68 protein-coding genes (1 of these 68 running past the window's edge) are annotated in these 55,814 nt (G+C 59.5%); 1 reads left to right on the top strand and 67 read right to left on the bottom strand.

What is annotated here, in order from left to right; all coding sequences use genetic code 11:
- A protein-coding gene (locus EPO61_11755; GenBank protein TAJ07797.1) for a hypothetical protein crosses the window boundary here: on the bottom strand, positions 1-1,130 show its 5' portion. The gene continues 568 nt to the left of window position 1, outside the view; 1,130 of the gene's 1,698 nt are visible here — the first part of the coding sequence; it begins with the start codon at positions 1,128-1,130; its stop codon lies beyond the left edge, outside the window.
- A gap of 17 nt (positions 1,131-1,147) precedes the next feature.
- On the opposite strand from EPO61_11755, the gene EPO61_11750 reads away from it, so the two are divergent.
- Positions 1,148-3,487: a hypothetical protein gene (locus tag EPO61_11750; protein ID TAJ07796.1), complete on the top strand. Its 2,340-nt coding sequence runs from the start codon at positions 1,148-1,150 to the stop codon at positions 3,485-3,487.
- Here the strand turns inward: EPO61_11750 and EPO61_11745 are convergent, their stop codons facing one another.
- The 66 genes from EPO61_11745 to EPO61_11420 all read right to left on the bottom strand — a co-directional run.
- Positions 3,488-3,784 carry a GYD domain-containing protein gene (locus EPO61_11745; protein ID TAJ07795.1) on the bottom strand — a complete coding sequence of 99 codons (297 nt, stop codon included), beginning with the start codon at positions 3,782-3,784 and terminating at the stop codon, positions 3,488-3,490.
- A 47-nt stretch (positions 3,785-3,831) separates the two neighbouring features.
- Complete coding sequence (locus EPO61_11740; protein ID TAJ07794.1) at positions 3,832-4,743, bottom strand: CBS domain-containing protein; 912 nt, start codon at positions 4,741-4,743, stop codon at positions 3,832-3,834.
- Positions 4,664-6,199: a caspase family protein gene (locus EPO61_11735; protein ID TAJ07793.1), complete on the bottom strand. Its 1,536-nt coding sequence runs from the start codon at positions 6,197-6,199 to the stop codon at positions 4,664-4,666. The genes EPO61_11740 and EPO61_11735 overlap by 80 nt, the downstream gene beginning before the upstream one ends.
- 139 nt (positions 6,200-6,338) lie before the next feature.
- Positions 6,339-7,556, bottom strand: a complete 1,218-nt coding sequence (locus EPO61_11730; GenBank protein TAJ07891.1) for an ammonium transporter — start codon at positions 7,554-7,556, stop codon at positions 6,339-6,341.
- 220 nt (positions 7,557-7,776) lie between these two features.
- The gene (locus tag EPO61_11725; GenBank protein ID TAJ07792.1) at positions 7,777-9,180 is read right to left on the bottom strand and encodes a cytochrome C552; all 1,404 of its coding nucleotides are present in this window, start codon (positions 9,178-9,180) and stop codon (positions 7,777-7,779) included.
- 85 nt (positions 9,181-9,265) lie between these two features.
- Positions 9,266-10,300, bottom strand: coding sequence for a hypothetical protein (locus EPO61_11720; protein TAJ07791.1), 1,035 nt, complete (start codon positions 10,298-10,300; stop codon positions 9,266-9,268).
- Between the two features lie 85 nt (positions 10,301-10,385).
- Positions 10,386-10,832: a Rieske (2Fe-2S) protein gene (locus tag EPO61_11715; protein TAJ07790.1), complete on the bottom strand. Its 447-nt coding sequence runs from the start codon at positions 10,830-10,832 to the stop codon at positions 10,386-10,388.
- A gap of 126 nt (positions 10,833-10,958) precedes the next feature.
- Positions 10,959-12,131, bottom strand: coding sequence for an ammonium transporter (locus tag EPO61_11710; protein TAJ07789.1), 1,173 nt, complete (start codon positions 12,129-12,131; stop codon positions 10,959-10,961).
- A gap of 3 nt (positions 12,132-12,134) precedes the next feature.
- Positions 12,135-12,386 carry a hypothetical protein gene (locus tag EPO61_11705; GenBank protein ID TAJ07788.1) on the bottom strand — a complete coding sequence of 84 codons (252 nt, stop codon included), beginning with the start codon at positions 12,384-12,386 and terminating at the stop codon, positions 12,135-12,137.
- 290 nt (positions 12,387-12,676) lie between these two features.
- On the bottom strand, positions 12,677-13,117 hold the full coding sequence (gene cynS / locus EPO61_11700) for a cyanase (GenBank protein TAJ07787.1): 441 nt from the start codon (positions 13,115-13,117) through the stop codon (positions 12,677-12,679).
- A 56-nt stretch (positions 13,118-13,173) separates the two neighbouring features.
- Entirely contained in the window at positions 13,174-14,022 is an 849-nt protein-coding gene (locus EPO61_11695) for an ABC transporter ATP-binding protein (GenBank protein ID TAJ07786.1), read from the bottom strand.
- A 3-nt stretch (positions 14,023-14,025) separates the two neighbouring features.
- Positions 14,026-14,928, bottom strand: coding sequence for an ABC transporter permease subunit (locus tag EPO61_11690; GenBank protein ID TAJ07785.1), 903 nt, complete (start codon positions 14,926-14,928; stop codon positions 14,026-14,028).
- A gap of 151 nt (positions 14,929-15,079) precedes the next feature.
- On the bottom strand, positions 15,080-16,435 hold the full coding sequence (locus tag EPO61_11685) for a nitrate ABC transporter substrate-binding protein (GenBank protein ID TAJ07784.1): 1,356 nt from the start codon (positions 16,433-16,435) through the stop codon (positions 15,080-15,082).
- A gap of 21 nt (positions 16,436-16,456) precedes the next feature.
- A complete protein-coding gene (locus EPO61_11680; GenBank protein TAJ07783.1) occupies positions 16,457-17,692 on the bottom strand; it encodes a nif-specific transcriptional activator NifA in 1,236 nt (411 codons plus the stop codon).
- Positions 17,693-17,892: 200 nt separating this feature from the next.
- Entirely contained in the window at positions 17,893-19,302 is a 1,410-nt protein-coding gene (gene glnA, locus EPO61_11675) for a type I glutamate--ammonia ligase (GenBank protein TAJ07782.1), read from the bottom strand.
- Positions 19,303-19,326: 24 nt separating this feature from the next.
- Positions 19,327-22,020: a [protein-PII] uridylyltransferase gene (glnD, locus tag EPO61_11670; GenBank protein TAJ07890.1), complete on the bottom strand. Its 2,694-nt coding sequence runs from the start codon at positions 22,018-22,020 to the stop codon at positions 19,327-19,329.
- A gap of 32 nt (positions 22,021-22,052) precedes the next feature.
- Positions 22,053-22,391, bottom strand: a complete 339-nt coding sequence (locus EPO61_11665) for a P-II family nitrogen regulator (GenBank protein TAJ07781.1) — start codon at positions 22,389-22,391, stop codon at positions 22,053-22,055.
- Between the two features lie 35 nt (positions 22,392-22,426).
- Positions 22,427-23,644, bottom strand: coding sequence for an ammonium transporter (locus EPO61_11660; protein TAJ07889.1), 1,218 nt, complete (start codon positions 23,642-23,644; stop codon positions 22,427-22,429).
- Between the two features lie 166 nt (positions 23,645-23,810).
- A complete protein-coding gene (locus EPO61_11655) occupies positions 23,811-25,592 on the bottom strand; it encodes an NAD+ synthase (GenBank protein TAJ07780.1) in 1,782 nt (593 codons plus the stop codon).
- Between the two features lie 183 nt (positions 25,593-25,775).
- Positions 25,776-27,050, bottom strand: a complete 1,275-nt coding sequence (locus EPO61_11650; protein TAJ07779.1) for a GAF domain-containing protein — start codon at positions 27,048-27,050, stop codon at positions 25,776-25,778.
- Positions 27,051-27,061: 11 nt separating this feature from the next.
- The gene (locus EPO61_11645) at positions 27,062-28,174 is read right to left on the bottom strand and encodes a 3-dehydroquinate synthase (GenBank protein ID TAJ07778.1); all 1,113 of its coding nucleotides are present in this window, start codon (positions 28,172-28,174) and stop codon (positions 27,062-27,064) included.
- Positions 28,175-28,285: 111 nt separating this feature from the next.
- On the bottom strand, positions 28,286-29,443 hold the full coding sequence (locus EPO61_11640) for a chorismate synthase (GenBank protein ID TAJ07888.1): 1,158 nt from the start codon (positions 29,441-29,443) through the stop codon (positions 28,286-28,288).
- A gap of 22 nt (positions 29,444-29,465) precedes the next feature.
- Positions 29,466-31,793 (bottom strand): type IV pilus secretin family protein, encoded by a 2,328-nt coding sequence (locus EPO61_11635; GenBank protein ID TAJ07777.1) that lies wholly within the window; start codon positions 31,791-31,793, stop codon positions 29,466-29,468.
- Complete coding sequence (locus tag EPO61_11630; protein TAJ07776.1) at positions 31,790-32,263, bottom strand: hypothetical protein; 474 nt, start codon at positions 32,261-32,263, stop codon at positions 31,790-31,792. Before EPO61_11630 ends, EPO61_11635 begins: the two co-directional genes overlap by 4 nt.
- 72 nt (positions 32,264-32,335) lie before the next feature.
- Positions 32,336-32,971, bottom strand: a complete 636-nt coding sequence (locus EPO61_11625; protein ID TAJ07775.1) for a hypothetical protein — start codon at positions 32,969-32,971, stop codon at positions 32,336-32,338.
- Position 32,972: 1 nt separating this feature from the next.
- On the bottom strand, positions 32,973-33,530 hold the full coding sequence (locus EPO61_11620) for a hypothetical protein (protein TAJ07774.1): 558 nt from the start codon (positions 33,528-33,530) through the stop codon (positions 32,973-32,975).
- The gene (gene pilM / locus EPO61_11615) at positions 33,527-34,642 is read right to left on the bottom strand and encodes a type IV pilus assembly protein PilM (protein ID TAJ07773.1); all 1,116 of its coding nucleotides are present in this window, start codon (positions 34,640-34,642) and stop codon (positions 33,527-33,529) included. Before pilM ends, EPO61_11620 begins: the two co-directional genes overlap by 4 nt.
- 10 nt (positions 34,643-34,652) lie before the next feature.
- A complete protein-coding gene (locus tag EPO61_11610) occupies positions 34,653-34,859 on the bottom strand; it encodes a MerR family DNA-binding transcriptional regulator (GenBank protein TAJ07772.1) in 207 nt (68 codons plus the stop codon).
- A gap of 153 nt (positions 34,860-35,012) precedes the next feature.
- Positions 35,013-35,879 (bottom strand): RNase adapter RapZ, encoded by an 867-nt coding sequence (rapZ, locus tag EPO61_11605; protein TAJ07771.1) that lies wholly within the window; start codon positions 35,877-35,879, stop codon positions 35,013-35,015.
- 7 nt (positions 35,880-35,886) lie between these two features.
- Positions 35,887-36,426, bottom strand: coding sequence for a ribosome-associated translation inhibitor RaiA (gene raiA, locus EPO61_11600; protein TAJ07770.1), 540 nt, complete (start codon positions 36,424-36,426; stop codon positions 35,887-35,889).
- Positions 36,427-36,453: 27 nt separating this feature from the next.
- The gene (rpoN, locus tag EPO61_11595) at positions 36,454-37,947 is read right to left on the bottom strand and encodes an RNA polymerase sigma-54 factor (GenBank protein TAJ07769.1); all 1,494 of its coding nucleotides are present in this window, start codon (positions 37,945-37,947) and stop codon (positions 36,454-36,456) included.
- Positions 37,948-37,980: 33 nt separating this feature from the next.
- Positions 37,981-38,757 carry an LPS export ABC transporter ATP-binding protein gene (lptB, locus tag EPO61_11590; GenBank protein ID TAJ07768.1) on the bottom strand — a complete coding sequence of 259 codons (777 nt, stop codon included), beginning with the start codon at positions 38,755-38,757 and terminating at the stop codon, positions 37,981-37,983.
- Complete coding sequence (locus tag EPO61_11585; protein ID TAJ07767.1) at positions 38,757-39,380, bottom strand: hypothetical protein; 624 nt, start codon at positions 39,378-39,380, stop codon at positions 38,757-38,759. The genes lptB and EPO61_11585 overlap by 1 nt, the downstream gene beginning before the upstream one ends.
- Positions 39,328-39,930: an LPS export ABC transporter periplasmic protein LptC gene (lptC, locus tag EPO61_11580; GenBank protein TAJ07766.1), complete on the bottom strand. Its 603-nt coding sequence runs from the start codon at positions 39,928-39,930 to the stop codon at positions 39,328-39,330. Before lptC ends, EPO61_11585 begins: the two co-directional genes overlap by 53 nt.
- A 114-nt stretch (positions 39,931-40,044) precedes the next feature.
- A complete protein-coding gene (locus tag EPO61_11575; protein TAJ07765.1) occupies positions 40,045-40,515 on the bottom strand; it encodes a 50S ribosomal protein L17 in 471 nt (156 codons plus the stop codon).
- A 13-nt stretch (positions 40,516-40,528) separates the two neighbouring features.
- Positions 40,529-41,533, bottom strand: coding sequence for a DNA-directed RNA polymerase subunit alpha (locus tag EPO61_11570; protein TAJ07764.1), 1,005 nt, complete (start codon positions 41,531-41,533; stop codon positions 40,529-40,531).
- A 79-nt stretch (positions 41,534-41,612) separates the two neighbouring features.
- Complete coding sequence (locus EPO61_11565) at positions 41,613-42,239, bottom strand: 30S ribosomal protein S4 (protein ID TAJ07763.1); 627 nt, start codon at positions 42,237-42,239, stop codon at positions 41,613-41,615.
- Between the two features lie 24 nt (positions 42,240-42,263).
- Positions 42,264-42,647: a 30S ribosomal protein S11 gene (locus tag EPO61_11560; GenBank protein TAJ07762.1), complete on the bottom strand. Its 384-nt coding sequence runs from the start codon at positions 42,645-42,647 to the stop codon at positions 42,264-42,266.
- A gap of 32 nt (positions 42,648-42,679) precedes the next feature.
- A complete protein-coding gene (locus EPO61_11555; GenBank protein ID TAJ07761.1) occupies positions 42,680-43,072 on the bottom strand; it encodes a 30S ribosomal protein S13 in 393 nt (130 codons plus the stop codon).
- A 30-nt stretch (positions 43,073-43,102) separates the two neighbouring features.
- Positions 43,103-43,216: a 50S ribosomal protein L36 gene (locus EPO61_11550; GenBank protein TAJ07760.1), complete on the bottom strand. Its 114-nt coding sequence runs from the start codon at positions 43,214-43,216 to the stop codon at positions 43,103-43,105.
- A gap of 16 nt (positions 43,217-43,232) precedes the next feature.
- A complete protein-coding gene (locus EPO61_11545) occupies positions 43,233-43,451 on the bottom strand; it encodes a translation initiation factor IF-1 (GenBank protein TAJ07759.1) in 219 nt (72 codons plus the stop codon).
- 5 nt (positions 43,452-43,456) lie between these two features.
- Positions 43,457-44,209: a type I methionyl aminopeptidase gene (gene map / locus EPO61_11540; GenBank protein TAJ07758.1), complete on the bottom strand. Its 753-nt coding sequence runs from the start codon at positions 44,207-44,209 to the stop codon at positions 43,457-43,459.
- Complete coding sequence (locus EPO61_11535) at positions 44,206-44,862, bottom strand: adenylate kinase (GenBank protein TAJ07757.1); 657 nt, start codon at positions 44,860-44,862, stop codon at positions 44,206-44,208. The genes map and EPO61_11535 overlap by 4 nt, the downstream gene beginning before the upstream one ends.
- Before the next feature lie 9 nt (positions 44,863-44,871).
- Complete coding sequence (gene secY, locus EPO61_11530) at positions 44,872-46,185, bottom strand: preprotein translocase subunit SecY (protein TAJ07756.1); 1,314 nt, start codon at positions 46,183-46,185, stop codon at positions 44,872-44,874.
- Complete coding sequence (locus EPO61_11525; GenBank protein ID TAJ07755.1) at positions 46,178-46,627, bottom strand: 50S ribosomal protein L15; 450 nt, start codon at positions 46,625-46,627, stop codon at positions 46,178-46,180. The genes secY and EPO61_11525 overlap by 8 nt, the downstream gene beginning before the upstream one ends.
- On the bottom strand, positions 46,624-46,839 hold the full coding sequence (locus EPO61_11520) for a 50S ribosomal protein L30 (protein ID TAJ07754.1): 216 nt from the start codon (positions 46,837-46,839) through the stop codon (positions 46,624-46,626). The genes EPO61_11525 and EPO61_11520 overlap by 4 nt, the downstream gene beginning before the upstream one ends.
- Before the next feature lie 5 nt (positions 46,840-46,844).
- Positions 46,845-47,339, bottom strand: a complete 495-nt coding sequence (locus EPO61_11515; GenBank protein TAJ07753.1) for a 30S ribosomal protein S5 — start codon at positions 47,337-47,339, stop codon at positions 46,845-46,847.
- Between the two features lie 36 nt (positions 47,340-47,375).
- The gene (locus EPO61_11510) at positions 47,376-47,741 is read right to left on the bottom strand and encodes a 50S ribosomal protein L18 (GenBank protein TAJ07752.1); all 366 of its coding nucleotides are present in this window, start codon (positions 47,739-47,741) and stop codon (positions 47,376-47,378) included.
- Positions 47,742-47,750: 9 nt separating this feature from the next.
- Positions 47,751-48,287 carry a 50S ribosomal protein L6 gene (locus EPO61_11505; protein TAJ07751.1) on the bottom strand — a complete coding sequence of 179 codons (537 nt, stop codon included), beginning with the start codon at positions 48,285-48,287 and terminating at the stop codon, positions 47,751-47,753.
- 54 nt (positions 48,288-48,341) lie between these two features.
- Positions 48,342-48,737: a 30S ribosomal protein S8 gene (locus tag EPO61_11500; protein ID TAJ07750.1), complete on the bottom strand. Its 396-nt coding sequence runs from the start codon at positions 48,735-48,737 to the stop codon at positions 48,342-48,344.
- Between the two features lie 79 nt (positions 48,738-48,816).
- Positions 48,817-49,002, bottom strand: coding sequence for a type Z 30S ribosomal protein S14 (locus EPO61_11495; GenBank protein ID TAJ07749.1), 186 nt, complete (start codon positions 49,000-49,002; stop codon positions 48,817-48,819).
- A 31-nt stretch (positions 49,003-49,033) separates the two neighbouring features.
- Complete coding sequence (locus EPO61_11490; GenBank protein TAJ07748.1) at positions 49,034-49,720, bottom strand: 50S ribosomal protein L5; 687 nt, start codon at positions 49,718-49,720, stop codon at positions 49,034-49,036.
- Between the two features lie 18 nt (positions 49,721-49,738).
- Positions 49,739-50,074 carry a 50S ribosomal protein L24 gene (locus tag EPO61_11485; GenBank protein ID TAJ07747.1) on the bottom strand — a complete coding sequence of 112 codons (336 nt, stop codon included), beginning with the start codon at positions 50,072-50,074 and terminating at the stop codon, positions 49,739-49,741.
- Between the two features lie 18 nt (positions 50,075-50,092).
- The gene (locus EPO61_11480; GenBank protein ID TAJ07746.1) at positions 50,093-50,461 is read right to left on the bottom strand and encodes a 50S ribosomal protein L14; all 369 of its coding nucleotides are present in this window, start codon (positions 50,459-50,461) and stop codon (positions 50,093-50,095) included.
- Between the two features lie 31 nt (positions 50,462-50,492).
- Positions 50,493-50,759 carry a 30S ribosomal protein S17 gene (locus EPO61_11475; protein ID TAJ07745.1) on the bottom strand — a complete coding sequence of 89 codons (267 nt, stop codon included), beginning with the start codon at positions 50,757-50,759 and terminating at the stop codon, positions 50,493-50,495.
- A gap of 2 nt (positions 50,760-50,761) precedes the next feature.
- On the bottom strand, positions 50,762-50,983 hold the full coding sequence (locus EPO61_11470) for a 50S ribosomal protein L29 (GenBank protein TAJ07887.1): 222 nt from the start codon (positions 50,981-50,983) through the stop codon (positions 50,762-50,764).
- A 30-nt stretch (positions 50,984-51,013) separates the two neighbouring features.
- Positions 51,014-51,427 (bottom strand): 50S ribosomal protein L16, encoded by a 414-nt coding sequence (locus EPO61_11465; GenBank protein TAJ07744.1) that lies wholly within the window; start codon positions 51,425-51,427, stop codon positions 51,014-51,016.
- Between the two features lie 25 nt (positions 51,428-51,452).
- On the bottom strand, positions 51,453-52,127 hold the full coding sequence (locus tag EPO61_11460; protein ID TAJ07743.1) for a 30S ribosomal protein S3: 675 nt from the start codon (positions 52,125-52,127) through the stop codon (positions 51,453-51,455).
- Between the two features lie 37 nt (positions 52,128-52,164).
- Complete coding sequence (locus tag EPO61_11455; GenBank protein TAJ07742.1) at positions 52,165-52,518, bottom strand: 50S ribosomal protein L22; 354 nt, start codon at positions 52,516-52,518, stop codon at positions 52,165-52,167.
- Positions 52,519-52,533: 15 nt separating this feature from the next.
- Positions 52,534-52,821: a 30S ribosomal protein S19 gene (locus tag EPO61_11450; GenBank protein TAJ07741.1), complete on the bottom strand. Its 288-nt coding sequence runs from the start codon at positions 52,819-52,821 to the stop codon at positions 52,534-52,536.
- A 21-nt stretch (positions 52,822-52,842) separates the two neighbouring features.
- A complete protein-coding gene (locus EPO61_11445) occupies positions 52,843-53,679 on the bottom strand; it encodes a 50S ribosomal protein L2 (protein TAJ07740.1) in 837 nt (278 codons plus the stop codon).
- A gap of 48 nt (positions 53,680-53,727) precedes the next feature.
- Positions 53,728-54,021 (bottom strand): 50S ribosomal protein L23, encoded by a 294-nt coding sequence (locus tag EPO61_11440; GenBank protein ID TAJ07739.1) that lies wholly within the window; start codon positions 54,019-54,021, stop codon positions 53,728-53,730.
- Entirely contained in the window at positions 54,018-54,641 is a 624-nt protein-coding gene (locus EPO61_11435) for a 50S ribosomal protein L4 (protein TAJ07738.1), read from the bottom strand. Before EPO61_11435 ends, EPO61_11440 begins: the two co-directional genes overlap by 4 nt.
- Before the next feature lie 3 nt (positions 54,642-54,644).
- Positions 54,645-55,268 (bottom strand): 50S ribosomal protein L3, encoded by a 624-nt coding sequence (locus EPO61_11430; protein TAJ07737.1) that lies wholly within the window; start codon positions 55,266-55,268, stop codon positions 54,645-54,647.
- 92 nt (positions 55,269-55,360) lie between these two features.
- Entirely contained in the window at positions 55,361-55,666 is a 306-nt protein-coding gene (locus EPO61_11425; protein ID TAJ07886.1) for a 30S ribosomal protein S10, read from the bottom strand.
- 27 nt (positions 55,667-55,693) lie between these two features.
- Positions 55,694-55,814 (bottom strand): hypothetical protein (locus EPO61_11420; GenBank protein TAJ07736.1); only part of this gene is annotated, 121 nt, incomplete at its 5' end.

Raw genomic sequence — 55,814 nt, 5'->3', positions numbered from 1 at the left:
ATCAGTCGCAGAAAAGCCTTTCCCACGGAAAGATCCCCGGCCACCGGCCAGGCCTTGAGCAGGGCCAGCCGCTCCCAGACCTGCCCGCGCACCTTGTAATACTGCGCGTACTCGGCCAGGGACCGGGCCAGCCGCCCCACCGAGCCCTCCGCGCGTAGCCGCAAATCCACGCGAAACACGGAGCCTTCTTGCGTGACTGCCGTCAGGGCCTTGGTCAGGTCACGCGCCAGATATTCGAAATACTCCTCGTTGGCAATGGCTTCGACCGTCTTGCCCGGAGGGCCTTTCGTCGCCCCTTCATCCGAGCCATACACGTAGATCAAATCCACGTCGGAGCTGAAATTCAGCTCACCGCCGCCCAGCTTGCCCATGCCAATCACCGCAAATCCGGTCGTCACCTGCTTGCCCTTGGCGTCCCTGTGAGTCGGCTTGCCGTGACGGGCCTGCAACGATGCCTCGACCGTTTCGTAGGCGGCTTGAATGAGGACGGAGGCCAGATCCGAGAGGGCGGCGGTCGTCTCCTGCACCCCCGCGAACCGTTGGATATCCCGCAAGCCGATGCGCAGCATGGCACGCCGCTTGAACCGCCGCAGCGCCTCCAGCTTCAACTCGGTGGCCGTGACCGATGCGAGCACCCCGCGGACCTCCTGCTCCAGCGCCTTGCGCGACGGCTGGCGCGCCAGGACTCCCTCCTCGGCCAGCCAGTAGACCAGGAAGGGATCGCGGATCAGCGTCTGGGCCATGGCCGGGCTGTTCCCGAACGTGGCACAGAGCAGATGCACCAAGCGGGGGAACCCGGCCAGGTAGCCGAAGAGCTGCACCCGATTCAGGCCTGCTTCCAGGAACCGCTCCCAGTGGGTCAGCGCCTGATCTGGGTCGGCAGTCCTGGCAATGCCGTCGAGCACCTCGACCAGGAAGGTGGCCAGGATCGCACGGGCCCTCGGCTCCCCGGCCATGGCCTGGATGTTGGCGTCGGCCCGTTTCGGATCGCGAATTCCATAGGGAGCCAGCAGAAAGGCGATCTCCGACTCGGCCAACCCCTTGGCGAACAGCAAGGCGTTCAGCCGCTGGGCTTCATGCCCCGTGCCGGCCGCGATGCGCTTCCAGGTGCCTGCCGTTCTTGTCGTCATGCCGCCGCATTATACCGATGGGTACCTATCCGCACAACGTGCCGCACAATGAGGCTGCGTTTGCGCCGCCTCGACGGTATACTAGACAGGCCATGACGCCCGACGAGCTGCTGACGACCCTGCGTCCGTTATGTCCCGATGTTGACGAGGTGCTGCTGCGCGACTTCGTCTTCCGGATGGACCGCGACTACTTCAGCCGGGTCCCTCCGGACGAGATGGCCCGCCACGTCCGTTTGGCGGCGCGACTTACACCGGAACACCCCTGCGAAATCGCCATCACCGAGCACCAGGATCGGCGATTCGAGTTGACCCTCGTCGCCTACGATTATTTTTCAGAGTTTGCGACGATCTGCGGCCTGTTATCGGCCTTCGGACTGAACATCGAAGAGGGCCAAATCTACACCTTCACAGAGGCCGCCCCGGCGGCGCGAGCCGCTTCGCCCGGCGGATTCCGGGCCAGGCCCAAAACCAAGCCTGGCCTGAGCCGAAAAAAAATCGTCGACGTCTTTCGCGTGCAGCCGGTCCCAGGCGCCTCGTTCGGACCGGAGGCACAACGACGCCTCGCGTCGGAACTCGGCTCCGTGATCGGACTCCTCGACGCCGGACAATTCGAGGAAGCCCGCCATACCGTGAACCGGCACCTCGTCGAGCAGCTCGGCAAGCGCCGCGGGTCGTTCAGCGGCCTGCTCCATCCCGTCCAGATCGCGTTCGACAACGGCCAATCGCCGACGGATACGATCATGGACATCCGGTCGGACGATACCCCCGCCTTTCTCTACGCCTTCGCCAACGCCCTGGCCATGCGCAACATCTACATCGCCAAGGCGCAATTCGAAATCGAACAGGGCAAGCTGCACGACCGCTTTTATGTCCGCAATCGCTACGGGCAGAAACTGACCGACCCGGCCGACCAGCAGCAGTTGCGCCTGACCGCCGTCCTCATCAAGCAGTTCACGCAAGCCCTCACCTGGGCCCCCGACCCGACCAAGGCCCTGGAAGCCTTCGACCAGTTCCTGGACCTGACCGTGCAGGCGACGAAAGGCAAGGCCCAGCAGCAGGCCCTGGCGTTTCTCGCCGACAAGAAGACCTTCCCGCTCCTCGCCCGGTTGCTCGGAGCCAGCGATTTTCTCTGGGAAGACTTTCTTCGCCGTCAACATGGCAACCTCCTGCCGCTCCTCCAAGACTACCGCGATGCGCCGCTCATCAAACCCAAGGCGGGGCTCCGCAAGGAACTCGACCGCCTCGTGGACCGTGCCAAGACCGACGAGGCGCGCAAGGACGCCTTGAACCGGTTCAAGGATCGCGAACTCTTCCGCATCGACATGAAACACATCGTCGAGCCAGCCACCAGCCTGGCCGACTTCTCGCTCGCCCTGACGGAATTGGCCGAAGTGATCGTGGACCGGAGCTTGAAAGACTGCCAAGCCAAGCTGCACAAACAGTACGGCGCTCCCCGCCTGACAAACAAGAAGCCTTGCCCCTTCGCAATCCTCGGCATGGGCAAATTCGGCGGCCGCGAACTGGGCTACGCCTCGGACATCGAGGTCTTATTCGTCTATGGAGGGCCGGGACGCACCAGCGGCAAACAGGCCATCGAGAACAGCGAATACTTCGAGCGTCTCGCCCAGGAACTCTTGCGATGGATCGAGGCGAAGCAGGAAGGCATCTTCCACATCGACGTGCGTCTGCGTCCGCACGGCGGCAAGGGGTCCCTCACGAATCCGCTCGACGAGATCGCCAGCTACTACAGTGTCAAGGGACTCGCCGCCCCGTTCGAGCGGCAAGCCCTGATCAAGCTTCGCCATGTGGCAGGCGACGCAGCGCTGGGGAAACAGGTCGAAGCCCATCGCGACCGCTTCGTCTACGGCGGCGCGCCCTGGGACCTCGCGACCGCCCTCGATCTCCGCCGTCAGCAACTCAAACAACTGGTCGAACCGGGCACGGTCAACGTCAAGCTCAGTCCGGGGGGTGTCATCGACATCGAATATGCCGTGCAATACCTCCAAGTCATACACGGTCATCAGCACGCGGTGCTCCGCACGCCCAACACCATGCAGGCATTGGCCGGGTTGGTCGAATGCGGGATCGTGAGCAGACAGGATGGAGAGAATCTGCGGAAGGCCTATTTCTTCATTCGCATGCTGATCGACGGCTTGCGCATGGTGCGGGGCCATGCGAAGGATTTGGTACTGCCGCCGAGTGATTCAGATGAATTCATCTTCCTCGCCCGCCGCGTCGGCTATACGACGGACGACTGGCAAGCGGGTGCCAGACATTTGCAGACGGACATCGCGCAACACATGACGTGCACCCGCGAGCTGTTCAACAAGCAGTTCGGCTCAACACTGCCGGCCTGATCAGCGGCGCGCCTTCGAGAGAATCTTTTTCATCGCCCGTTCGTCGAAGGCCCGCAGGGTTTCCGTCCGCACGTTCCCCTGGGCTCCGCCGCCGATCATGAGGGCTGTGGCCGTTTCATCGTCCGGCGCCTCGAAGACAATCACCCCGTCATACCGGCCCATGGTCCAGTAGACCGCTTTCACCTTGCCGCCCGCCTTCTTGATCGCCGCGTGGAATTTCGCGGCCCGCTTAACCGTATCCTTCACCCCCCGGATGCCCTGCTCCGTCCACGAGAACAAGCTGATGTAGGTCGCCATGGTTGCCCCCTGTTGACGGTGATAGCTCAACGGCACGCTTGTGTGTGTTACTCTTTGGCACCCTCCTCATCCAGCCCCGCCAGCTCGGAGTATGCGCGCAAGATGTCCGAGACGGACAGGACGCCGATGATCGTGGCATCTTCGGTCGTCGCCAGATGGCGGACCCCCTTGGCCTTCATCAACGCAATCGCCGCAACCAACAGTTCGCTGTCCTCGATGGACAACACCGGCTTGCTCATGCAGACCTCCACCGGGGTCTTGTTCGGGTCCAGACCGCGGCCAGCCCCCTTCCGGCTCAAATCCGTATCCGTGATGATGCCGACATACCGACGGTGATCGTCCACCAACAGCGAGCCGACCTTCCATTTGGAGAACAGCCGACCCGCTTCCTTGAGCGAGGCGTCCTTGTGGATGCTGCGCACATCCGTGGACATATAGTCGGCTACGCGCGCGCCGGCCAGCGGGCTTCTCCCGCCGGAACCTCTGGCGGCCGCTCCGGGCCGGAGTTCGACCAGTTCGGCAATGGCGCTCTCCAGTACTTGCTTGCGCTGATGGAGACTTTCGCGCTGCACGTCATGCGCGCCGCTTTCCTGCGCCTCCTCCGGCACGTTGACTAGGCCGGCCGCCTCGCCCAGCTTGGCATAGGCGTACGTCTCCAATAGCTCCGAGGCTTCCCCAAAGATGCGGCCGAGCAGCCGCTCGGCCGCCGCATCGAACTCTTCCAGGGAAGAGCGGGTTTTTCGCCGGGAGAAAAACGGCTGAAATTTGGCGAGCTGCTCGCGCAGTCGCTCGATATCCCGTTCCACAAACAGGCGGCGCCCCGGCCGCTCGCTGCTTCGTTTCGGCATTGAATGTCCCTGCCTTGCCAAAAGATCGTCGTTACGGTTTCGGCGGCTCGACTCTCCGCAACACCTTGCCCAATATCTGCGGATCCCCCACAAGCTGCGGGGTCTGCTCATTGTTGAAATCCCGTCTGGCCGTGGAGGTCACCTGCGGTTTCAGATAGTCAAACAGCTCCTTGAGCTGGACCACGCCGTCGTGGTCTTGGTCCGCTTCCCCGGCCAGTCCCTTGAGAAAGAAATAGGTCAGCAAGCCGTGGCCCTGCTGTCTGTACGTGCTCGACACCTGCTCGCCGGAACTTGCGGCCAGCACCGCCGTTCTACCGGAAGCCAGCACGGGATTCTCCACCGATAACACCATGGGCCGCATGCCTTGGGCGATGACCGAACGCCCGCCCGCGCCTGAAAAACAGGAATCGAGCACCACAATCGCATCGTTCGTCGGCAGTTTGGCCAGGTTCTCATACAGGCGCTTCAAGGGATACCCCGTGTCGCCGATAAAGGCCGGATCGCCGTCGTAGGGCACCAAATAGGCATCCCCGGTCTTGGCATTGGGCGCTCCGTGCCCGGAATAGTAAATGAACACGCTGTCGCCCTTGGCCACATGGTTGGGAAGCCACGTTTCGACATACTTCTGGATGTCGCTTTTGGTTGCATGGTCGTTCACGCGCAGGACGACGTTTTCCTCCGGATAGCCCAGCACTTTCGTCAGATACTTGGCCATGATTTGTGCGTCATGAGCGGCAAAGTCCGCCTTGGGCAACTGCCCCCGATATTTCTCGATGCCGAACACCAAGGCATAGACATTCTTTTTCACCGGCGCCGTCACGGTCGGCGGGGTATCGACGTCGCTGGATAGGGGGACGTCCTCCATGCCACCGGGCACGAAAGCTTCCATCGGCCCGCCCGGCCTCTGTCGCAGATACGCGAGGAGTTGCTGATTGGATTGGATATCGGCGGCAATATCACGCACCAGGTCGCTCGTGCGTTGCTCGATCTGGGGGACGAAGCTCTCCAACGCATCGGCGTTCTCCATATGAGCAGCCAACGGCCACCCCAACCCGACGGTGAGCACGACGATGAGCGCCCCTGCGCCAACGGTGCCGCCGCTGGCTAAACGAGGAGGGAACCGGGTTTCAGCCTTGTGTTTGCTGACCAGCACACCGGTACGGGCATCCTTGAGGACAAGCTCGATCGTGCAGCGAAGCCCGGCAAGGGCAAACGTCGTTCCTTCCGGCTCATAGGTCGACGTCACAAATGCCAGGAGATCTTCGTTTTTTGGCTGGGCTCGCCCCTCGAACACCGTGACTTCTTCAAACGCATTGGCCAACTCTGTCCGGAGTGCATTGAACACGCCGGGATACAGGTCAACGTCAATCTCCCCTCCCGGCCGTCCAGGCACGATCAGATGTTGAGCCTTCAGCTTGTCATCGAGGGCGAGCCCGACTTTGAGCGGAAGCTTTCTGGCTGGTGGCTCGCCGGCTCGGTGAAAGTTCTCCCGAACTGCGCCAGCTACCGAACAGGCGGTTGTCCCGAGCAGAAGACACGCAACGAGTAGCAGGCGATAGCGCTTCATCCTACCCTGCTTGCCTATCCGGCAAAGGTGTACAAGGCGCCCGAGAAGACCCTGCGGGGATCCCGGTAGCCGAAGAGAGCTCAATCTGAAACGAACGTAGAGATTTGTCAAGCACCGCGCTGGGCTGGATGATAGGAGGTCACGAATAGGCCCGCTCGTTGTGCTGACTGAGATCCAACCCCAACGCTTCCTCCTCGTGAGTCACGCGCAACCCGACCAGCCGGTTGACGAGTTTGAGGATCAGATAGGTCATCGCCAAGGAAAACAGGCCGACGGCCAGGACCGCCACGACCTGCACGCCGAAGAACCCAGGATTGCCGTAGAACAACCCGTCGGCTCCGCCGGGATTCACCGCCTTGGACGCCAGCAGCCCCGTGGCCAGCACGCCAAGCACACCCCCCACCCCGTGAATGCCGACGACATCCAGAGAGTCGTCATATCCGAACTTCCCCTTCCACATGATGGCCAGGTAACTCACCCCCCCGGCCACCAGCCCGATCAGCAGGGCCGAAAAGGGCCCGACATAGCCGGCTCCCGGTGTGACCGTCGCCAAGCCGGCCACGGCGCCGCTGGCCACCCCCAGGACGGTCGGCGTCCCCCGGTGTACCCATTCCACCAAGATCCAGGCGGCGGCCCCGGCCGTGGCCGCCGTATGCGTGGCCAGAAAGGCGGACACGGCCACCTGGTTAGCGCCCAGGGCGCTGCCGGCGTTGAACCCGAACCAGCCGAACCAGAGCAGCCCGGTGCCCAGCAGCGTGAACGGGAGGCTGTGCGGGGCCATGTAATCGGTGCCGTAGCCGTGGCGTTGCCCGAGCACGAAGGCACAGACCAGGGCCGCCGCGCCGGAACTGATATGCACGACCGCCCCACCGGCAAAATCCAAGGCCCCCAGCTGACCCAGCCAGCCGCCGCCCCACAGCCAATGCGCGATCGGACAATACACGAGCAGAGACCAGAGGGCCGAGAACAGGAGCAAGGCGCTGAACTTGATCCGCTCCGCAAAGGCCCCGGTGATCAAGGCCGGCGTGATCGCCGCGAACATCATTTGAAACACCATGAAGGCCTGATGGGGGATCGTCGGGCCATAGGTTGCATGGGGGTCCAAGCCGACGCCGTTCAATCCGATCCAGTCCAATCCGCCGATAAGGCCCTTGACGTCCGGGCCGAAGGCCAAGCTATAGCCGACCAGAATCCACAAAATGCTAACCAGGGAGAGGATGATGAAACTGTGCATGATGGTGCCCAACACGTTCTTGCTGCGCACCAACCCGCCATAGAACAGGGCCAACCCAGGCACGATCATCGCCAGAACCAGCGCCGAGGAGGCCAACACCCAGGCCGTGTCGCCCGTGTCAATTTTGAGCGGAACGGCTTGCGTCTCCGCCCACACCGCTTCCGCGCCCACGATCCAGGCCATGCAGATGAGCCCCGCCAGCCGCCACACCGTCATCATCCAGGCCATGCTCGTCTCCCTTTCTCCCACCGACCTCGCCGACCGCCCCTACGCTGTCTTGTTATAACAGAGGCGCCGGCAGAAATCCTGCTGGCGCCTCCGGCACAGACGGTGAACCCGCATCTTATCCACCGCCCCGCTTGCCTTGCATTTCCTTGTCGTAGAATTCCAGCATCTGGGCGATGTCCTCTTTCGTCATGCCCTGCTCGATCCACTTGTGGCCCTCGTTGCGCAACATCTCTTCGGCCACTTGGGGCGACAGCTCGCGCACGAGCGGCAGGAATTTAATGTAGAAACTCTTGGCGACCTCATAGAAGCCCTGCCAGTGGACATAGTCAGGCGCCATTTTCGAGAGACCGTGCCTCGCCCGCCTCCCTTCATGGTGCCAGAGTTCATAGAACACCCATTCGATCTTTTCATCGTACGGCGTCGGCGTGATCTTTTTCATGGCCAGCAGCTTGTCCATCGCCGTTTTGGCCGGCTTGCCGAACTTTTCGTTGTACAAGGTGATCCCTTGATCCATCTGCGTAAAGAACCGCTCCACGATCTGTTCGCTGTGGCAGGAGGAGCAGACTTGCTTCATGCCCTTCCGCCGCTCGTCGAAGTTCTCAAGCCGCGTCGAGACCACCGGACGCAACGTCCAACTGATGCGATCGCCCACGTCATGCGTCACCTCCTGGGTGCCGGTGGCGCTCATATGGCAGGTGGCGCAAGTGGGATAGAGATAGTCCTTGCCGGGCATCCACTTCTCCGACGGATTGGCGAGCTTCATCTTTTCTTTGTTCGCGGTGAACATGACGCCGTGCTTGCTCTCCAAGTAGGCCTCGATCTGCGGATGGTCCGGTCCCATGTGGCAGCGGCCGCAGCTCTCCGGCTGCCTGGCCTGTTCGATGGAGAAACTGTGCCGTGCATGGCAGGCGGCGCAGGTGCCCTTGGAGCCGTCCGGATTCACCCGACCGATTCCGGAATTCGGCCAGGTCGCCGGATGCAGCTTCCCTTTTTCCATCACCTTCACCACGCTGCCGTGGCAGCCGGCGCATCCGGAGGTGACGACCTCCGGCCCTTCCACGACGTTCCCCAGGAAATTGTCGAGGGAGCCGGTAAACTGGGCCGCCTTCGCATGATGGGATTTGCCGAACTCCTTGGCCTCCTTGTCGTGGCACTTCATGCAGTCCTTCGGCGTCACCAACGTCGAAATCAGCGCCCCCTCATGGTCGTACGCGTCCGCGTCGCCCTTCTCGGCCCGATGGCATTCGATGCAGCCGATCCCTTTCGGCGCATGGCGGCTGACTTTCCAATCGTTGATTCCGCCGACCGCCACATCCTTGGCCATGTGGCAATCGATGCACTTCTTGTTCTCGGCGGAAATGAACGGCCGGAGCCCGCCGCCGCGCCGCTCCTCCACCTGCACATAGCCGACCCCGGTGAGCGCCAGAAACAAGACGAGGCACAGGCCCCCGATCAGGTAACGGGTGAAGTTCAACTTCCCGTTCTGCATCTCTGTCTGTACTTCGTCCGGATCTGCCACAAATCCTCCTCAGGAGCTCTCAGCTGCAACCATCAGCTTCGTCTGGAAGCTGATGGCTGAGCGCTGACGGCTTCCTAGCTCTCTTTCACATCCACAAGTCCAACAGCATCAGCCCCGCAAACACCCCCACCGCAACGGTTCCGACCAGCGCATTGACAACCGCCATGGGCCAGCCTCGTTGTGACAACATCCGATCCACAAATGGATAGACCACAAAGAGTCCCGCCCCGCCCAGGAGACTCCAGAGCGAAAGCGGCGCCGGCAACAGGGTAATCCACATATAGGCGGCAGAAAAATACCAGGGCGGCGAAACATCGGAGGCCACCTCTTGCGGGTTGGCGGGCGGACCCAGCCCAGGAGGAAAAATCATGACCAGGTCCGTGAGCAGCACCAACAAGCCGATCGCCACCGCCCCCATCATCATCGTATGTTCCGGATAAAAGGGATGGAACCCGCGACTTCCCTTCACTTCCGCGAAACCCAGGATGCGGACCACGAGCACATGTCCAAGCACCAGACCGCCCAGAAGCGCCGGCAACAACTTGGTATGGAGATCGTACAAGCGCAACAAGGTTCCCCCTGAGACTTCTTCCCCCCCTCGCAGGAGATACATCAAGGGGGTGCCGACGATCGGTATCGTTCCCAGCATGTTGGTGACCACCGTCATCCCCCAGTAGGAGACGTTGTCGTAGACCAAAGAATAGCCGGTGAAGCCCATGGCTAGAGTCACGAACAACACGACCGACCCGCTTACCCACTTCAACTCCCCAGGGGTCCGGTAGGCTCGCGTCACAAATACCCGGATGACGTGAAAGAGAACGAACAAAATCATCAGGTCGACGGAGAACTTGTGGAGGCCACGGATAAACCATCCCAGGTAGACCCCGTTGGTGATCTGATCGACGCTCTCGTAGGCTTTCTCCGGCGAAGGCACATAATAAAAGGTCAGCATAAGGCCCGTCGCCACCAGGATCCCAAAGAGGGTCAAGGGAATCGCCCCCAGCGTATAGGGCCACCAATCCAGGTGCTCGGGCAGGTCTTTCTGGATGTAGTCGATCCAGTTCTTCTGAACCGGCCCGTCGGCTGTTGTCGCCTGTGTCGGTGAAGCCACCGATCCCATTGATTGCTCCCAAGAGCGTTCAGCCTTCAGCAATCTGCCGTCAGCTTCCGGACGAAGCTGATGGCTGACAGCTGAGAGCCGACCACTATCCGTTCTGGATGTTCACGTACAACTGTCCGCCCCGCTTCACGACATCGAATCGATCCAGCGGCCTGGGGGGAGGCCCGGCGATGTTCTTTCCGGTCTTGTCGAACCTTCCCTGATGACAAGGGCAGACGAACTCTTCCCGTTCCTTGCTCCAGGACACCAGACAACCCAGGTCCGTGCAGCGCCTGGAAAAGGCCGCCACCCCTTCATCCGAGCGCAGCACCATGATCTTGTGGCCGCCCAGCTCCATCGACAGCGCCTCTCCGAGCGGCACCTTCGACTCAGCCCCGATCAAGACCGCGTCGTACCGCCTCGGCTTCGGTCTTGGCACCAGGAACTGGACAAAACGAAGGGCCAGAGTCCCCATGCCAAAGAGCAGCCCAAACCCCATCACCGCTTGGCTGAGAAACCTTCGTCGCCCCGCGTCATCGTGGATAATCGCCATGCTCAAGACCGTGAATGGTGAAGGGTAAAAGGTAAAAAGTACACCGCTCGACAGAGCGTACGGACGGATTTCAGACCCATCCTCCCGCTGGCATTTCACGACCGTTCACTTTTCACCTTTCACTTTTTACGAATATCCTTTTTCCCCATGCTGCGTCAGATCCAGTCCCATCACTTCGGCCTCTTCGTCCACACGTGGGGACAGAATAGCACCCAGCCCCTTCACCAGCAGATAGGTCATCCCCCCGGCAAAGACCCAGACAGCCAGGACAGCCACACATTGCACAAAAAACTGATAGGGGTAGCCGTAGAAGAGCCCGTCGCTGCCGTCCGGGTTCACCGCCGCAGAGGCAAAGAGTCCCGTCGCGATCATCCCCCAGGTGCCGCCGACCGCATGCATCCCGAACACATCCAACGAATCGTCGTAGCCCAGAATCGGCTTCACGAAGTTCACCACCATGTAGCAAAGTCCACCGGCCCCGATTCCGATGACCAGCGCCGAGAGAGGGCCGACGTAGCCGGCGGCCGGCGCGATGGCCACAAGGCCGGCGACGCCTCCGCTGACCGTTCCCAAGACCGTGGGTTTCTCCCGTTGCACCCATTCCACCGCAGTCCAAGCCAATGCGGCCGCGGCCGCGGAAGCCTGGATGGCCACGAAGGCGCTTGTTACCGTGCCCATGGTGGTCATGCCCTGGCCTGAGGCAAAGCCGCACCAGCCGACCCACATCAGACCGGCACCGCAGACCGAGAGCGGCAGATTGTTCGGCCGCATCTCCGTTCGCCCATGCCCTTTGCGAGGCCCGATCAGGATCGCGGCGACCAGAGCCGTCACGCCGGCGCTGACATGCACCACCGCCCCGCCCGCAAAGTCCAGGCTCCCTATGGAAACCAGCCAGCCATCCCCCCACAGCGAATGCGCGAGCGGACCGTAGACCAGCAGAACCCAACAGAACCCAAACAAGAGAAAGAACGAACAGCGGGTCCGCTCGACGATGCCGCCCGCCACCAGTGCAAGCGCCAATGCCCCGGAAAGGACGAGAGACACATACCGCAGGGGCGTTCCCCCAAGCCCCAGGCCAGCCATGCTGCGCCCCCTGGCCCCCAGATCCATCGCCCCGACGCCGACAAGCCAACAGAGCGACACCAGCACCAGGGCCAACAGCGGCAAGGCCAACGTGTTCAGAACATTTTTTCGACGCACCATCCCAGCATAGAATAATGCCACGCCGGGAACGGTCAGCATGGCCAATGTCGTGGCGATCAGCAGCCAAGCCGTATGATCGGCGCCTTCACCGGGCATGAATCAGATCGCCCCCTCGCCCGTTCGATTCAGCGACACGCAATACCGGCACCCGCCGTCGCGCCGCAGGAACACCAAGCCGGAACGGCTCAACCGGTCGATCGCCAGAAACACTTGCGCCCAACTGACGGTCGGCTGCAGAGAGGCCAGCTGCTCCATCGTCTGAGCCCCCTTCACTGTCAGCGCGTCAAGAAGTCGTTGTTCAACCCCGGAAGCAGACTCCAGTTCCGTCCGAGGCAAAGATAGGCCACGCATGGCGCTCTCCATAAGACACCTCCTTGTCGTCTTGGGCAGGGATCATTCACACGACCCAACAAGGCTCAAGGAGAAATGAGCAAGTTCAGTGCCACACAAAGAAGCGACAAATGACTGGAATTAGAGATGAGAATCGGACCTACCACCCACATTCCGGACAATTTTGTCGGATGTCTGACAAAATAGCTGGGTCTGTGACGGGTATGGCAGGAGAAAGGACAGAACTCACGCACAAGGGGCACCGTCGACCAAGAGGCCGACAGTGCCCCTCTACAGTGATGACAGGTACGTTAGAAGGTCTTGTATTCGAGCCACTTCCCGTTCAGTGTGATCTTGCACCGGGCTTCTCCGTGGCTGCCAGTGACCTTATCCATATCGATCGTAAAATCGATCGCGCTCATGATCCCATCGCCGAACATTTCGTTGGCCTGTTCCCGCATAGAGTCGCCGTAAACCCCGATAATCTCCAGCAACCGATACTTGAAGGGATCGGTCGTGTTAGGGAAATCGGTCCGGACCGGAAACTTCGACAGAGATTCGGTTGTGACTTTGTCCAGCCCCAAGGCCTTCCCGATCTTCGCCGCCTCCTTCGGCGGCAGCCGATGGGTGCCGTTCAACACCGCCGCCACGAACGTCGGGTTCCTGCCCACAAGCTTGGCCACCTGGGCGATCGTCATCTTCTTGGCCAACCGCTTGGCCTTGATTACATCTCGAGCTTTCTTCGCTTCCATCCTTCCCTCCTGGTTTAAGGCGGGCTACCGCAGCCCGCCACTCTTACCGTGTTTATTCAGAAGCGGACGACCAACGGCGGGACGGAGCTCGCCTCCTCTGAGTCCGACCCGTCGGCGACCGGCGCATGCGACGCATGGCGGACCAAAAAATGAATGATGTGGTTCCTCAACTTGTAATAGTGGGGATGTTCGATGACCGAGTCGCGGGAACGCGGCCTCGGGATCGTCACGTCCACGATTTCCGCGATACGCGCCGATGGGCCGTTCGTCATGAGCATGATCCGATCCGAAAGGAGAATGGCCTCGTCCACATCGTGGGTCACCATAAAAACCGTATTGCGGGTCGTGTTCCACATCTGGACCAGTTCCTCCTGGATGACACCTCTCGTCAAGGCGTCGATTTGCGCGAAGGGCTCGTCCAGCAACAGCACCTTGGGTTCGATTGAGAATGCCCGCGCCAGCCCCACCCGCTGCTTCATCCCGCCAGACAGGGCTATCGGCCGCTTGTCTTCCGCGCCCGTCAGCCCTACCAATGCGATGTACTTACGCACGTGCTCGGCAATCTTCTGACGATCCCAATCCGGATAAGCCGCCCGCACTGCCAGCCGGATGTTTTCGAACACGGTCATCCACGGCATCAACGAGAAGTTCTGGAAGACCACCATGCGGTCCAGCCCGGGGCCTGAGACCTCTTTGCCGTTCAGGATGATGCCGCCCTCCGTCATGGTTTCCAATCCCGCGATGATGTTCAGCAACGTGCTCTTGCCGCAGCCGGAGTGGCCGATCACCGTGACGAATTCGCCCTTCTCGATTTTGATCGTCGCATCTCGGAAGATGCAGACGCGACCGTTGCCCGACTGGCTCGCAAAATACTTGGTGACATGATCGATTTCCAGAAATGCCATGGCTTACTCCTGATACGTGACGAGACTCGCCAGCTTGTTGAACCCCGAATCCAGAATGACTCCCACGACGCCCACAACCAAGATCGCAAAGATCACCCCGGCGATATCCAGGTTGTTCCATTCGATCCAACTCAAATAGCCCACTCCCAGCTCGCCCAGAAGCATTTCGGCCGGCACGACCGCCACAAGCGCACTGCCGAACGAGATGCGCAGACCGTTGACGATAGTCGGCGCCGCCCCAGGAAGAATGACCTTGTACAACCGCTTGGCCCAAGACAGTTGAAGAATGGCCGCCACGTGCAAGTAGTCCTTACGCAGGGAATTGACCCCGAACGCCGTCGTGGCCAGAGTCGGCCAGAGCGCCGCCATGAACACAACCAGCACCGCCGTCCACTTCGGGTCCTTCACCGTGTACAGCAACAACGGCATCCAGGCGAGCGGCGAAATCGGCTTGAGTATCTGGATGAAGGGATTGACCGCCTGAAAGAGCACCTTGTTGAGTCCCAGCAGGATCCCGAGCGTGATGGCCACCACCGAGGCCGCCAGAAAACCGGCTCCGAAACGGGTCACCGTGTAGAGTACCAGGTAAGCGATCCCGTGATCATTCGTGCCCTTCTTCACAAACGCCTCGGCCAATTCGGTCCTGGTCTTCTCCAGCACCGCCAGAGGCCCGGGCACCCCTTTCACCTTTTCTTTCTCGGGATTCCAGGCGTATCCCCCATCGGCGGTCTGCATAATGTCGCCATTGAACTCCATCGTGTGAAGCTGGTCTTCGGTCAATCCTGCGGGATCAAACGCAGGCCGCAGCGTGAAGAGGTGCCAGGCCGCTACAAATACGACCAGCATCGACACGGAGATCAGTACCGCGTCCTTTGAGTTCCCCGCCTGCCCTTGCAATCTTGCCATGCCTGCCTCTTTTCTTCGACGCTCATTCAATCGAGGAGCGCTGGGTGCGGTCGTCCCCATTTCGTTGCATGCAAAAAACACCGGACACCCAGCATGCTCCGGTCGTGTCGATACGAGAGGTACGCGACGCGGCGGCCGAGCCACGCCATTTTCATGCCATGCTGTGAATCTTGAAGCTTTTGACGTAAGCCTCGGCCTGGTTCGGATCGAACGCCTTGCCCATGATGGTATGGGTCATGGATGTCGCCTTATGAGTGGGATAGCCCAGCTCTTTGGCAATGCGATCGCAGTCTGCCGCCAGATAGACCTGCTCGGCTACCGCCTTATAGTTCACATCCCCCTTGAGATGCCCCCATCGCTTCATCTGGGTCAGAATCCAGACCGCCATCGAGTGCCAGGGATAGGGATCAAAGTCGATTCGCTCCGGCACCTTCTTGATGTTGCCGAGTCCGTCGGCGTAGGTACCGGTCAGCACCTGTTCCAAGACGGTGACCGGCTGATTCAGGTAGTTGGTCGGAGCGATCGCGGTTGCGATCTCCTTCCGGTGGACGGGATTGGAGGCATAGTGCGTCGCATCCACGATTGCCCGCCACATGGCGTGAAACGTGTTGGGGTATTGCGTGGCAAAGTCCTTCGTCACCGTAAAGGCGCAGCAAGGATGACGATCCCAAATCTCCCGCGAAAGCATGAAGAGAAAACCGACATTTTCATACACGGCCCGCTGATTGAAGGGGTCCGGACCCAGGTATCCGTCCACGTTGCCGGCTTTCAAGTTCGCGACCATTTCGGGAGGCGGCACGATGCGAATCTGCACGTCCTTGTCCGGGTGGACGCCTCCCTCCGCCAGGAAGTAGCGGAGCAGGTAATTATGCATGGAGAAATCAAATGGCACACAGAAGCGGAATCCCTTCATGTCGGCCGCTGTTTTGACGCCCTTGTGCTTGATGTGCAGAGTGATGGCCTGCCCATTGATGTTCTCCACCGCGGGCATGTACATCGGGGTCGGCATGGACCCGGCTCCCAGCGTCATGGCAAGCGGCATGGGGGTGAGCATGTGCGCCGCATCCACCTCTTTGTTCACCGCCCAATCGCGGATCATGGCCCAGCCCGCCGCACGTTTGACCGACGCGTTCAAACCATGCTTTTTGTAGAACCCGAGCGGCTCCGCCATGATGATCGGCGTGCCGCAGGTGATCGGAATAAATCCGATGCTGACATCTTTCTTCTCGGGCTTACCCGCAGGATCGGCGGCGAATGCCTTGAGCTGGGCCAAGGGAAACACTTCGCCGATCACTGCCGCCAATGCGGCGCCCCCCATGCCGGCCAGGAACTGCCGCCGGCTCGGTCCCGCCGCCTCCAACACCGCGGCGGCGACCGCCCGTTCAACTGTCCGTTCGAGATAGGCTTCGGCGGACGGTTGCTTTACGTCGACCATGTGCGCACTGACTTCTCGGCGCGACCGCGACTGTGGTGTCATAGCTATCTCCTTCTCTGACATCGAGGCCATACGTGCATCCGACTTGCTTGGTTAGGGCTCGTTCCGAGATGCTTCGACGATTCCGTATTTTTTTATCTTATACGCCACCTGCCTGGGCGTAATCCGCAACACCCTCGCCGCGCGCGCCTGCACCCACCCCACCCGTTCCAGGGCATCCAGGAGCCGCTGACGCTCCAGGCCCTGGATGCTCTCATCCAGTCCCTTCCTGATCGAATGACCCTGAACCGTTTTCTCTCTTCCCACTCCGGTGACATGCTCCATGTCGGCAAAGTAGCCTCGAAGCGAGGATGGCACGGAGTCGAGCGTTACGAGATCGGCGCGGGGCTCCGTCATCACCACCAACCGCTCCACGCAGTTTTGCAACTCCCGGACGTTACCCGGCCATTCATACTGGGTCATCAACGCCATCAGATCCCGTCCCAGGCGAACGTGGCGGCCGTTCTCTCGGTTGAAGCGATCCAGAAAATGATCGATCAATAGAGGAATATCGCCTATCCGTTCTCGCAACGGGGGAAGCGTCACCGGCACGACGTTCAGCCGGTAATAGAGGTCCTCCCGGAACGTCCCAGCCCGCACCATCGCCTCCAGGTCGCGGTGGGTGGCCGAAATCAGCCGGACATCCACCGACAGCAGCCTGCTCCCCCCCACCCGTTCGAAACACTTGTCCTGCAATACTCGCAGCAACTTCACCTGCACGGAGGGCGGAATATCCCCCACTTCGTCCAGAAACAAGGTGCCGCCATCCGCCAACTCGAACCGCCCCTTGCGCTGGTCCACGGCTCCGGTAAAGGCCCCCCGTTCGTGCCCGAACAGCTCGCTCTCCAAGAGACTCTCGGTCACGGCCGCGCAGTGCAGACGAATGAACGGACCTCTCGCCCTGATTCCTTGCACATGGATGGCCTTCGCCACCAGCTCCTTGCCGGTGCCGCTCTCCCCCCGCAGCAAGACCGTTGCCTGGCTGCCGCTCACGCGACGAATTGCTTCATAGACCTCGCGCATGGCCTCGCTCTGGCCCACCAGACTCGCTAGTAAACCGGAGTTCCGCCCCGCTGCAGCGCGATGACGGGATGCCTCCCCTGCCGGCTCCACCCCCGCCAACCGGCTCCGCACCACCCGCAAACGTTCGTCAACCAATTGGATGGCCCGTTCAAGCCGTTGCGGCACAGGCCCGGAGTCGGCCAAGGCAGCCGCCACGGCTTCCAAGACCTCGCACTCCTCGCTCGATCGGCTCTCGTCCAAATCCGTCACCGGCGCCATGTTGCCCATGCCCGATCAGTTCACCAGCCAATACCACATAATGAGAAAGGCGCCAGCATGCTGCCAGAAAGAGCTTGTCTCTCTCTTCCCGGCAGAGCTGGCGCCTTTGCCAGACGAACGGCCCAACAACACTGTCGGGCTGCTCCCATACGTTGATTCGGCAGCCGAAGCCGGCGCCATTGCCGGCCCCGACTGCCTGACCTCACCCTCTATACATCATAGTAGAGAAAGAACTCGTAGGGATGCGGCCGCAGCCGCATGGTATCGACCTCTTTCGTCCGCTTGTAGCCGATCCAGGCCTCGATCAAATCCTCGCTGAACACCCCGCCCTTCAGAAGGAACTGATGGTCCTTCTCGAGATGATTGAGCGCTTCGTCCAGGCTGCCCGGCATGGTCCGAATCTTGGAGGCCTCCTTGGCTTCGAGATCGTAGAGGTCCTTCTCGGCCGGTTCACCCGGGTTGATCTTGTTTTCAATCCCGTCCAGACCCGCCATGAGCATCGCCGCGAAGGCGAGGTACGGATTGGCGCCGGGATCCGGGAATCGCACCTCGATCCGTTTTGCCTTGGGACTCGGCGAATACATGGGAATGCGGATTCCCGCCGACCGGTTGCGGCTGGAGTAGGCCAGCAACACCGGCGCTTCAAACCCCGGCGTGAGTCGCTTATAGGAATTCGTCGTCGGGTTCGTGAAGGCGGCCAACGCCGGCGCGTGCTTCAGAATGCCGCCGATATAGTTCAGGCAGAGCTGCGATACGCCCGCATACTCTTTCCCGGCGAACAGAGGCTTGCCGTCTTTCCAGATGCTCTGGTGCGTGTGCATGCCGGAGCCGTTGTCGCCGAACAACGGCTTGGGCATGAAGGTCACGGTCTTGCCATGCCGCCGCGCCACGTTCTTGACGATATACTTGTACATCATCATCTTGTCGGCCGTCCGAACCAGCGAGTCGAACCGGATATCGATTTCGGCTTGTCCCGCCGTCGCCACTTCGTGATGGTGCTTCTCGATCGAGATGCCGGCCCGTTCCATTTCCAGAATCATCTCGCTGCGGATGTCCTGTTGGGTGTCCGTCGGCGGGACCGGGAAGTACCCTTCCTTGTGACGGATCTTGCCGCCCAGATTCACGCCCTCCTGCCCCATGTTCCAGACGCCTTCGTCCGAATCGATGAAGTAGTAGCCGCTGTGGCTCGTCTGATCGTAGCGGGCGTGATCGAAAATGAAGAATTCGGCTTCCGGCCCCCAATAGGAGATGTCGCCAATCTTGGTGCCCTGCAGATGTTTCTCCGCTTTCTGCGCGATGAACCGGGGATCGCGGTCATACGTTTCGCGCGTGATCGGATCAACCACGTTGCCGACCAGGCTCAACGTCGGCACGGCGCAAAAGGGGTCCAGGCAGGCCGTTTCAGGATCAGGCACCACCAGCATGTCGCTGTTATTGATAGCCTTCCAGCCGCGAATCGACGACCCATCCAGGCCGGACCCGTCTTTGAATAGGCCTTCGGTCAACTCGTTGACGGGAATGCTGAAATGCTGCCACGTCCCGATCAGATCCACAAACTTCAGATCCACGATCTGCACCTTGTGCTTCTTGGCAAACTCCAATACCTCGCGGGGATTCATTCCGAGCCTCCTTTCAGATCGCCGTTACGATGAGAGTGATAAGGATGACGCACCCGCCTGCTGCCCGGCTGGCTCGCCGAGGAACCGGCCGACGTCGTCTTTGATCCGAACCCGAACCGTTTCGAGAAACTCCTGATCGGTGATTTTATGTCCTTGCCGATCCGTCACGTAAAACACGTCCGCCACCTGATCCAGCCTGGTCGAAATGCGAGCCGCATGCACGGAGAGCCCCAGCTTAAAAATTGCATGGGTGATGACGTACAACAAGCCCTGCCGGTCGTCCGCAAACACGTCCAGGATGGTAAAGCGATCCGAGGTTTCGTTGTCCACCTGAACTTCCGTGGGCTGCCGATGGGCCGGAAGCGGTTTGGAGGAAGGCAGCCGCCCTCCCTGAGCCACCAGCGTATCGACCGACGCCTCGCCCTTCAACACACGGATGATCGTATCCGCGATAATGGCCCGCCGGTCAGAAGGCGGGGCTTCGGCATAGTCCAGGTCCACCACCTGAAACGTGTCGACCACGATTCCGTCCTGACGGGTGACGATCTGTGCGTCCAGAATCTGCAACCCTTTGGCCGCCATCACGCCCGCGATTTTCGAGAACAGGCCAGGCGTCACTTCATCGGTCGTGATCACCGTGTATTCGGAGGTTCCGAGCGTCGCGTTGAAACTGTCCGTGACCAACACTTCTCCCGGGGTCAGCTGTCGCACCGTCGCCACATGGACCGCGATGCGCCCGGGAATGGTCCCAAGAACGTAGCGCAAAGGGAATTGCGCCAGTTGGGACTCGATCCAGGCCGGGTCCATGCCCGCAAGGCCGGCAGCGACCGCTTCTCTGGCCACATCCTGGGCGATGGCATCGAGGCGCGCGCCGCTGACAGCCGAAGTTCGGTCCCCCGACACCTCCGGCAAGGCACGAAGGTATAACTCGACCAGCAGGGATTCTTTCCACTTGGTCAACACCCCCGGGCCCACCGCCGCGATATCGGCCGCCGTCAGAACCAACAACTTGCGGAGCACCTCAGGAGTCCCGACCTTGCGCGCAAAAGGAAGCAGCACCTTCTCGTCGTAGGGGTCGCGGCGGAACGCCGTATGGGCCATCAACAGGTGCTGATGGACCAGGAAAACCAGCGTCCTGGTTTCCTGCTCATCGAAACCCAGTCGCGCCGCGGTGTCCTCGGCAATCGCCTTGCCCACTTCGCTATGATCTTCTTCCCGTCCCTTGCCAAGATCGTGGAGCAAGACCGCCAAGTGCAGCAGGTCCTTGCGTTTGATCTCCCGGCACACCTCGCCGAGCACACCTTGTTCCTGGCTCAGCGCTTCTGCTTTGCCCACGGCCAACAGACTGTGCTCATCGACCGTATACTTGTGGTACTGGTTGAACTGCATCAACCCCCTGACCGTGGCAAATACAGGGATCAACTTTTCCAGCAGATGAGCCCGATGCATCGCTTCCAGCGTATGGGCAACCGTTCCCGGCCCTCCAAGAATCTTCAGAAACCGACGGCTGACCTCCGGGGTACGGAAGGCTTCGCTTGAAACCGAGTCCATATGCCGGTGAATATCCTCCAGAAAATCGGTATCGATCCTCAGCCGTTTCGTGCCGGCCAACTCGAACAGACGCAGGAGCAGCTCCGGACTGTCCAGGAATCGGCTCCGCAACTCCGGAGGTACGGTCAGCTGCTGCCCGGTAATGATGAAGGTGCCCTCCAATCGGGGAGATGGAAGGAGTTGGGCCAGCTTCTGCCACACCGATAGACTCCGGCACCGATCCACAAACCGGCTCGAGATCTCATGGAGCCCCATGGTATGGCGGTAATACTGTTGCATAAACTGTTCAACCGCCAGCAGATGGGGCTGGTCCTGGAAACCGAATTGGGCTGCCAGACGAACCTGTTCATCAAACGTCAGGATTTCCTGGGCCATGCCGGCGCCGAAATGCAACATGGCCCGGATGCGCCAAAGGAACTCGCGCGCGTCCACCAAAGCCTGAAAATCCTGTCGGGACAGGATGCCGCGATCGGCCAACTCTTGAATCGTGGCGGCCTGATACCGGGCCAGCCCAGCCCACTGCAGGACGTGCAGGTCACGCAGCCCACCCTTGCTCTTCTTCACGTTGGGTTCGAGCAGATACACCGTCTCGCCGAACTTGTCGTATTCGCGGCGGCGCTCTTCGATCTTCTGCTCGATAAAGCGATCGGTGCCCCGCGCAACGACCTGGCGGAAATACCGGCGATGAAACTCCTGAAACAAGGCTGCGCTGCCGCCCAGAAAGCGCGCCTCCATCATGGAGGTCCGAATGGTGAGGTCCTCCGTCGCCAGCTCGATGCAATCCTGGACGGTCCGGACGCTGTGGCCCACCTGAAACCCCAGATCCCACAGATGGTGGAGCACTTGACTCGACAAGGATGGGGCGACTTGGCCCGCCTCCGGCCGATAGAGGAACATCACATCGATGTCCGAATGCGGCGCCAACTCCCGTCGGCCATAGCCTCCCAGCGCCACCAAACAGCAATGCTGGGAACCGGCCAGTAGCGTCTCGTCGCCCCCCTGGCGCACGACATTGCGATACCGGCCGATGATCAACCCGTCCACCAGTTCGGTCAACGCCGCCAGCACCTCGCCGCCGGACGCACCGGCTTCGAGCCGTTGCTTGAGGACCTGCCGCTGCTCCACGAGCAGCGCCGCGGCGGCATCGATCTCCGTTTCCTTCAGCAGACCGACCCCGTCTTGGCTCTCGGAACGTAGGGTCACAGCGCCCCTTCTCCCGTTTCTCCCGTGCGGATACGAACCGCCGCGCCCAGGTCGCGCACGAAGATCTTACCGTCCCCGATGCTCCCCGTCTTGGCGCTGCGGGTAATAGTCTCGAGCACGCGCGGCACTTGGGCGTCGGTCACCGCCACCTCGATTTTCACCTTTGGAACGAATTCGATGGTGTATTCCGTGCCGCGATAGGTTTCCTTATGCCCCTTCTGCCTGCCGAATCCCTTGACCTCGGTGACGGTCATCCCCTGGACACCGATCTCCAGCAAGGCATCCTTGACCTCGTCCAGCTTGAACGGCTTGATGATCGCTTCGACTAGTTTCATACCCGCCTCCTCACGCTCATCGCGAGCAGCCCCGGTTACGAGTAGGCTCGCTCATTATGCTGGCTGAGATCCAAACCCGTGGCTTCTTGCTCGGGGGTGATACGCAACCCCATTGAGCCATCGACCAGTTTCAGAATGACGTACGTCCCGACAAAGGCATACAACGCCACCGCCACCACCGTGATGCTTTGCACACCGACCTGGGCAGGATTGCCGAAGAAGAGACCGTCTGCAGCGGCTGGATTCAACCCTTTGGAGGCCACAAACCCGGTCGCCAAGACGCCGATAATCCCCCCGATTCCGTGGATCCCGACGACGTCGAGGGCGTCATCATAGCCGATCCGGCCCTTCCAAACAATGGCGAAATAGCAGAGCCCCCCGGCGACAATTCCGATCACCATGGCCCACATGGGCCCGATATACCCGGCAGCCCCGGTCACCGCGGCCAGACCGGCCACCGCCCCGCTGGCCACGCCCAGCACGGTGGGCTTGCCCCGATGCATCCACTCGACGGTCATCCAGGACAACGCCGACGCGGCCGCCGCGACTTGGGTGGCAATCAATGCTCCCATGGCCACGGCATTGGCCCCCCTGGCGCTTCCCCCGTTAAAGCCGAACCAGCCGAACCAAAGCAATCCGGTCCCCAGGAGCACAAAGGGCAGGTTGTGCGGGGGCATATAGTCGGTTCTCCAGCCCCGACGGCGGCCCACCGCCAAGGCACAGGCCAGGGCAGAAGCCCCGGCGCTGATATGAACAACCGCTCCTCCGGCAAAATCCAGCCCCCCCATCTTGCTCAACCATCCCCCGCCCCAGATCCAATGGGCCAGGGGCGCATAGATGAAAATCGACCACAAAGAGGTAAACAGCAGCACCGCGCTGAAACGGATTCGCTCGGCAAAGGCCCCGGTGATCAAGGCCGGCGTGAGCGCCGCCAGCATCAGCTGAAACAACATGAACACCCCGTGCGGGATGGTCGCTCCGTAGAGGGGATGGGGCTGGGCCCCGACCCCGCTCAATCCGGCCCAATCCAGGCTGCCGATCACGCCGCCTCGATCGGGACCAAAGGCCAGGCTGTACCCGAAGAGGACCCAGATCACGGTCACCAGGCACAGAACGATGAAACTGTGCATGACCGTACTCAGGACGTTTTTGCTGCGGACGAGCCCCCCATAAAACAGGGCCAAGCCCGGCACGATCATGACCAAGACCAACGCCGTAGATGCCAGCATCCAGGCCGTATCCCCGCTGTTCATCGTCGGGCCAGCCTGAGCCCAGGCTGGGACTGCCGCCAGCAGTCCCCCCAGACCGGCAGCCGGAACCAGGACTCCATATCCCGTCGTTCGTCTCACGTCCCCTCCTTGCCGACTTGGCCGAGGAATTCCGTCACCATGACCAAGCCCATCCGGCTCTTGTCCCAGGTTAACGCCCTCGATAGCCATTCGTGATCGGCATGCGGCGATCCTTGCCGAAGGCTCGATGCGTGATCTTGATCCCGATCGGCGCCTGACGTCGCTTGTACTCGCTCCCATCCACCAACCGGATCACCCGGCGGACGGTGTCCGGCTCGAACCCCATCGCGGTGATCTCTTCCGCCGACTTGTCTTCTTCCACATAGGCTTTGAGAATCGGGTCCAGCACGGCATAAGGAGGCAGGGAATCCTCGTCCTTTTGCCCCGGCGCCAGCTCCGCGGTCGGCGCCCGCTCGATGGTCCGCTTGGGAATAACCGCGTCTGCTGATGCCCGACGATTGCGCAAACGGGCAAGGTCATAGACCATCGTCTTCGGGACGTCTTTGATCACCGCAAACCCTCCAGCCATGTCCCCATAGAGTGTCGCATAGCCCACGCTCATCTCGCTCTTGTTGCCTGTGGTCAGGACGAGATAGCCGAACTTATTCGACAGGGCCATCAACAGATTGCCGCGAATCCTGGCTTGCAGATTTTCCTCGGTCGTATCGGGTCGCCGCCCGACAAACGACGCAGCCAAGGAGCTCAGATAGGACCGAAACATTCTGGTGATCGGGATGGTGCAGGTTCTGATCGCCAGACGCTCCGCCAGCTCGGCGACATCCTCACGACTGTCTCGGGAGGTATAGGGAGAAGGCATGAAGACACCCACCACGTTTTTGGGGCCCAATGCATCCACCGCAATCGCCGCCGTAAGAGCCGAGTCCACCCCGCCGCTGAGCCCAATGACCACCTGGCCAAACCCGTTCTTTCGTACGTAGTCCCGGACTCCAAGAATCAGCGCCTGATAGACTTCCTCCAAAGGATCGAGCGGAGCCGGTTCCGCCGGCACAATCGGCGCACGCTTCCTCGCTGCAGAGAGACCGGAGACGACGATCCGATCAACGTCGGTCATGGACCGTCCGGCTGCCCACTTTCGGCGGACCTGTCCCATGCGGGCACGGGCCACTGCTCCAACATCTAGATCGGCAATCAGGAAGTCCTCTTCGAAAGCCTTCCCGCGAAGAATCACCTCGCCGCCTTGATCCAGGACCAGGCTGTTGCCATCGAATACCAACTCGTCCTGCCCGCCGATGGTGTTGGTGTAGGTAACGATCACCCCGTTTTCCCTCGCACGGGTTGCCAGCATCTGCTCCCGCAGCTTGGTCTTACCCACGTGAAACGGCGAGGCGTTGATGTTCACGATCACTTCCGCGCCAGCCATCGCTTGGGTGCGGGTCGGTCCATCCGGAAACCAGATATCCTCGCAAATGTTGACCCCGACGGGGGTCCCGTTCAGCACGATCACCGGAATGCGTCGGCCAGGATGGAAGTACCGGCGTTCGTCGAACACCCCGTAATTGGGCAAATACCGCTTGCCATAAGAGATGACCAGCCGTCGGTCCGCAATCACGGCGGCAGCATTGCAGATTTCCTGTGCTCCGACGGCCACCGCTAAGGGAGGCGCGGGCCGGGTTCCAGGCACCTCCCCTTCGCTGACACATCCCACCACGGCGGCCAGGCCACGACAGTGCTTGACAACCTCCCGCAACGCACGCTTGGTATCGCTCAGAAACTTCGGATTCAGCAGCAAATCTTCAGGGGGATAGCCGGTAATCGCCAATTCCGGGAAAACAACGAGATCGACCTTGGCCTTTCGGGCTTCACGCAGCCACCCGGTAATGCGCTGCCTATTCCCCGGCAGGTCTCCGACGATTGAATTCATCTGGACCATGGCGATGCGAAACCGTCGCAAGACCGACCTCGCTCTATCCGGGACAAAAAAAAACGCCCTCCGCCCCCGTTCACTGTCTGGGGCCGAGGACGTCATCGTCCTGCTATCCGGCATGAATGGCGCCGGCTTACATGCACCCGGGAAACGCCCTTGTTCCCCCTCGCGCATTACTAGAGGGCTTATAGCACCGCGTCCGAGAACCTGTCAAGGCCTATTGAAGTCCCGGCTGCCGGCATGCCGCTCGATACCGATGGCCAGGATCACCGCCTCGGCGATCTCACGCATGGACTTGCGGGTATCCATACTTTGCCGTTGCATCAGCCGGAACGCCTCCTCCTCCGATATCCCCTTGGCCTGCATCAGACTGCCCTTGGCTCGCTCCACCAGCTTCCGCACCTCGAGCGCCTCCTGCATTTCAAAAGACTTTTCCACCAGCTTGGTGTTCTCGATTGCGATGGCCGCCTGATTAGCAATGGCCTGGAGAACCTTGATCTCTTCGGACGTAAAGGCGTGCGGGACGGAGGTATAGCTGTTGATCACGCCGACCGCCCGATCTCGAATCAGCATGGGTACGGAGAGCAAGGAACAGAGCCCTTCCCTTCGCGCCATCTCCGGATACATGTAGTCCCGTTCTTTGGTGACATCCGGCACGATGATGGACCGGCGCTCCTGTACCGCGCGGCCGCTGATGCTTTGCCCCAACTTCAGGCTGGGCTTCCGACGGTACTGTTCGCTCAGGCTCTGAGTCGCCATGATGCGCAGCTCCCCTGAGGCCGGCTCCAGCAACATGATCGAACAGATCTTCGAGTTCATCATCTGCGCGGTCATCGTGACGATCAACTGCAAGACATCCTCGATCAAGCGGTTCGAGGCCACGGTCTCAGAGACTTGAGAGAGGGTATCCACCTGGAGCGCCTTGCGGGACATTTCCGCATAAAGACGGGCATTCTCGATCGCCCCGCCGACCTGATTGGCAATCGTGGTCAAGAGCGCCAACTCGTCGGGCTGGTACCGTTTCGGCCGCTTGTGCTGCACGTTGATCACACCCACCACTTCCTTTTTGGTCAGGATGGGCACCGACACGAAGGCCTGATACCGGTCTTCCGGAAGATTATGAAAAAATTTGAACCGGGGGTCGTCATTGGCGTTGCTGGGAATCACCACGCGCGTCCGCTCACGCGCCACCCAGCCGGTAATCCCTTCACCAAGACCGATCGTAATCCGTCCGATCAGTTTGGGGTGGGGATTCTTTGAGGCCCGCAAAATCAACTCCTCGCGACTCTCGGAGAGCAGGTACAGCAGGCAGGCATCGGCCCTGGTCACCTCGACGACCATCTCGACGATGTGCCGCAGCACCACTTCGAGATCCAAGGTCGCGCTGATCGATTCGCTGATGCGGTGCAGCACATCGACCTCGCGCGTTTTTTCGCGCAAGGCCCGCTCCAAAGCCTGGACGGATTGAGGACGTTTCGTCGCCATAGAATTCCCGGTTAGGATCGCGCCTCACGCCCAACGCTCGCAAACCACTCCTTCACGGCAGGCCGTTCAATGGGGACGATCGTGACCCGGCCGACCTGTTCGGGCAGCACGCAGTGCAATCGCCCCTTGGACATCTTCTTATCATGCTGCATGGCGGTCCACAATTCCGAAAATCGCGTCACTGGCAAAGCATCCGGCAATCCGGCCGCGCGTACCAAGGATCGCTGGCGCGCCACGACTTCCTGGCTGCACAAGCCAAGATGCTTGGCCAGGCCGGCTTCCTGCACCATCCCGATGGCCACCGCCTCGCCATGGATCAACTTGCGATAGCCTCCCAGGGATTCCAGGGCATGGCCCACCGTATGGCCGTAGTTGAGCACACGTCTCCGGTCGGATTCCCGCTCGTCTTCCATCACCACTGACGCTTTGATCTGGCAGGAGCGAGTAACAATGTGCGCAACCCGGCTCGGCTCCATCGCCAGCAAATCATTCATATGTCGCTCGAGATAGGCAAAAAACTCCGCATCCTCGATCATGCCGTATTTGATCACCTCGGCCAACCCTGCGACCCATTCGCGCTTCGGCAACGTGCCGAGCGTTACCGGATCAATCAACACCAGCCTCGGCTGATGAAAGGCACCGATCAGATTCTTGCCCAAGACATGATTAACCCCCGTCTTGCCGCCGACGCTTGAATCCACCTGGGAGACGAGCGTAGTGGGTACCTGCACAAAGGGAATCCCCCGCACAAACAGGGCCGCGGCAAACCCGGCCAAGTCGCCGACCACTCCGCCCCCCAAGGCCACGATGAACGAGCCGCGCTCGAATCGTTCCTTGGCCAAGTTGTCCAGAATGGCCGCCGTCCAGCGTAAGGTCTTCGCCCGCTCGCCATCCGGCACCAGGATCACCTTGACCTGATACCCGGCCGCTTTCAGCGAGCGCAGCACGACCTTCCCATAAAGCCGGCCCACCACCGGATTCGTAACGACGGCGACCTTTCCGGAACACCCAATGCTCCGCAGTCGGTCGCCGATCTCATGCAGCAGGCCGGCCTTGATGACAATGTCGTAGCTCCGTTCGGCCAAGGAGACTTTGACGCATTGTTCAGCGGTGGAAGACTGCATACTTCACCTGTCGGCACAACGGGAGCGGCCCGCCCTCCCGGTAGAAGACGGGCTCAGAGGGGACGATACACCGAAGTAAAGTTCGGGGATGGTACCACAGCGCGGAAGAAACTAAAAGGTTTTGACGTAGGCCTGGTAGGCGTCGAAATTGCGCTTCATCTCCTCAAGGCTATCACCGCCGAACTTTTCAACCAGGGCGTTGGCCATCTCAAAGGCGACGACTGCCTCTCCAACCACGCCCGCGGCCGGCACGGTACAGATATCGGACCGCTCCACCGTGGCGTCAAAAGGCTCCTTGGTCTCAATATCCACGCTCTTTTTCGGACTGTAGAGCGTCGAGATCGGTTTCATGGCTACCCGCAGGACGATCGGCAGGCCGTTGGTGATGCCGCCCTCCAACCCCCCGGCATTGTTGGTGTGACGGACGAACTGCTGCCCTGGCTTGTCGTAGTAGATATCGTCGTGGACTTCGGACCCGAATCGGCGTGCGGCTTCGAACCCCATGCCAATCTCCACACCCTTCATCGCCTGGATGCTCATCGCCGCCATGGCCAATCGTGCCGAAAGCCGCCGATCCCATTGGGTATAGCTGCCCAGGCCGATCGGAGGGTTCGTCACCACCACTTCGAACACACCCCCCAGAGTATCGCCTTTATGCTTGGCAGTCCGGATCCGCTCGACCATCTGCGCCCCCGCTTCCGGATCGGGCGAACGGACATCGGATGTCTCTGCCTGCCGGTAGGCTTCGAGAGGATCATCGATCCTCTTGGCGACCACATCGCCGATTTGCACCGTATAGCTCAGTACCTGCATACCGAACTGGGCCAACAACGCCTTGGCCACTCCTCCGATCGCCACGCGGATTGCCGTTTCACGAGCGCTGGCCTTCTCAAGCACATTGCGGATGTCGCGGTGGCCATACTTGATCGCCCCGACCAGGTCCGCATGCCCCGGTCTTGGCCTGGTCACAACCTTCTCGGTAACGGTCGGCCCCGGTTCGGCTGCCATCACGTCCTTCCAATTTTCCCAATCCTTATTGGCGATCAACAGCCCGATCGGATTGCCCAGAGTGGCGCCCTTGCGGACCCCGCAACCGAATTCGACCCGATCCTGTTCGACGCGCATACGGCCGCCACGGCCGTACCCCTGCTGGCGGCGAGCCAAGTCCCGGTTGACGTCCTCAGCCGTCAACGGCAGACCCGCCGGCACCCCTTCCAGGACCGCCAGCAGATACTTGCCGTGTGATTCCCCGCCGTTCAAATACCGCAACATGGTGGGCGTCTCAGACCGGTTAGCTCTTCACGATGGTGGGGGTGAGAAAGATCAGCAGTTCCGTCTTCTGCACCTGCTCGGACTTGTTCTTGAACAGCCAGCCGATCACCGGCAGACGCGACAGGAATGGCAGCCCCGTCACCGTGTTGCTTTGGGTATCTTCGATGATTCCACCGATCACCATGGTCTCCCCGTCACGCACCAACACCTGCGTCAACGCTTCCTTCTTGGTGATGATCGCACCGGCCGTCGTCTGCGCACCCGGAGCATTCCGCGTGGCTTTGACCTTCAACAAGATTTGCTTGCCGATTTCCTTGGGATCCCTCGAGGTAATCTGCGGCGTCACCGTAACGGACAGCAAGGCATCCACAAACGTCGTCTGGGTACCCTGTAGCGAAGTCGTTTGATAAGGAATAGATTGCCCCTGCTCGATCTTGGCCTCCCGCTTGTCGAGGGTGGTGATCTTAGGGGCGGCGATGACTTTTGTCAATCCGAGTTGCTCTCCGGCCGATAGACGCAGGTCCAGAATGGCGCCATCGTCCGTCAGCTTCCCATAGGTAAACCCCGCGGCCGGCAGCGCAGCCACGCCGCCGACTGCGGCAGGAAGGTTCACGAGGAAGTTTCCGGTTTGGTTGCCGAATGAATCAGTACTGGCGGATTGTCCGCGAAAATTGGACACACGATGGCCGGTCAGATTGGCCAAACTCTGGAACCCCCACTGGACTCCGAGCGAACGGGCATAATTCGTGTCAGCCTGCACGATCCTGGCTTCAATCTGGATTTGTGGCACCTCCAGATCCAACTCGCGAACGAGCTGCGCAAATGCGGCAATGCGGGATTCCGTGTCCTGAATGACCAAGGCATTGCTGGCGGGATTCAAATTTAACTGCCCCCTGGGACTCAGGTACTGTCGAAGGGTCGTCTGTATCTCTGAAGCCGGCACGTTCTGCACATAGATCACGCGGGTCACCAGATCTTCGGCCTTGACCTTGGACTCCTTGGCTTTCGCCTCCTCGTCCTGCTGCTTGGCAATGTTGGACAGGGTGTCGATCCAGACAATATTGCCTTCCCGGATCATTCCCAGATTGTTCATCTTCAGCAACATATCCAGGGCCTGGTCCCAGGGCACATTGACCAATTTCAACGTAACCTTCGCCTTGACCCCTTCGCCGACCACGATGTTAAAGCCGCTGACATCGGCCACCAGGCGGAGCACATTCGTAATGTCGGCCGCTTGAAAATCCAACGAAATCCTCCGGCCCACATAGCGCCCTTGCCCAATATCCTCCGCCTCAGCCGCCCCCTTGGCCTCTGGAGCCATCTGCGCGAAGCGCGGCAGCGCCTCGATACGTACGAGCCGTTCAGGGAAGGGCACGCGCGCCGGCGCCGCAGCCTTACCGTTCTTATCTTCCACCTCGCCCGGGACCGTCTTTGCCTGCTCACTCTCACGAACTCCCGATCGCTTGGCCGTTCCGTCCGCCGTATTGGCGACGCCATGGTCGGCGGCGGCCGGCTTCGCCACCGCACTCAATCGGATCGACAGAGAATGGTCTCCCGGCACCACGGCATACGTGGACCGCTTGGCAAGATCCAAGACCAGCCTGACCTTCTGCGAATGGTGTCCGATGCGAATCTGCTTGAGGATCGGATGGTCCACGGGTAGCACTTGCAAACGCAGAGCAGATGCCACATGCGCCAGATCCACCACCACCCGGTCACGATTCAGCGCCCGCACATCGTAGTCGAACTCGCCATCCCCATGGATGACCACCGTCGCTTCCCCCTCGCCCCGCTGAACCTCCACCCTGGTCATAGTCTTGGCCGAGTTGTTGACTGTCGCTCCGGTCGTTTCCGATCCTGCGGAGCCTGCCTGGTCTGTCCCAGCCTCCTTGCCCGCCGCTCCGACATCCGCCGCAGCTGGCCCCTTGAGGAAATCAACAAACAGCTTCGTGCCCTCTACTTTGACCTCCGGCTCCATGGCCGCCGTGAGCATCACCAGCAACCGCATGCCGGGTCTGGGATCCGTTACCTCGCGCGTCACGACCTGCAACACGGGCGGCTTGTTCACGTCCAGGCGAGGCTGATTCGCCCCTTTGGCAAATCCCGGCAAATCCACCGTTACACTCGCGGGCGCAACGCTGGTCGAAAGGTCATAGGCAATCGGCTGATCCCCCTCGACCTCCACCCGGATGCGATCCCCCAAGTCGGTCACCCGGATCGGCTCAACCGCCCGGCTCCCCTGACCCGAATCGGCCTCGTTCGGGACAGACGCCTGATGCGCGCAGGACAAGAGCGCGGCCGTCACGATGGAGACAGCAAGCCAAGTCCGAATTCGCGGGATGTTCATTCGGAGCCTTCTTTCGCATGCAGGCGCTTCACGTATTCACGCACCTGCTTATTACCATAAACATCCGTAAAGCGCTCTTGCACTACGAGGGAGTTTTCCGTGATCGCACTGATGACCCCGTTGTTTGGCCCGATCTTCGTGCCCTGCCGCACGGTATATCCCTTTCCATCGGGCGTCTGCACCATCGCACTATACCCGTACCCGCCCCAGATAATCGCGATCAAACTCACTTCGGTCAGCCCGACGCGTTGGAGCGGCGGAAGATCCAGATTCCCTTCTTTCGTCTGTTTCTCCAGGCCGATTGGCTTGAACGGGTCCCGCCGCCCGGATGGATCATAGGAATAGCCTGCCCCGCTCTGCACAACACTAGGCGGAACCGGAGCGGTCACCGCTGCATTGTCGGACGGGATAGAAGTCGGTTGAGCACCGGTAAAGGCCGGACTGGAGAGTATGCCTACCATCACCCCCATCCTTCCATAAACCTCCAGCCTCCATCGGCTTACCACCTGGCTGCCTCCACGTTGTCCTCTTTCCCGCACCGGCTATTTCCCCGGGGCTGGTTTCGACACCGGTTTCGGCTCTGGAGGAGCCACATACGCAACCAGTTCAAACACGGTTTGAAGCACCACCCGATCTTGATCCACCTTGGGTGAGCCGAATTTGAGGTCATTAACGCTCATGATGCGTGGCATCTTGTTGATCCGATCGAAAAACAGGCCGGCCGTGTGATAGCCGCCAACCACCTCCACGCTGACCGGTTGCTTGACATACAGATTGGAGGAGTGGACCGCTGATATCCCGGGCTTCCAGAGCTTGATGTCCAAGCCCAGCCTAACCCCAAGGTCAGTCACTTGCTTGAGCAACGTGGAGGCCTCCTCTTCTTGCGGCAACTTCTCCCTCTTTTTGGCCAACTCTGCCTCCAGTTGCGTGTTGGCCGCGATCAACTCATCCAGATGTTTGACCTTGATATTGGTGGCCTGAATGTCCTTGTCCACCTTGTCGATGTCCGCTTGCAAGACAGCAATCCTGCCCTCCCTGTCCGACCAGCTCTCAAACAGCATGCCATAATTATTGTAAAAAGCCAGCACAATAAACCCGAGCATCAAACCCAGCAGCAACACCTTCTGCGCTGGCGGGACCGTGCGCAAGACATCCAGATTGACTTTCGGCAACTCCATGTCAACCCTTCGTTGAAAGGCTCAGCCTGAATTGAAACAACCCCGTTTTACCTTCGGTGGCAGAACGAGTCTCGCCCAAGCGGATCGTCGTGAAATAATCCGTACGCCGGAGGTTCTTCACGAACTCCACGACGTCGTCATTGGTTAACGCCCGCCCCTCGAGCTCAACGTCGTTACCCTTGACGGTCATGGACACCAGCCAGAGTTTCAGCGGATCAAGACTTTGGCTGACGAAGTCCATAACACGCACGGGGCCGCCACGCGACTTCTCCAGTTGGTCGATAATGCGGTTTTGATCCTCGAGCCGCTTCTTCTTTTGCTCGAAATCATCGACTTTCTTGATCTTCTCCTTGAGCGCCGTCAGTTGCTTGTCCTTGTCCGCCTTCTCCTGCGTTTTGGCTTCGATTTGAGCGTCCAGTACACCGGAGTAGTAGATACACCCCACCACACTGAGCAGAAGGAGCCCGCCAGCCGCGAGCAGCTCGAAACGAACATCCAGCAGTTGCGCCGCGCCGCTTTTTTTCGCGCGGGGGCTTGGCAGGAGGTTGATTTTAATCATCGATCACCGACCGCCCTGATGGCCAGCCCAACCCCCACCGCAGCTTGAGAGGACACCGACGCCAAGTAATCAGGATCAAACTTTCCGGCCGTCGTATCAACCTGATTGAATGGGTTAGCCAACTCCACCGTTACCCCCATACGATCCCCCAACTGCTGCATCAGCCCCGTCACTCTGGCACTGCCTCCGCACATCACGATTTTACTGACTTCCCCTTCCGGATTGGTGGACTTGAAGTAATCCACCGACCGGGCGACTTCAGAGACGACCTCCGCATTGACACCATCAATGACGGCCGCAACCGATTCCGGATCAAGCCCCTCACGCCGAACCCCAACCTTAGCGGCCTCTGCGTCCTCATACGAAACCCCCAAGTCCCGCTGAATCGACTCGGTGTAACGGTTGCCTCCAAGTGAGATATCGCGTGTAAACAGAGACATCCCCCCTTTGAGGATATTCACATTCATCACGCTTGCCCCAATGTTAACCAGGGTTACGACTTCATCGGGGCCGGTTTCATAATTGATTCCATACATGTTTTCGATTGCAAATGCATCCACATCCAGCACGACAGGACTCAGCCCCGCTCCCTTGACCAACTCGGTCAATTCATTGACTTTCTCTTTCTTGGCCGCAACCAATAGGATCGCCATTTGGGCCTGACCATCCTCCGACTGCTCAAGAGGATTGAGAACATGAAAATCCAGGTTAACCTCGTTGATATCGAAGGGAATATATTGTTCTGCGGCCAACTTGACTTGCCCTTCGAGCTCCTCGTCCGGCATAGGCGGCAGGGTAATTTTCTTGACGATCACGGAATGCCCGGAAATCGACATCGCGACATTCTTGAGCTTAACATTGGACTCCTGCAGCAATTCCTTGATGACCGTCACCACCCGTGCCGCATCCATCACAGTTCCATCTACAATCACCTCCGGCTCCAGCGATTTGATCCCGAATTTTTGGAGTACATACTTTCCCTTCTGCTCTCGCATCTGAACCAGCTTGATGGCACTGGACCCGATATCCAAGCCCAGCAGTTGCCTGCTTGGGCCGAACCAGGCTCCGACATCCACAGTCATCAACTGCTTGAGCGGTGCGGGCAGCTCCATTGTGATTTCCTCAAGCCACGTGATTGCGCGATTGAATGATCTGCTTGATTTCCTTGATATTCTGAGCCGTATAGACGCGCCAATTCCTCCAATCGCGTGGAGGATCAGAGATCAACCCTTCACGCTCCCACCGGAACAAGGTGGCTCGCGATACATCGAAGAGCTTACATACTTCGATGGTTTTGAAGCGGTTTTTTGAGTTTACTTGCACGATCATCCCCCGTCACCTTTGGTCGCCAGCAATCTTCCCCAGTAATTTGTATCGAGTAAGTATAGTCAATATATTTTTCCTGTCAAGCAAAGATGTCTCCATCTGCTATAGCAAGGCCTTGCCTTCGCTACCAAGATATTGGCTTGGAAATGGGGCAACTCAGGACTTGGCGAGGTCTCGATGACGAAGGGTAGTAGTGCGGCCAGCCTTTGCCAAGCGGTCATGCAGCTGCAAGGCAATGGCCACAGAACGATGGCGACCACCTGTACACCCGATTCCTATGGTGAGGTAACTACGTCGCTCCCGCTCGTAGCAAGGCAACAGGAACTGGAGCAACGCCTCCAGACGATCAAGCAGCGCCACGGCATCAGGGTCATCAAAAACATAGGTCTGCACTCTCGCGTCTTCCCCCGTGAGTGCTTTCAATTGGGCGATAAAATTTGGATTCTTGAGGAATCGCACGTCAAACAATAGATCCGCCTCAAATGGGACTCCAAATTTGTAGCCGAAGCTTAATAGAGAAACCGTCATCGGTCGTCCTTCGCTAAGCCCAGCCGATTGTTTCGCTACGAGGTCTTTGAGCTCATGTACGGTGATATCTGATGTGTCAATAATTCGGTCTGCGCGACTGCGTAGCTCTAAGAGTCGTTCGCGTTCGAGCTGCACACCTTCCAAAACAGGCGCATGTGGAAGTAGCGGATGTGGCCTGCGAGATTCCGAAAAACGACGCACCAAAATCTCGTTTCTTGCCTCAAGAAATAACAGTTCAACGGAATGACCCAGCGTCTTCAAGCGATCCAAATTGGCGATAAAGTCTCCGAAGAAGCCGCGCTCCCGGATATCAATGCCGAGCGCCACCTTTTTCACCTCACCTCCCTGCTGAAGACAAAGCTCAGCAAAGGTGGGCAGTAACGCTGGCGGCAGGTTGTCGACGCAAAAATATCCCACATCCTCAAAGCACTTGAGCATGTAGGTCTTGCCAGAACCGGAAAGACCGCTCACAATTATTAAACGAAGACTTTGCATCTACACCCTAGGGGGTTGCAGGCGACGGATCGATCAGTTCAATCGCACCACTGCCCAATCGATGGAGAACTTGAGTCCGCTCAGCGGCTTGGTTCTCAAATACCAGGAGCGCCCCTGCTTGGGAACCGAGTCGTTCGGTCGCCTCCTCAAGCGTGAGCCGGTGGAGTGAAGTCCGCACCAGCCTGACGCCAAGAGACCGCAGCGAGGGTGTTACGGGACGCGGGACTGGCAGCAACAGTGCCGATGGAGAAGCCTTTCGATTACGCCGTTTGTCCTTCTGCCGGCTGATCTGACGGCTGACCTTGTCCAACACCTCGTCGATGGAAGCATACATTTCTTTGGTAGAGGCCTTGGCTTGCACGGCCACCCCGTTGAGCGTCAGGACTACCTCCGCCGTATGCCGGTATTTTTCGACCCCCAGAATGACCTGAATATCGCCGAGCTTGGCTCCAAACCGCGCCACACGCTTCATCCGAATATCAATGTGCCGACGCAAAGCCGGCGTGACCTCCACATGCCGGCCCGTGATCAAGATCTGCATGAGCATCCTTTCGACAGCGCACCAATGGCCAGGTTAGAAAAATCGCTTCCGCTGGCTGGCTGAGGGAATGTTGACTTCCGTTCGATACTTCGCCACCGTACGCCTGGCAATGACAATATTATGGCCGAGCAGTCGCGCGACGATCTCCTGATCCTTCAGCGGATGGCGCGGATCCTCTTCGGCGACCATTTTGCGAATCATTTCTCGAACCGTGACCGAGGACAACATGTCTTCCTGTTCGTCTGATCGTTGCAGGCCGGTGTTGAAAAAATATTTCAGCTCATACATCCCCTGCGGACAATAGAGATACTTGTTGGCGGTGACTCGACTGATCGTGGACTCGTGCATCCCGATATCTTCGGCAACCTGCTTCAAGACCAGCGGCTTGAGACCCTGCACACCATGATTGAAAAATTGCTCCTGAAACTTCACGATGCTGCTGACGACCTTAATGATGGTCTTGTTCCGCTGTTCGATGCTGCGGATGATCCACTGAGCGCCGCGCAGCTTGTCGTCTAGATACGCCTTGGTCGCATCGGAAGGGTCCCGTTTGCTGGCGATTAATTGCTTATAATAGGGGCTGATGCGGAGACGAGGCAGGCCTTCGTCATTCAACACCGCTACCCATTCACCCTCATCTTTCACGACAAAGACATCCGGCACAACCACATAGTTGTCGGAAACGAAGTATGGCCGACCCGGCTTGGGCTCAAGCCCTTCGATGACCCGTACGGCCTGAAGCACCTCCTCCGTCGTGACATCGAGGGCCTTGGCAATGCGCCCGTAGTGTTTTTTTTCAAGATCCTGCAAGTGGTTGGTGATAATGGCTTCCAGCAATCCTGGAGAAGCGCGGTGACTCCCCCTAAATGCGCGCCCCAGAAACCGTAACTGGATGAATAGGCACTCGCGCAGGTCTCGTGCCGCCACACCGGCCGGGTCAAAAGTCTGAATCTGGTCCAATACCGACTCGACGGCTTCAGGCGCTACCCCCGCGTCGACAGCCAGGTCGATCAGAGGGGCTCGCAAATATCCGTCTTCATCCAGGTTGCCGATGATAAGGCGGCCAATTGCTTTATCCTTTTCTGGAAGACCGGACAGGCCAAGTTGCCAGAGAAGATGGTCTTCGAGCGAGGTTGGCTTAACCGCAGTCTGATCATAGGAGGGCAGATCGTCCTGGGAAGAAGGCATTTCCGTATCACCAGCCCGACGGTCGCCGCCAAAGTAGTCCTCCCATCCCAGTTCATCACGGTTTCCCTCGCCCGGAACCTGCGTCTCCTCGGAATCGCCTGCGTCCTGAGCTTCCTTGGGTTCCTTCTTGTCCTGATTGAGGTCCTCCCCGGCTGATGCTTCCCCTTCCTCCACATCAGCCTGAAGCTCCTCCAATAGCGGGTTTTCCATTAAATGCTGGGTCAGGGTCTGCTGAAGCTCCAGCCGCGACAACTGCAGCAGCTTGATTGCTTGCTGCAGCTGCGGCGTCATAATCAGCTTTTGGCTGAGACGGATATCAAGGCCGAGGCGTGGTTTCATATTCACTGGATCATCTTATTGCACCAGCACCCGCTACAACTTAAACCGCTCGCCCAGATAGATCGCCCTGGCTGTGGGACTATTGACGATAGTGTCCGGAGTGCCAGCCTCCAAAATGCTACCCTCGTTGATAATGTAGGCGCGATCAGTGATGGACAAGGTCTCTTGGACATTATGGTCCGTGATCAGGACCCCGATCCTTTTTTCTTTGAGGCGAGTGATGATCTGCTGAATGTCGCCCACCGCGATCGGATCGATGCCGGCAAAGGGCTCATCGAGAAGGAGAAATTGAGGGGCAATGACCAGGGCCCTCGTAATTTCCAAGCGGCGACGTTCTCCGCCGGACAGAGCATAGGCCTTGCTATGGCGCAATGCCGTCAGATCAAGCTCCTGCAGAAGCACCTCCGAGCGGAGAGTCCGTTCCCGGGGAGGCAGGTCGAGCATCTCCAGAATGGCCAGGATGTTCTCTTCAACCGTGAGCCTTCGAAAGACCGAAGATTCCTGCGGTAGATAGCCAATCCCACGGCGAGCCCGTTTGAACATCGGCAAACTGGTAATGTTCTCGCCGTTGAGCTGAATCTCACCCGCATCCGGTGGGCACAAACCCACCACCATATCGAAGATGGTCGTCTTACCGGCTCCATTCGGACCCAGCAGTCCCACCACTTCCCCGGCTTTAATTTCCAGGCTGACCCCCTTGACCACCTGCCGGCCCTTGAAAGCCTTGGCCAACCCATGAGCCTCCAACCTGGGAGCGGACCCAGCCAGACCGGCAGCCGATTCGCATGCGGAGGTCGCATCGGCTTGCATCAACGCCCCCCTCCCGGCTCTGGCTCGATCAGAACTCTCGATTCCCCTTCCACCACACTGCGATCCTCAGCCAGGTACATGGTAATGACCTTGCCTGTCACCTTGGTGCCCTTCTGCCAAGCAATGGGGTCACCGGTCAGCACAATCTTCTCCCCGTCCTCGTAATACACCGCCTTTTCGCACGTGGCCGTCCCCCCCTCTTTTTCAATTTTCACGCGTCCGGTAGCTTCCACCATGCTGATCGACTTGGATCCGGCCGTTGGCATAGCCCCCTCCCCGGCCTTGATCTTCTTCTCCCCCTCGGTTGAATGGACCGGGCTCGTTTCAGGCGGCTTTTCTCCAGGCATCTCTTTTGGCTTGAACGATACCACCATCGCATCCGAATGCACCACCAGTGCCCCCTTGATCAATACAACAGTCCCCTCGAAATAGGCTTTATTTTCCTGATTGCGGACCGTCATCTTCTGCGCCGTGATCGTCGTCGACTGGCCCTCAGACGGTCCGGATTTGACAGACCCAGTCTCTGCTGCAAACGCAGCAGACGCTACGAGCCAGACGATTACCGCCAACTTACCTGACCAGGTCCACACGCACATTCTCGAGCACCTGAAATTCTTCAGCATCTAGGAATCCTTTAAACCCTCGGCCACTGACCTTCAGCCCATGACCGGAGATAGTCACCGGGTCCTTTGTCGCGATGGTCCGTCGCTCATCCGTCCACGTCAGGTGATTGCTCACGACGGTATAGCCCCCTTCAAACTGCACAACAATCGGATCTACTCGATTGGCAAGCACAAAGTCTTTTGTCGCGAGGTTCACCGTCCCTTCCTCGCCGGTCAATTTCATTTCCCATCCTTTGGCACCGTAGAGTGTGACTTCGACGGCCTCTAAGACAGCGCGCTTCTCCGTCTCGAAGACCCGAGCCCGCTGGGCATGCACCTCCCATTGCACTTTTCCTGCCCGGGCTTGAGTGAAGCGGAACTGATCGATACCGGCATCCGACTTCCCAAGCACGGCTTGACTTGAAGCATTAGACGACGGCCCCGTTTCCACTTTGGTGCCCAGGAGGTAGAGCAAGAAGGAGACCAGGATACCAGTCATAGCCAGGAGGCTACGTCGAATCCAACGCTCCCACATGTTACTGTCCAAACCGTCGGTTTGAAATGCAATCATCGTTCGGGCACGATTTTAGCAGAGGGCGGAAGGCAAGTAAACAAACGCCCTGCCGGGAGCCACAGTTATGGCTCCCAAGCAGGGCATTGCCTTATCGGCGAAGGTAAGATACGGTCAGGAGGCAGTCGCAGAAGAAGATGTCTTGGCCTCCGTGTCAGAAGACCCCTTAGCTGGCGACTTGCTCCCCTTCTCGGCGGCAGGCTTTTCAGACTGGCTTTGAGCTACCTCGCGCTTAGCCACTAACTCAATGGCTACCATGGCTGCAGTATCCCCCACCCGACGCCGAGTCTTGATCAGACGCGTGTACCCACCCTGGCGTCCGGCAAACCGTCCGGCCACATCGTCGAACAACTTGGACACCACGGCCTTGCTGCGAAGAAACCCAAGGGCGCGTCGCCGCGCTGGCAAGTCGCCCTGCTTCCCAAGAGTGATCATCCGATCCGTGAAGCTGCGGATCTCTTTGGCCTTGGCTTCGGTCGTCTCGATCCGCTCATGCTCGAGCAAGGATGTGACCAAACTCCGGAACAGCGCCCGCCGATGATTGGTATTTCGACCTAGCTGCCTGCCTCGCTTTCTATGACGCACGGCTCCCTCTCTTTCAGCCTTCGTGCTTCGCGCTGGATTCCGCAGCCGAGACCGAGTCCAGCTTCATACCCAGGCTTAGCCCCATCTCGGCCAGGATTTCTTTGATCTCGTTCAACGACTTCTTCCCGAAATTCTTGGTCTTGAGCATTTCCATTTCGGTCTTCTGCACCAGATCCGCGATCGTCTTGATGTTCGCGTTCTTGAGGCAATTGGCGGCCCGGACGGACAGCTCCAGTTCATTCACGCTCCGGAAGAGATTCTTGTTGATCTCTCTCCGTTCATCGTCCTTGCGCGCCTGCGGAGCGGCTTCCCCCTGCTCTTCTGGATGGATGAAGATGGTCAGGTGATCCCGCAGAATACCGGCGGCCGTAGACAACGCGTCCTGAGGCGTAATGCTGCCGTCGGTCCAGACCTCCAGTAGCAGCTTGTCATAATCCGTCACCCGACCCACCCGCGCATTTTCGACGTGGAAGTTGACCCGTTTCACGGGAGAATAGATCGAGTCCACCGCGACAACCCCGATGGGCAAGCCCTCTTCCTTGTTGCGCTCCGCCGGCACATAGCCGCGCCCCGGACTGATCACCAACTCCATATCAAGCGTGGCTTCCTTGTCCAGAGTCGCAATGTGCAAATCCCTGTTCAGAACGATCAGATCCGCATCATGGATAATATCCGACCCCTTGGCCTCGCCCGGCCCCTTCTTGCGCAGCCGCACGGTCTTTGGTTTGTCCGTATGCAGTTTGAAACGGAGGCCCTTTACATTGAGAATGATGGCGGTCACATCCTCCGTTACACCGGGAATCGTCGAAAACTCGTGCAAGACCCCTTCGATCCGCACGGTTGTCACCGCCGCGCCGGTGAGAGAGGACAACAACACCCTCCGGAGCGAATTGCCGATGGTCGTCCCGAACCCCCGCTCAAACGGTTCGGCCGTGAACTTTCCGTAGACCGTCGACAGCGTGTCCTTCTCGGCTTCGACCCGAATCGGGACTTGGAAGTCCTTCATTGCCTTGATCATAGTCCCCCCTTACCGCATCCGCCTGACCAGCAGGCCTGGAGGCCGCCATGCGCGGCCTGCGACCATGGCCAGGTCTTCGCTATCTGGAATATAATTCGACGACCAATTGTTCATTGACCGGCAACTGAATTTCCTCTTTCGTCGGAATCCCGCGGACAGTCCCCTTGAATGCGGCACGCTCCAGCTCCAGCCATGCGGGAATCCCACGCCCTTCCACTGCGTCCAGGGCGGCCAGGACAGACACGATCTCGCGGCTCTTTGGCCGAACCTCGACGACATCCCCGGCCTTGACCGTATAGGACGCCACGTCGGTTTTTCTCCCGTTGACCAACAAATGCCCATGGTTGACCAACTGCCGCGCCTCTTTACGAGAGGAGGCAAACCCCAGCCGGTAGACCACATTGTCGAGGCGGCACTCCAGCAGCTTCAGCAGATGGTCTCCTGTAATGCCGGTGCGTCGTTCTGCGCGACCGAACACGCCACGAAACTGACTCTCCTGCAGCCCATAGATGCGACGCAGTTTTTGCTTTTCGCGCAACTGTGCACTGTACTCGGAGATGCGCTGTCGCCCCTGCCCATGCTGCCCAGGCGGATAGCTCCGGCGCTCGATCGCGCACTTTTCGGTCATACACCTCGTGCCTTTGAGAAACAGCTTTTCGCCTTCTCGCCGACACAGCCGACAGACAGGGCCTCTGTACTTCGCCACTGCGGTTCTCCTTCTCTTCTGCGCCTATACGCGCCGCCGCTTGGGCGGCCGGCAACCATTGTGCGGGATCGGCGTGACATCCCGGATCAGATTAATCCGCAGACCTGCTGCCTGCAGGGATCGGATCGCAGACTCCCGCCCAGAGCCTGGACCATTCACATACACGTCCACCTGCCGCATCCCATGCTCCATCGCCTTCTTGGCTGCCGCTTCGCCAGCCTTCTGTGCCGCAAACGGGGTGCTCTTACGCGACCCCTTGAACTGCTGGCTCCCGGCGCTGGCCCACACCACCGAATTCCCGCTCATGTCGGTGATCGTGACAATCGTGTTATTGAAAGACGCCTGGATGTGTGCGATCCCGCTTTGGACCACCTTCCGCTCTTTCTTCTTGCCCTTCTTGACGCTCATGCTGGTATCCTCTCAGTTCCCATCAGACTCCGCTACGCTCCGCTGGAGGCCCCGGATGGTTTGCGGGCTTTTCCCATCGACGCCCGTCGTCCCTTCCTGGTCCGCGCGTTGGTCTTCGTTCGTTGCCCTCGAACCGGGAGGCTTTTTCGATGCCGAAGACCTCGGTAGGTTCCCGTGTCGACCAAGCGCTTGATATTCATCGAGACCTCTTTACGAAGGTCTCCTTCGACCTTGTGATCCCGCTCGATGATTTCACGGAGCTTGACGATCTCGTCCTCGCTCAGATCCTTCACGCGGGTTGCGCCTTCCACCCCGGCTTTCTTGACGACCTGCGCAGCGGTTGTGCGCCCGATCCCGAAGACATAGGTCAGCCCGATGTCTACCCGCTTTTCTCTCGGCAAATCCACTCCGGCGATCCGAGCCATAATCCCCCCTCGACGCGCGTCCGATTGAGCCTAACCTTGACGTTGTTTGTGTCGCGGATTCTCGCAGAGCACCCGCACGACTCCTCGCCGGCGAATGACCTTGCACTTCGAACAAATGGGCTTGACGGACGATTTGACTTTCATAGGTATTCCCCGTGAATCACTTGAACCGGTAGGTGATGCGCCCACGCGTCAGGTCGTATGGAGACATCTCCACCGTCACCTTGTCGCCCGGCAAGATCCGAATAAAATGCATCCGCATCTTGCCTGAAATATGGGCGAGGATCACGTGATCATTGTCCAACTTCACCCGAAACATGGCGTTCGGAAGCGTCTCCGCCACGGTTCCCTGCACCTCAATGACATCCTCTTTGGGCATTCGTCCTACAGCTTCGTTAAAATCCGCGCCTGGCCCTCAGCCTGGATCGCGATAGTATGCTCAAAGTGGGCAGACAAGCTGCCGTCTTTGGTGACCGCCGTCCATTGGTCGTCCAAAACACGCACGCCGCTCTGGCCCATATTGACCATCGGCTCGATCGCCAGCACCATCCCGACTTGCAGACGTGGCCCCTGCCCCGGCTTCCCATAGTTCGGGACTTGTGGCTCCTCGTGCAACTGGCGTCCAATACCGTGGCCGACGAAGTCGGTCACGACCGAAAAGCCGGCCGCCTCGGCATGTTGCTGGACGGCATGGGAAATGTCGGACAGCCGGTTTCCGACCCGTGCTTGCTCGATCCCCTTGTAGAGTGCTTCCTCCGTCACGCGCAACAACTCGGCCACCTTCGGAGAAATCGCCCCCACCGGCACCGTCATGGCCGCATCCCCGTAGAACCCCTCCACGATGGCACCTAGATCCAGCCCGATGATATCTCCGTCCTTCAACATCCTCCTCGAGGAGGGAATCCCATGTACGACCTGATCGTTGACCGATGCGCAGAGCGTCTTCGGGTAGCTCCGATAGCCTTTGAAGGCCGGAATCCCGCCCCGTGAACGGATATGCTCTTCCGCGATGCGATCCAAGTCTTCCGTGGTGATGCCCGGGCGAACCGCTTGTTTCAAGGCCTGCAACGTCTCGGCCACGACTTTCGACGCCCTGGCCATAATCGCAATCTCCTCGGGCGTCTTGAGGATGATCACGCCAGGCCTTGCGCCGCCAACACGTTCAACAACCGCCCCTGCACCTCATCGATCGGCCCCGTACCGTCCAAATCCGAGAGAAGCCCGCGCTGACGATAGTAGGCGATCAAGGGCGCTGTCTGCTCTTCATAGACGTTCAGCCGGGTCTCCACGGCCTCCTTACGATCGTCGCTACGCTGGACCAATGTGCTCTTGCACTGGTCGCACACCCCCTCGATCTTGGGTGGCGCAAAATCGACGTGAAAGACCGCCTGGCACTTCGGGCAGCTGCGCCGCCCGCTCAGGCGCCGCACCACATCGGTTCGCGGCACCACGACATTGAGCACCCGATCAAGCGACTTCCCACTTGCGCCAAGAATCGCGGCCAGTTCCTCGGCTTGCCCGACCGTACGGGGGAAGCCATCCAGCAGGAACCCTCCAGCACAACCGGGCTCCGCCAATTTCGCCTTCACAATGCCCACCACGACCGAATCCGGAACGAGCTTGCCCTGATCCATGCAAGCCTTGGCCTCGAGACCCAGCGGCGTCTGGTTCCTGACCGCCTCCCGCAGGATATCGCCGGTCGAAATCTTCGGCAGACGAAATCGGGCTGCAATTCGCTCGGCCTGAGTTCCCTTGCCGACGCCAGGCGCACCGAGAAAGACAAGCCGCATCAGTACACCCTACCCACTACGCCCGCGCAGCTTGCCCTTGGCGAGGAACCCCTCGTAGTTTCGCATCAACATATGCGATTCGATTTGCTGCGCTGTGTCCAAACCAACGCCGATCACAATCAATAGCGAGGTGCCGCCAAAATAAAAGGGCACGTTCAGTTTGTAAATCAAGAACTCGGGAACAACGCAGACCGCAGCCAGGTAGATCGAGCCGGCCGTCGTAATCCTGGTCAGTACGTTATAAATATAGTCCGAGGTCCGCTGCCCAGGCCTGATGCCGGGAATAAAGCCCCCGTACTTTTTCATGTTGTCAGCCATATCCACGGGGTTCAACACCACCGCTGTATAGAAAAAACAAAAGAACACGATCAGGCTCACATAGAGGACCGTGTACAACAGCGAACCGGGCGACAACTGGGCGCCGATCGATTGCACCCAGGGCACCTGGATGAACCCGGCGATCGTCGCGGGAAACGCGATGATCGACGAGGCGAAAATCGGCGGAATCACCCCGGCTGTATTGATCTTCAACGGGATATGGGTGCTCTGGCCTCCATACACCCGCCGCCCGATAACCCGCTTGGCATACTGCACCGGCACCTTGCGCCGCCCGCTCTCGAGAAACACGATAGCTCCGATGACGCCCAGCATGACGAAGACCAAAGCCACGAGCAGCAGAAAGCTCAATTGGCCGACCTGATAGAGGTCGAAAGTCTGGGCCACGGCCGCCGGCAACCGAGCCACAATGCCGGCGAAGATGATCAGAGAAATACCATTGCCGATCCCGCGCTCGGTGATCTGCTCCCCCAGCCACATCAAAAAGGCCGTGCCGGCCGTCAGGGTGATGACCGTCATGAGACGGAACGACCAGCCTGGATTCAACACGAAAGCGCCCTGATTCATCCCCTCCAGGCCGACCGCGATCCCAAACCCCTGGATCAACGCAATGCCGATCGTGCCGTAGCGCGTGTACTGGATGATCGTCTTTCGCCCGCGCTCACCCTCCTTGGCCAGCTTGGACAGATGGGGAATCACGACCGTCAACAGCTGCAGAATGATCGACGCGCTGATATAGGGCATGATCCCCAGCGCAAAGATCGTCAGCCGAGACAAAGCCCCGCCAGAAAAAATGTCCAAGAATCCGAGAAGCGACCCCCCCTTTTCAAGCAAAAACTTGGAGAGCTCTTCGTTGTTGATGCCGGGGGTCGGGACATGCGCCCCTACCCGGTAGACCGCCAGCATCGTCAACGTAAACAGGATGCGGGTGCGCAGCTCCGGAATTTTGAAGATGTTCTGAAAGCTGGTGAGGAGTCGTTCAAACACCGCCGATGACCTCAGCCCTCCCGCCGGCAGCCTCGATCTTCGCCACGGCCGACTGACTGAACTTGTGGGCCTGGATCACCACGGCCCGCCCCAACTCCCCTTGGCCGAGAACTTTCACCGGCCGGCGCGTCCGCTTGATGAGCCCGGCATCCACCAACGCCTGAGGTGTGATCGGGTCCACCGTACCCAAGGCCGTCAAGGATTTGAGATTGACGATCGCATACTCGATCCGGAACGGGTTCTGAAACCCGTGCTTGGGGATACGGCGGATCAAAGGCATCTGTCCGCCTTCAAAGCCCGGGCGCTTCCCCCCCCCAGATCGAGCCTTCAACCCCTTATGCCCTTTGGTCGCCGTCTTGCCGTGACCAGAACCGGGCCCGCGTCCAATACGTTTTCGTTTTTTCTTGGCCCCGGGCGTGGGAGCCAGATCATGCAGCTTCATAGTGGCTTGACTTCCAACAGATAGGATACTTTGTGGATCAATCCCCGCACTTGCGGGCTATCGGTTCTCTGCACGGCTTGGCGGATCCGACGCAGCCCCAGACCGCGCAACACCAGGCGGTGCGTATATGGAGTTCCGATCGGGCTCCGCTTGAGCGTGATCGTTAATTGTTGACCTGCCTGAGAAGAACGCTTTGTACTTTTCGTGCTCATGTAGACTACCCTATCTTCTGCAAACCGCTCCGCCGGACGCGGACCACTTCCTCAGGATCACGGAGTTGACAAAGTCCGTCCAGAGTGGCACGGACCGTATTGAAAGGATTGCCACGCCCCAGCGTTTTGGCGATGATGTTGTGGGCTCCCGCCAATTCCACGACGGCCCGGACCGCACCGCCCGCGATAACCCCGGTCCCGGCACCGGCCGGCTTAAGCATCACATGCTCGCCGCCGAAGAGACCATGCACTTCGTGCGGAATCGTCCCCTCTTTCAGCGGCACATGGACCAAGTGTTTCTTGGCCTGTTGCACCGCTTTGGCAATGGCTACCGGCACTTCCGCAGCCTTGCCCTTGCCGATGCCCACCCAGCCCTGGCCATCGCCGACGGCCACCAGCGCGCAAAAATTGAACCGCTTGCCGCCTTTGACGACCTTGGCCACACGGTTAATGAAGACGACTTTGTCCTTCAGGTTCAGTTCTTCTGGGTTGACACGCACGCCGTCACGCTCCTCTCATCTCAAGACAATCAGAATTCAGAATTGCAGGCCGCCCTCGCGGGACGCATCGGCCAGCGCCTTGATCCGACCGTGATAGAGCCGCCCGCCCCGGTCGAACACCACCGTCGCAACCTTCGCGGTCTTGGCCCGATCCGCCAGCAACTTCCCGACAGCTTTGGCCGCTTCGATGGTGCTGGTGGATTTCAACGCTTTTCGCAAAGCGGCATCCAACGTGGAGGCCGCGGCCAGCGTATGGCCCTTCGTGTCATCAATGATCTGGGCGTAAATATGCCCTTTGCTCCGGTAAACGTTCAGCCGAGGGCGGGTGGTTGTTCCAAAAATCCGCTGCCGCACGCGACGCTGCCGGCGCTGTAATTTTTCTCTGGTTTCGGTGGTTTTCATGGCGCTCGCTTATTTCCCGGTCTTCCCTTCTTTCTTGCGGAGCACTTCGCCCGCATACCTGATGCCTTTTTGCTTGTAGACGTCCGGAGGCTTGATCGCACGCAGATCGGCGGCAGCTTGCCCCACCTTCCGCTTGTCGATTCCCTTGACGGTAACGATGGTCTGCTTGTCGACCTTGGCCTCGATGCCCTTCGGAACGTTGTAGACGACTGGATTGACATAACCGACGCTCACGCTAAGCGTCTGCCCTTGCAGTTGGGCTTTGTAGCCCACACCGGTAATCTCCAGCGTCCGCTCGTAGCCCTTGGTCACCCCGACGATCATGTTGCTGATTTCGGCCCGCGTCAGCCCGTGCAATGCCCGCAGCTTCGGATCATTGCCCGCCCGGTTGGCCTGCACCTGGCCGTCCGCCACCGCGACATCCACCCCCGGCTCGAGCGTCCACTCCAGACGGCCCAGCGGTCCCTTGACAGACACCAACCGGTCCGTCACTTTTACCTCCACTCCGGAAGGAATGGAAACTGGTTTTCGACCCAACCGCGACATGATGCTCCTCGACAGCTCGCTTGTCTTATGTTCTGGCCGAACGCCTCAGCCGGTTTACCAGATGTAACACAGGACTTCGCCACCCAAGCTGGCCTTACGGGCCTCTTGATCGGTCAGCAAGCCCTTTGATGTGGAGAGAATGGACAATCCCATTCCGCCCATGACCGACTTGACGTTGCGCTTGCCGGCATAAACCCGCTTGCCCGGCTTGCTGATCCGCGACATCCCGGTGATCACCGGCTTACCTTCTTCCACGTAGCGCAACTGCACTCGAAAGGCCGGGTGCCCATCCGTGGTCGCAGATTCGTAGCCCGCGATGAACCCCTCCGACTGCATCACGCGCAGGAGTTCTTTCTTCAGCTTCGAGGCGGGCACCGTGACCGTTTCGTGCCCCCGCCGCGCGCCATTTTGAATTCGGACCAGCAGGTCCGCGATCGGATCCGTCATCATTGTGTCAACTCCACGTCTCGTAAACGCACGTTCCGCCCACGGTGTGAAACCCGAGGGCACCAGCCGGCCCGCAGGACGGCTACCAACTCGACTTCGTCACCCCTGGAATTTCGCCCCGCAGACTCAACAGGCGAAAGCAGATTCTGCACATCTTGAATCGCCGCAAAAACCCGCCTCCTCGTCCGCAGAGGGGGCACCGGTTGTAATCTCTGACCTTGAATTTCGATTTGGCGGCCGCTTTGTTCCGCAGGGCTTTACGTGACACGCATCCTCTCCTTCGCCAGCAAGTCGTCTCGTCAGACTCTGAAGGGCATCCCAAAGTGACGCAGCAAAGCCTTGCCTTCGTCGTTCGTCCTAGCCGTGGTAACGATAGTGATATCCATCCCGTGGATGGAGGCCACGCTGTCATACTTGATCTCCGGGAAGATCAGCTGTTCCTTCAGCCCCAGCGTGTAGTTGCCGCGACCGTCAAAGGCCTTTGGCGAAACGCCACGAAAGTCGCGGATCCGGGGCAGGGCCACGCTGACGAGCCGGTCCAAGAACTCGTACATCCGATCGTTGCGCAGGGTGACCTTGGCCCCAATCGGCATGCCCTGCCTGAGTTTGAAGCCCGCGATCGCTTTCTTGGCCTTAGTCACGACCGGCCTCTGTCCGGAGATGACCCCCAGTTCGGTGGTCGCGCTTTCCAGCAACTTGACATTCTGAATGGCTTCGCCCATGCCGACGTTCAACACAATCCGCTCCAGCTTGGGCACTTGCATTGGGTTCTTATACCCGAACTCCTTCATCAGAGCCGGGATTACCTGTTCACGATACGTATCCTTCAGCCTGGGAGGCAACTTAGGACCGGACGACTTTGCAGCCGGAGCCTTTTTTTCTTCCGTTGACTCTTTGGCCGCGGGCGCCGCCTCTTTTTTCGGCGGCTTCACAACCGGCTTCTTACCCGCGCTCTTGTCGCTGCCGCCCTTCTCGCTCTTTGCCATGATCCTTTTTCCTACGCCTTATTCGATGACCGCCTGGTCCTTTCGGGAAATCCGCACCTTGCTCCCATCGGGCAAGGTCTTGATCCCGAGACGTACCGGCTTTTGAAGGGTCGTGCTGTAAAACATGACATTGGAGATGGCGATAGGGGCCTCGCGCTCAAGAATCCCCCCCTGTCTGGTCTTTTGATTGGGTTTCGTATGGCGCTTGACGATATTGAGTTTTTCCACCGTCACCCGCGCACGCTCGCGATCGACGGTGAGAACCTTCCCCGTCTTGCCACGCTCGCGCCCGGCGATCACCACCACGGTATCGCCCTTCTTGATTTTCGTCTTGATCGGTCCCTGATTCGGCATGATCCTCTATTTCCGTCCTTAGAGCACTTCCGGAGCCAACGAGATGATCTTCATAAACTTCTTCCAGCGCAGTTCCCTGGCCACCGGGCCGAAGATACGGGTGCCGATAGGCTCACCCTGGGCGTTGATCAGCACGCAGGCGTTGCGGTCAAATTTGATGTAAGAGCCGTCTTCCCGGCGCACACCCTTGGTTGTCCGAACGATCACCGCCTTGCTCACGTCCCCCTTCTTGACCGTGGCTTGCGGGATGGCTTCCTTCACGGCCACCACCACGATGTCTCCGAGGGAGCCGTATCGCCGCCTCGAGCCACCCAAGACATGGAAACACATGACCTGCTTGGCCCCGGAGTTGTCGGCCACATCCATGTAACTGTAATTCTGAATCATGACGGTTCCTTACCGGCGATCCAGCCCGAGACTACTCCGGCTGCCCCCGCTCCACGATTTCGACCACACGCCAATGCTTGTCTTTGCTGATCGGCCTCGTCTCGACGAGACGGACCCGGTCCCCCACCTTGCAGCTATTCTGCTCATCGTGGGCCTTCAACCTGGTGACGCGGCGCAGCACTTTGCGATAGATCGGATGGGACACAAATCGATCCACTGCCACCACGACCGTCTTGTTCATCTTGTTGCTGACGACGTTGCCGACCCACTCCCGCCGTTTTTCGGACTTCCCCTGCATGGTCATGATCCCTCGCGCGCGCCACCGGACCCGCCGGCTGCGGTTTTCTGGTGCAGGATGGTCTTCACCCGCGCCAAGTCGCGGCGGGTCTGGCGAATCTTCATGGGATTCTCAACCCGTCCGGTCGCGAGCTGGAAGCGCAAGTTAAAGACTTCCTGCTTGAGCTGCTTTTCCTTCTCAGCCAACTCGGCCGGCTCCATCCCTCTTAGATCTTTCACATCCATCACAGCAACCCCATTCCTTCCGAACAAGCCCTAGAACGCCCCGCGGGCCACAAACTTGGTGGCGATCGGCAGCTTGTACGCAGCCAGTTTCAGCGCCTCTTCCGCCACCTCTTTGGTGACCCCATCCATCTCGTAGAGGATTCGCCCTGGCTTGACTACGGCCACCCAATATTCCGGGTTGCCCTTTCCCTTACCCATCCGAGTTTCGGCTGGCTTCTTGGTGATGGGCTTGTCCGGGAAAATTCTTGTCCAGACCTGCCCACCACGCTTCACGTGTCGCGTGATGGCAATGCGGGCCGCCTCAATCTGACGGCTGGTGATCCGCCCCGGCTCCAAAGCCTTAAGCCCGAATTCGCCCAGAGTCACCTGGCCGCCGCGGTACGCCTTCCCCCGCATCCGCCCCTTTTGCATCTTCCTGAACTTGACTTTCTTCGGTGCAAGCACGGATCTGCCCCCTTAAGACTGCTGCTTATCGCTCCTGCCGGCGCTCGAACCCAACTTCGGCCTTTTCCGGTTGCACCGGAGGAGTCTCACCCCTGTAGATCCAGGTCTTGACCCCGATCTGGCCCATGGTCGTATGCGCTTCCGCAAATCCAAAATCAATGTAGGCCCGCAGCGTATGGAGCGGCACACGCCCCTCCCTGTACCACTCGGTCCTGGCAATTTCCGCCCCACCCAGGCGTCCGGCACAGGTCACCCGAATGCCCTGAGCGCCCAGCCGTAACGCAGCCGCCACACTGCGCTTCATGGCCCGCCGAAACGCGACTCGCTTTTCCAATTGGACGGCGATGTTCTCGCTGACCAATTGAGCGTCCAGTTCAGGCTTCTTGATTTCCTTCACGGTGATATACACCTGGGTCCCGTACTGTTTTTCCAGCATCGCCTTCAACTTGTCGACTTCCGCACCCTTGCGCCCGATGATAATCCCCGGCCTGGCTGTGTGGATAATCACCCGAGTCTGATCCCCAGACCGTTCGATCTCCACTTTCGCCACTCCGGCATGGTAGAGCTTCGCTTTGACCACCTTGCGAATCTGAATATCCTGGTGCAGGAGCTTGGCAAAGTCCTTATCCGCATACCACCGCGAACTCCACGTCCTGGTATACCCTAAGCGATACCCAACCGGGTGCGTCTTGTGTCCCATAACCTCCCGTTGACCCCTTTTCTCGTCTGCGGCTCGCTTACGGTTTCGCCGTGACTTCTGGCGCGGACACGATCAGCGTAATGTGGCTCGTCCGCTTATGGATAGAATTAGCCCGTCCCATGGACCGGGCCCGAAACCGCTTGTAGGTCGGCCCGCAATCCACGTAGGCACGCGAGACCCACAAGGACTCGCTGTCCCCCAATTCCTTTTGTTCCGCATTCGCCACCGCCGAGCGAAGGATCTTCTCCACGACCTTTGCCGCGGCCCGCGGGGTATATTTCAACAGGCTCAGCGCCTGCGGCACCCGCTGCCCGCGGATCATGTCTACCACAGCCCGGGCCTTCCTCGGGGCCACACGCACAAACCTTAGAATCGCTTTTGCCTCAGCCATGACTGCACTCCCGTCCTACTTCAACGCGACCGCTTTTTCTGTTCTTGCCGCCCCATGCCCCTTGAAGAAGCGCGTCGGCGCAAACTCACCCAACTTGTGTCCGACCATATTTTCGGTGACAAAAACAGGGATAAACTTCTTGCCGTTGTGCACCGCGAACGTGTGACCGATCATGTCGGGCACGACGGTCGAGCGTCGAGACCACGTCTTGATGATCTTCCGGTCCTTGGTCTCATTCTGTCTTTCCACCTTTTCGAGCAGGTGGGCATCCACAAAAGGCCCTTTGCTGACTGATCTGGGCATCGACGTCTCCTCGGATCTCGACTACCGCACGCCCCGCTTCCGACGGGTGATGATAAACTTATCCGTGCGCTTGTTCTGCCTGGTCTTGTATCCCTTGGTCGGGAGCCCCCACGGCGACACAGGATGGGGATTGCCTTGGCCCGACTTGCCCTCGCCGCCCCCGTGGGGGTGATCGACCGGGTTCATCACGACACCGCGAACGTGCGGGCGCTTCGCACGCCAGCGGGACCGGCCTGCCTTACCTACTGTTTCATTTTCATGGTCCAGATTGCCCACCTGTCCCACCGTCGCCATGCAGGTGGCCAGGATGCGTCGCATTTCTCCGGACTTAAGGCGAACCTGGGCATAGAGCCCATCCCTCCCCATCACCTGCGCAAATCCTCCAGCACTGCGGATTAACTGACCGCCCTTGCCTGGCTTCAACTCGATATTATGGATCGTTGTTCCCAGAGGCATGCTCGCCAATGGCAGGGCATTGCCAGGCTTCACTTCGGCGGCCGGCCCGGATTGCACGAGGTCCCTCACCGCGAGGCCCTGGGGGGCCAAGATATAGCGCTTTTCCCCATCCGCGTAATGCAGAAGCGCAATGCGAGCTGAGCGGTTCGGATCGTATTCGATCGCCGCGACTTTGGCGGGAATGCCAACCTTGTCCCGCTTAAAATCAATCGTCCGATAAAGCCGCTTGTGCCCACCCCCACGAAACCGGATGGTCATTCGGCCATCGTTATTCCGACCGCCGGAACGGATGTGGAACTTGGTAAGGCCCTTCTCCGACTTTTTCTTGCTCAGCCCCTCTCCGGTGACGGCGGTCATCCCGCGGCGCCCCGGTGAGGTCGGTCGATATTGCTTCAGTCCCATAACGTTCCCCAGCTCTCAGCTATTCGTTATCAGCCCCTTCAGGATCAGCTACGCGCTCTCGTACAATTCCAACTTCTCGCCTTCCTTCAGGGTCACAATCGCCTTCTTCCAGTCCGGCCGCTTCCCGGAGAACCGCCCCAGGCGCTTGGTTTTGCCCATAATGTTCAGGATGTTCACCTTCGCAACCTTCACATTCAAAGCCGCTTCCACCGCCCGCTTAACCTCAATCCGATTTGCGTCCCGCCGGACCAGGAATCCTACCTTGTTGGCGCCTTCCCGCATCGCCGTGATCTTTTCCGTCAGCAAGGGCTGGACGAGAACATCATGCGCGGTTCGCTTCATGACCAGGCCTCCTGAATGCGCGCCACTTCACGCTCAAGAATCACGATCACGTTGTATCGGAGCACGTCGTAGACATTGAGCTGCTCCGGCTTGACCAGCTTGACTCCGGTCAGGTTCCGCGCGGCCCGCTCCAAGTCCAGACGGCCCTCACCGACCACGATCAACGTCTTGGCGGAAAGCCCCAACTGCGCCAACGTCTTCGCCAAAAGCTTGGTCTTCGGCTTCTCGATCGTCAGATCGGAGACGACCACTATCTCTCCCGCGGCCAGCTTGGCCGAAAGTGCGCTCCGGAGCGCACCATGATACTTCTTTTTTGGCATCGCATAGTCATAGCGGCGCGGCTTCGGACCAAAGACGCTTCCGCCATGCCGCCATACAGGCGACCGGATGGAGCCGGCCCGCGCACGGCCCGTATGCTTCTGCTTCCAGGGCTTCTTCCCCGACCCACTGACTTCACCGCGCCGGAGAGTGGAGGCCGTCCCTTGCCTGGCCGATGCTTGCTGCATCACCACCGCCTCATGCACCAAGGACCCATCAATGTCGGCCCCGAACAGGCTTGCATGGAGTTCCACCTTCCCGACTTTTTTCTTCTGGCTGTCCACTACGTCTACGGTCGGCATCGTCTAGCCCTTCTTCGACTTTCTGACGGTCAGGATCCCGCCGGTCGCACCAGGCACAGCGCCGCTGACGAAAAGCAAATTCTCATCCGGCCGAGCCTCAATCACCTTTAAGCGCTGGATGGTGACTCGCTCGCTCCCCATGTGCCCCGGCAGGGTCTTGCCCTTCCACACCCTGGACGGATAGGAGCTACTCCCGATGGACCCCGGCGCACGGTGAAACATAGACCCATGCGTTTCCGGTCCGCCGCGATAATTGTGGCGCTTCATCACGCCTTGAAATCCCTTGCCCTTCGAAATTCCTTCCACATCAACCCACTCGCCCTTCTGGAATAGGTCTGCCTTGAGTATTTGGCCAACCTGAGCGTCGCCGAGCTTCTTGAATTCCCGCAAATGGCGGGAAGCCGGGATCTGCTGCTTCTTGAGATGCCCCAACTCGGCTTTCGTGAGCTTCCGCTCCGGAACCTCCTCGAACGTCAATTGGACGGCTTCATACCCTTGCTGGTCGCGCGTCCGCACCGCCGAGACTCGACAGGGCCCAGCTTCGATCACCGTGACCGGAATCAGCCGCCCTTCCGCGTCATAGATCTGCGTCATTCCCAGCTTTTTTCCAAGCAACCCGTTTGTCATAATACGCTCGCCATCAGCTTTTAGCTTTCAGCGGTCAGCTTCGGAACCCCTCTCACATCCAGGCCCACAGCTGATCGCTGAGAGTTGATCGCTCAGAGTTTAATTTCCACGTCTACGCCGGCCGCCAGATTCAACTTCATCAGCGCATCCATCGTCTCCGGCGTCGGCTCCATGATATCCATCAACCGCTTATGCGTTCTGATTTCAAATTGCTCGCGCGACTTCTTGTCGACGTGGGTGGAACGCTGGACCGTAAACTTCTCGATGCGCGTGGGCAACGGGATGGGCCCGGCCACCTTGGCCCCGCTACGCTTGACGGTCTCCACAATCTCGGCTACCGACTGGTCCAAAACCCGGTAGTCGAACCCCTTCAATCTGATCCTGATGCGCTGATCCACCTTCACCACGTTTGTCTCCTCGCGGCCCTATGCCAGGATTTCAGTGACGACGCCGGAGCCGACGGTCTTGCCGCCCTCGCGCACCGCAAACCGCAACCCCTGGTCCATGGCGATCGGCGAAATCAGCTCCGCCGTCACCGACACGTTA

The sequence above is a fragment of the Nitrospirota bacterium genome (assembly GCA_004296885.1).
In the GTDB taxonomy this organism is placed as follows: Bacteria; Nitrospirota; Nitrospiria; order Nitrospirales; family Nitrospiraceae; genus SYGV01.
Note: the sequence above shows the minus strand (reverse complement) of the source record. Positions and strands in the feature narration are given on the sequence as shown.

Excerpts from the sequence above, each read along its gene's own strand:
- EPO61_11750 (TAJ07796.1), top strand. The coding sequence starts at position 1,148 with ATGGGTACCTATCCGCACAACGTGCCGCACAATGAGGCTGCGTTTGCG.
- EPO61_11745 (TAJ07795.1), bottom strand. The coding sequence starts at position 3,784 with ATGGCGACCTACATCAGCTTGTTCTCGTGGACGGAGCAGGGCATCCGG.
- EPO61_11740 (TAJ07794.1), bottom strand. The coding sequence starts at position 4,743 with ATGAGCAGACCCCGCAGCTTGTGGGGGATCCGCAGATATTGGGCAAGG.
- EPO61_11735 (TAJ07793.1), bottom strand. The coding sequence starts at position 6,199 with ATGAAGCGCTATCGCCTGCTACTCGTTGCGTGTCTTCTGCTCGGGACA.
- EPO61_11720 (TAJ07791.1), bottom strand. The coding sequence starts at position 10,300 with ATGGGATCGGTGGCTTCACCGACACAGGCGACAACAGCCGACGGGCCG.
- EPO61_11715 (TAJ07790.1), bottom strand. The coding sequence starts at position 10,832 with ATGGCGATTATCCACGATGACGCGGGGCGACGAAGGTTTCTCAGCCAA.
- EPO61_11710 (TAJ07789.1), bottom strand. The coding sequence starts at position 12,131 with ATGCCCGGTGAAGGCGCCGATCATACGGCTTGGCTGCTGATCGCCACG.
- EPO61_11705 (TAJ07788.1), bottom strand. The coding sequence starts at position 12,386 with ATGCGTGGCCTATCTTTGCCTCGGACGGAACTGGAGTCTGCTTCCGGG.
- cynS (TAJ07787.1), bottom strand. The coding sequence starts at position 13,117 with ATGGAAGCGAAGAAAGCTCGAGATGTAATCAAGGCCAAGCGGTTGGCC.
- EPO61_11695 (TAJ07786.1), bottom strand. The coding sequence starts at position 14,022 with ATGGCATTTCTGGAAATCGATCATGTCACCAAGTATTTTGCGAGCCAG.
- EPO61_11690 (TAJ07785.1), bottom strand. The coding sequence starts at position 14,928 with ATGGCAAGATTGCAAGGGCAGGCGGGGAACTCAAAGGACGCGGTACTG.
- EPO61_11685 (TAJ07784.1), bottom strand. The coding sequence starts at position 16,435 with ATGGCCTCGATGTCAGAGAAGGAGATAGCTATGACACCACAGTCGCGG.
- EPO61_11680 (TAJ07783.1), bottom strand. The coding sequence starts at position 17,692 with ATGGGCAACATGGCGCCGGTGACGGATTTGGACGAGAGCCGATCGAGC.
- glnA (TAJ07782.1), bottom strand. The coding sequence starts at position 19,302 with ATGAATCCCCGCGAGGTATTGGAGTTTGCCAAGAAGCACAAGGTGCAG.
- EPO61_11665 (TAJ07781.1), bottom strand. The coding sequence starts at position 22,391 with ATGAAACTAGTCGAAGCGATCATCAAGCCGTTCAAGCTGGACGAGGTC.
- EPO61_11660 (TAJ07889.1), bottom strand. The coding sequence starts at position 23,644 with ATGAACAGCGGGGATACGGCCTGGATGCTGGCATCTACGGCGTTGGTC.
- EPO61_11650 (TAJ07779.1), bottom strand. The coding sequence starts at position 27,050 with ATGGCGACGAAACGTCCTCAATCCGTCCAGGCTTTGGAGCGGGCCTTG.
- EPO61_11645 (TAJ07778.1), bottom strand. The coding sequence starts at position 28,174 with ATGCAGTCTTCCACCGCTGAACAATGCGTCAAAGTCTCCTTGGCCGAA.
- EPO61_11635 (TAJ07777.1), bottom strand. The coding sequence starts at position 31,793 with ATGAACATCCCGCGAATTCGGACTTGGCTTGCTGTCTCCATCGTGACG.
- EPO61_11630 (TAJ07776.1), bottom strand. The coding sequence starts at position 32,263 with ATGGGGGTGATGGTAGGCATACTCTCCAGTCCGGCCTTTACCGGTGCT.
- EPO61_11625 (TAJ07775.1), bottom strand. The coding sequence starts at position 32,971 with ATGGAGTTGCCGAAAGTCAATCTGGATGTCTTGCGCACGGTCCCGCCA.
- EPO61_11620 (TAJ07774.1), bottom strand. The coding sequence starts at position 33,530 with ATGATTAAAATCAACCTCCTGCCAAGCCCCCGCGCGAAAAAAAGCGGC.
- pilM (TAJ07773.1), bottom strand. The coding sequence starts at position 34,642 with ATGGAGCTGCCCGCACCGCTCAAGCAGTTGATGACTGTGGATGTCGGA.
- EPO61_11610 (TAJ07772.1), bottom strand. The coding sequence starts at position 34,859 with ATGATCGTGCAAGTAAACTCAAAAAACCGCTTCAAAACCATCGAAGTA.
- rapZ (TAJ07771.1), bottom strand. The coding sequence starts at position 35,879 with ATGCAAAGTCTTCGTTTAATAATTGTGAGCGGTCTTTCCGGTTCTGGC.
- raiA (TAJ07770.1), bottom strand. The coding sequence starts at position 36,426 with ATGCTCATGCAGATCTTGATCACGGGCCGGCATGTGGAGGTCACGCCG.
- rpoN (TAJ07769.1), bottom strand. The coding sequence starts at position 37,947 with ATGAAACCACGCCTCGGCCTTGATATCCGTCTCAGCCAAAAGCTGATT.
- lptB (TAJ07768.1), bottom strand. The coding sequence starts at position 38,757 with ATGCAAGCCGATGCGACCTCCGCATGCGAATCGGCTGCCGGTCTGGCT.
- EPO61_11585 (TAJ07767.1), bottom strand. The coding sequence starts at position 39,380 with ATGCTGAAGAATTTCAGGTGCTCGAGAATGTGCGTGTGGACCTGGTCA.
- lptC (TAJ07766.1), bottom strand. The coding sequence starts at position 39,930 with ATGATTGCATTTCAAACCGACGGTTTGGACAGTAACATGTGGGAGCGT.
- EPO61_11570 (TAJ07764.1), bottom strand. The coding sequence starts at position 41,533 with ATGATCAAGGCAATGAAGGACTTCCAAGTCCCGATTCGGGTCGAAGCC.
- EPO61_11560 (TAJ07762.1), bottom strand. The coding sequence starts at position 42,647 with ATGAGCGTCAAGAAGGGCAAGAAGAAAGAGCGGAAGGTGGTCCAAAGC.
- EPO61_11555 (TAJ07761.1), bottom strand. The coding sequence starts at position 43,072 with ATGGCTCGGATCGCCGGAGTGGATTTGCCGAGAGAAAAGCGGGTAGAC.
- EPO61_11550 (TAJ07760.1), bottom strand. The coding sequence starts at position 43,216 with ATGAAAGTCAAATCGTCCGTCAAGCCCATTTGTTCGAAGTGCAAGGTC.
- EPO61_11545 (TAJ07759.1), bottom strand. The coding sequence starts at position 43,451 with ATGCCCAAAGAGGATGTCATTGAGGTGCAGGGAACCGTGGCGGAGACG.
- EPO61_11535 (TAJ07757.1), bottom strand. The coding sequence starts at position 44,862 with ATGCGGCTTGTCTTTCTCGGTGCGCCTGGCGTCGGCAAGGGAACTCAG.
- EPO61_11525 (TAJ07755.1), bottom strand. The coding sequence starts at position 46,627 with ATGAAGCTGCATGATCTGGCTCCCACGCCCGGGGCCAAGAAAAAACGA.
- EPO61_11520 (TAJ07754.1), bottom strand. The coding sequence starts at position 46,839 with ATGAGCACGAAAAGTACAAAGCGTTCTTCTCAGGCAGGTCAACAATTA.
- EPO61_11510 (TAJ07752.1), bottom strand. The coding sequence starts at position 47,741 with ATGAAAACCACCGAAACCAGAGAAAAATTACAGCGCCGGCAGCGTCGC.
- EPO61_11505 (TAJ07751.1), bottom strand. The coding sequence starts at position 48,287 with ATGTCGCGGTTGGGTCGAAAACCAGTTTCCATTCCTTCCGGAGTGGAG.
- EPO61_11500 (TAJ07750.1), bottom strand. The coding sequence starts at position 48,737 with ATGATGACGGATCCGATCGCGGACCTGCTGGTCCGAATTCAAAATGGC.
- EPO61_11490 (TAJ07748.1), bottom strand. The coding sequence starts at position 49,720 with ATGGCAAAGAGCGAGAAGGGCGGCAGCGACAAGAGCGCGGGTAAGAAG.
- EPO61_11485 (TAJ07747.1), bottom strand. The coding sequence starts at position 50,074 with ATGCCGAATCAGGGACCGATCAAGACGAAAATCAAGAAGGGCGATACC.
- EPO61_11480 (TAJ07746.1), bottom strand. The coding sequence starts at position 50,461 with ATGATTCAGAATTACAGTTACATGGATGTGGCCGACAACTCCGGGGCC.
- EPO61_11475 (TAJ07745.1), bottom strand. The coding sequence starts at position 50,759 with ATGCAGGGGAAGTCCGAAAAACGGCGGGAGTGGGTCGGCAACGTCGTC.
- EPO61_11470 (TAJ07887.1), bottom strand. The coding sequence starts at position 50,983 with ATGGATGTGAAAGATCTAAGAGGGATGGAGCCGGCCGAGTTGGCTGAG.
- EPO61_11460 (TAJ07743.1), bottom strand. The coding sequence starts at position 52,127 with ATGGGACACAAGACGCACCCGGTTGGGTATCGCTTAGGGTATACCAGG.
- EPO61_11455 (TAJ07742.1), bottom strand. The coding sequence starts at position 52,518 with ATGGCTGAGGCAAAAGCGATTCTAAGGTTTGTGCGTGTGGCCCCGAGG.
- EPO61_11450 (TAJ07741.1), bottom strand. The coding sequence starts at position 52,821 with ATGCCCAGATCAGTCAGCAAAGGGCCTTTTGTGGATGCCCACCTGCTC.
- EPO61_11445 (TAJ07740.1), bottom strand. The coding sequence starts at position 53,679 with ATGGGACTGAAGCAATATCGACCGACCTCACCGGGGCGCCGCGGGATG.
- EPO61_11440 (TAJ07739.1), bottom strand. The coding sequence starts at position 54,021 with ATGAAGCGAACCGCGCATGATGTTCTCGTCCAGCCCTTGCTGACGGAA.
- EPO61_11435 (TAJ07738.1), bottom strand. The coding sequence starts at position 54,641 with ATGCCGACCGTAGACGTAGTGGACAGCCAGAAGAAAAAAGTCGGGAAG.
- EPO61_11430 (TAJ07737.1), bottom strand. The coding sequence starts at position 55,268 with ATGACAAACGGGTTGCTTGGAAAAAAGCTGGGAATGACGCAGATCTAT.